This is a genomic window from Micromonospora sp. NPDC047730 (assembly GCF_043204765.1).
Lineage (GTDB): Bacteria > Actinomycetota > Actinomycetes > Mycobacteriales > Micromonosporaceae > Micromonospora.
Genome location: NZ_JBIDCU010000032.1, coordinates 1 through 42163, shown reverse-complemented (window position 1 = coordinate 42163; position 42163 = coordinate 1). Strand labels below are relative to the sequence as shown.

Here is a 42163-nt window from a genome sequence, read left to right as displayed (position 1 = left end):
CCGGGGCATTTCGTTCACATCCCCGCCGCTCTCGCGCCGGGCACTTTTACTACGTTACCCGGCGGTTTCCGCCGTGTCAAACCGCTCTGTCGCGACCCGCACCACTTCAACCCAATTTCCGGGCACCACGAACGAAGCCGGATTTCGCCGGACCGATCATGGATTCAGCAGGCCGGCCGCCACGGTCTCCCGCAAGCTCGCCCGGTGCCCTGCCGGTCGTCAACCATACCCGGTCGGTTTCGCCTCGCCAAATCCGCCTCGCGGCGAATCCGGGGCACCGCCCGGTCCAGGTTCCGATGAGTGCTAACCCATCCGAGCTGGGGGTTGTTCCCGCGCTCCGGCCTCCAGGACTTTCGCCCGTTTCGTCCGTTCCGCGCTGGCAGAGAGAAAACTACGCGTCCCGCGGGAAGATCGTCAAATCGGCGGTCGGCGTCGCGCGTCACATCCGGGACCACAGCCTTCCGACCCGCGATCGAGGCGGTCGGCAGGCCGTACGCCAGTCCAGGCCGGCCATGGGGAGATGCTGTGGGCGGGGGGGGCCGGACTTGATGGTGGTCTGCACCCCGCCGCACACCCGGCTGCCGATCGCTCTGGGCTGCCTCGCCACCGGCGGCCGACCTGCTGCCGGAGCAGCCGCCGGCACTGTCCACCGCCGAACACCGTGAGCTGGCCGCCGCCGGCACTGTCCACCGCCGAACACCGTGAGGCCGCCGCCCCCCCCTGCGGCGACGGGCGGGCGTCCCAGGTCGGCTTCCAGCTCTCGGCTCGGCGGCCTCGCGAGCCGACCGACGGTCGGGGCCGGGCCGCGCGGATGTCGTCACCGGCATCGCGCCGGTCGCGGCCTGGCAGCGCCCCGACGCCTACTACGCCCGGGCACCGTTAGCCGGCCCGCCTGACGCGCGTCCACACCAGACGCGTTGGCGTCACCTGCCTGTACGCCGCGTGGACATCACCCGGAAGTAGTCGACACCTACGAGGGCTCCGCGGCCGGCACGATCCGTCCCGCGGGGCGGCCGGGCGGGGGTCACCCCGTTCCACGGGCCTGTGCGGCGGCGGTAGCGTGGCGCCACATCACGGCCCGTGGCGCGGACTCCCCGCCGGTGTGGCGCTCGCGATCGTACGGAGGAGGGTGCATGTCCCACGGCGAGGAGCCGTTCGCGGCACGCGAGGACGCGACCTCGCGGCCGAGCTTTGACCTCGCACTGCGGGGCTACGACAAACGACAGGTCGACCGGTACGTCGAACAGGTCGACGGCGAGCGGTCGGCGCTGGCCGCCGAGCGGGAGCGGGCCTCGGGCCAGCTGCGGGAGCTGACCGCGGAGCTGCACCGGCTGCACGCGGAAGTCGCCGAGCTGCGCGAGCGGCCGGCGCAGCCGGACCGGGCGTCATTCCGTGACCTGGGGCCGATGGTCGACCAGATCCTGGCCCTGGCGGAGAAGCAGGCCGGGGTGATCACCGACGCCGCCGGTCAGGAGGCTGCCGAGCTGCGGGCCGAAGCGGAGCGGGCGCTCACCGAGGCCCGGGAGCACGCCGCCACGACGCTGCGGGAGCTGGCGGAGGAGGCGGAGGCCCGGCGCGCCCAGGACGAGCAGGAACACGAGGAACGCCGCGCCAACGCCCAGGCCGAGCTGGCCCGGATCCGCGAGGCGGCGGAGCGCCTGCGGGCGGCCGGCGAGGCGGCCCACGACCACGCGCTCCAGGAGGCCAAGCGGATCGACGAGCAGAGCGCCCAGCAGCTCGAACAGTCCCGCGCCGAGGCCGAGGCGTTCCTGACCGCGGCCCGTACCCAGATCCAGCAGGAAGTGCAGGCGGCGCGCGCGAAGACCCAGCAGGAGCTGGGCCAGTGGCAGGCCAGCGTGGAGCGGGAGATCAACGAACGGCGGTCCGCCGCCGAGCAGGAGGTCACCGAGCAGCGCGCGGCGGCGGAGCGGGAGCTGGCCGGCCAGCGCACGGCGGCCGAGCAGGAGATCGCGACGCTGATCGCCGAGGCGCAGCAGTACGCGGCCACGTTCCGCCAGCGCGCCGACGAGCAGGCCGCGGCCCACCAGCAGCAGCTCGCCGCGGCGCAGCAGGGCCTCCGGGACCGGCGGGAGGCGCTGGCCCGGTTGCAGTCCGAGCTGGAGACTGCGCAGCAACAACTCGCCCAGGCACGGCAGGACAGCGCCAGCGCCGAGCGGGAGTTCACCGACCTGCAGCAGCGCCTCGCCGAGACCCGGCAGGAGCTGGCCGACGAGCTGCACCGGCTCGACGAGGTGCGCCGGGCCGCGGATTCCGCCGAGCAGCACGCCAAGGAGGTCCGTGCCCGGGTGAAGCGGGAGGCGAAGCGGGTGGCGGACCTGGCCGCGGCGGCGGTCATGGCGGCGGCCACGGGTGGCGCGGAGACCGCCGAGTACCCGCAGGTCGGCGCCCGCGCCCGCGGTGACCGGCCGGCGGCATCCGCCGTCGAGGCCGTGGGCGGCGGGGCCGGCTACGCGGCGGGCGGCGTCGAGGCCGGGGCGGGCGGGGCCGGCGGCGCGGCGGGAAACCCGGCCGGCGACGCGGGGCGGGCAGCGGCCGGCGAGGAGGGGCGGTCCCCGGGCGGCACCGTGGCGCAGCCGCCGGCGGAGTCGGTGGTCGCCCCGGGCTGACGCGGCACGACGTGCTGGAGCCCCTGGCCGGCGTCGGGCCCGGCGGGCCGGGGACGCTCCGGCACCCGCTGGTCAGGTCGCGGGCGAGCGTGTCCCCGTGGGCGCACAGCGGCTGGGCGGCGCCACCGACCAAGACTCGTTGCCCAGCGAGGTCGCCCCCAACGGTGCCCTACACTCGCTCGCGGCGGGCGGTAGCGCAGAGGTCGTCGCGTCTCCTTGGCAGGGAGGAGGACGCCGGTTCGATTCCGGCCCGTCCGCCGCCCGGGCGTCGTCCCGCCCGATCCGTGCGGGCCGTAGCGCAGCGGTCGTCGCGCCCGGTCTCCAAAACCGGGAGGACGCCGGTTCGAATCCGGCCGGTCCGCACCCCCTACACTCCCCGGCGAGCGGGTCGTAGCGCAGCGGTCGTCGCGCCCGACTGCTACTCGGGAGGACGCCGGTTCGATCCCGGCCGGCCCGCTCCCGACGGGAACGGGGACGCCGACATGGAGCGCCGACGCGAGCGGGAGCGGCAGCTGCGGCTCCTGCGGTACGCCTCGCCGCCGGGCATGGTCGCCGCCGCCACCGCCCGCCGTCGCGCCGGAGACTGGCGGGGCGCGTGCCGGGCGGCGTTGGTCGACGCGCACATCGACCTGCCGGACGTGGCCTCCCGGTACGGCGGCGGCGAGGCCGCCCGGATCGAGGGCGAGCTGCGCGGCCTCGCCCCGGACCTGCTGCGCCGCTTCCTGCCCCGCACCGACTCGCTGGCCCTCCTGCCGCGGGCCGTCGTCGTGCTGACCCGGCTGCCCGGCCCGGTCCCGACGGGCACCGAGCCGTCCGACTCGGGCGTTCCGCTGCTGGTGGCGACGCTGCCGTTCACCGACCGCGCCCCGCAGCGGATCGGGCTGCGGGTCACCGACAGCCGGCGCCTGCCGCCCCGGTGGCACGACCTGCCGGGCTGGTGCTGGGACGCGGCGGCGGTCGGCGCGCGCCGTTGGGCGTACGGCGCCTCGGCCGCCCGGCTCGCCTGGCACTCGCCCGACGGCCACCCGTACCCGTCCGGCGGCACGGGTGGGCCGGCGCTCACCGGCGACCGGGCCGCGGAGGTGGAAGCCCTCGCCGCGCTGCTGTCGGCGGGACGGCCGGTGGCGGCGTACGAGGCGGCCGGGTTCACCGTCGACCCCGACGAGGCCCGGCAGCACGCCGCCTGGTTCGCGGCCCCGCTCGCCGCCCACGCGCCGGCGCTGCCCGTACTCGCCGACGAGGCCCGCCGCCTCGCCCACCGCTACGGGGCGACGACACAGGTCAGCGTGGACCGTCGGCTCGCCGTCGAGGTCGCCGCCGACGGCCGACCGACCGTCCGCAGGGCGAGCTGGCGCGATCCCGCCGTCGGGCCGTGCGCCTTCGGGATGCCGGGGCCGACGGACGTGGCGCTGCTGCGCCGGGGCGACCTGACGCCGGACGAGCTGCACCCGCTGGTGCACGAGGCGTTGTTCCCGGGTCGGACGCAGGCGTGGCGGGCCGCGGCACCGGCGCCACCCACGCCGATCCGGATCCGGTGCGGGCCCGACTGGCACGTCGTCCGCCCCGCCGACGGGCGCCTCGTCACCCCGCACCACAGCGACGAGGAACTGCGCCGGGAGTTCCTGCTCGCCGGGCTGGGCGGCCCGCTCCTGGGCTGTGCTGCGGCGGTGCGGGCCTGGCGTACCGGGGCGAGACCGGTGCCGAAGGAGATCCGCAGGCTCCGGCAGGACGTCTTCGCCCGCGCGTTGCACGGCGACACCGACGGTCTGCTCGCCCTGCTCGCCGACGGCCTCGACCCAGGGCTGCGCGACGGCACGGGCGGCACCCTGCTGCACTGGCTGTCCCACCTGGACCACGCGAGGATGCTGCCGGCGCTCGCCGCCGCCGGTCTCGACGTCGACGAACGCGACCGGGACGGCCGCACCCCGCTGCACGCCGCCGCGGTCGCACTGGACACCGAGGTGATGGCGGCTCTGCTCGCGGCCGGCGCCGACCCGGACGCCGGGGACGCGCAGGGCCGCACCCCCGCCGGGCTGCTCGCCGCCGCGCGGAAGCTGACGCGCCGAAACTGATGCGACGGTAGTCGACGCGCGGAAGCTGACGCGACGGAAGCCGACGCGACGGTAGCCGGCGGTTTGTCGGTGGCCTTCGGTATGCTCCCGCGCGGCGAGGCCGTAGCGCAGAGGTCGACGCGCCTTGACAGCAAGCTGGAGGACGCCGGTTCGAATCCGGCCGGTCTCGCCGCCACCCCTTCGCGAAGGAGCACCGTGTCCGTCGACCGCGCCGAGTTGGCGGCCTGCCTGGCCGTCCTGGCCCGGCTCGACGACGCCGACCTCGACGAGGCGACGCGGCAGGAGTTGGAGCGGGCGGTCACGGCCGCCCATCGGGGGGTGAAGAAGCGCGCCAAGGCCCGCCGGGACGCCGCGACCCGGGCGGCGGACCGGGCGCTGCTGGCCGGCGCCACCCGCTTCCACACCGAGATCCCCGACGTCGCCCCGCCCGTCTCCGACCGGCCCGCCGACCCGGGCCGGGGCGGCGCCGGCCACGACGCGGCAGAACGCGGGTCGTTGCGTCGGGAGCGGCACTGCTATGTGTGCAAGCTGCCCTACCGCCGGGTCGACGTCGACTACCACCAGATGTGCCCGCCGTGCGCGGCGGAGAACCGCGAGCGGCGGCACGCCCGCTGCGACCTGACCGGCCGCACCGCCGTGGTGACCGGCGGCCGGGTGAAGATCGGCTTCCACACCGCGCTCAAGCTGCTCCGCGACGGCGCCGACGTGATCGTGACGACCCGGTTCCCCCGGGACGCCGCCCGCCGTTTCGCCGCCGTGCCGGACGCGGACGACTGGGCCGACCGGCTCTACGTGCACGGGCTGGACCTGCTCGACCTGGCCGGCACGCTCGACTTCGTCACGCTGGTCGGCCGGCGCTTCGCCGGGCTGGACATCCTGGTCAACAACGCGGCGCAGACGCTGTACCGGCCGGAGGCGTACCACCGGGAGGTCCGGGCGGCCGAGTCGACGGCGCTGGAGGGGCCGGCGGCGCGGATCGCGATCGGCGCCGCGCCCGCCGCCACCACGGCGCGGCGGCTGCCCGCCGGGCTGGACGCGTTCTTCCCGGCCGGGCAGGTCGACGAGACGGGCCAGCCGCTCGACCTGCGCGAGGTCAACTCGTGGGTGCTCAGCGACGCCGACGTGAGCCCGCACGAGTGGTTGCAGGTGCACGTGGTCAACGCCTTCGCGCCCTTCCTGCTCACCTCCCGGCTGCGCCCGCTGATGCAGGCGGCCGCCCATCCGCAGCGGCACGTCGTGCAGGTCTCGGCGATGGAGGGCAGCTACAGCCGCTCCGGCAAGACCACCCGGCACCCGCACACCAACATGGCCAAGGCGTCGCTGAACATGCTGGTCCGCACGGTCGCCCCCGACTACCTGACCAGCGGCATCCACATGAACAGTGTGGACACCGGCTGGGTCACCGACGAGCGGCCGCACCCCGGCAAGACCGCCCAGCGTGACCTCGGGTTCCGGCCGCCGCTCGACGTGGTCGACGGCGCCGCCCGGGTCTACGACCCGATCGTCCGGGGCGTCCGCGGCGCGCCGGTGAGCGGCCAGTTCCTCAAGGACTACCGGAGCGTGCCCTGGTGACCGATCCCACGCCGGTGCGGTGCCCGGCCATCGCCGACCCCGACACCGGGCTCGCCGACCCGGCCGACTTCGACCCGCTGCTGGTCCGCCTCTCCGTGCCGGACGCGGTGGTCGCGCCCGAGGAGTTCCCGCGCGGCACGGTGCAGCCCGACGGCCGGCTCGACCTGTGCAAGCAGGGCGTCGGCCCGGCGCAGACCGCCCGGATCGTGGCCGCCGCGGTCGACTCGCCGCTGGTGCGGCACCTGCTGCTGGGCACCAACGGCCTCGGCGCGGAGGGCGCCCGGGCGGTCGCCGAGGCGCTGCGCCCGGGGCACCACCTCGAGACGCTCTACCTGGGCTGCAACCGGATCGACCCGGCCGGGGTCGACGCGCTCGCCGCCCGGCTGGCCGGCGACCACACGGTGCGGGCGCTGTGGCTCAAGCGCAACCCGGTCGGCGACGAGGGCGTCCGGCGGCTCGCCGCCGCGCTCGCGGTGAACTCCACCATCCGCACGCTGGACCTGGTCAACGTCGGGATGAGCGTACGCGGGCTGGCCGCCCTGGCCGAGGCGCTGGCCGACCGGGAGCAGCCGGTGCAGCGGCTCTTCCTCGGCGGCAACGGCTTCGGCCCGGACGCGGTGCCGGTGCTCGGCGCGCTGGTCCACGCCGCCGGGGTCCGGGAGCTCTACCTGGCGGCGAACCACCTCGGGGACGCCGGCGCCGCCGCCCTCGCCGAACTGGCCGACGGGGTGGAGGTGACGCTCGGTCTGGGCGGCAACGGGATCACCCCGGCCGGGGTGACCGCGCTGGCCCGGCACCTGGGCGCCTGGCGGGCGCTGGACCTGGCCCGGCCGCCTTCGGAGCGGGCTCTCGGGGCGCGCGGCAACGTGGTCGGCGACGAGGGTGCGGCGGCGCTCGCCGACGCGCTGCCCGCCGCCCGGCTGCGCCGGCTGGACCTGCGGCGTACGGAGGTCGGGGGGCGGGGCGCGAAGCGGCTCGTCGAGGCCGTCGAGGGCCACCCGACGCTGGAGTACCTGGGCATCAACGGGGGCGTGCCGCGCCGACAGCGTCGCCGGGCCTCGGCCCTGCTCGCCGAGCGGCCGGTCACCGCGCCGCACGAGGACATCCGGGCGATCGCGAGCGTCTACCGGTGAACCCGCCCGTCGTCGACGAGATCCGCACCTGGCAGCGCGTCCGGCGGTACGCCGTGCCGGCCGCGATGGTCGAGGCGTGCGCCGCGGCCCGGGAGGCAGGTGACTGGCGGGCCGCCTGCGCGGCCGGACGCGTGGACGTGGCGTTCGACCTGGCCGAGGTGGCCCGGGAGCACGGCCGGGCCCGTGCCGACCGGATCGAGGCGGACCTCGGCGTGCTCGCCCCGGACCTGCTGCGCTGGCACCTGCCGCGCGTGCTCGGCGGCCGCACCAGCGTCGCCACCCACCAACGGTTCGTGCTGTCCGCCGGGGACGGGCGGTTCGACGACCGCGACGTCGCGCTGACGGTGGACACGCCGAAGACGGTCGACGGGTCGCAGCGGCTGCGGCTGACCGTCCGCCCCACACTGTGCGAGGGCTACCCCCGGCAGGACCTGCCGCCGGTGTACTGGAGCGCCGCGCACGTCGACGGGCTCGCCGGCGCGTACGGCGGCTCGCCGGGCCGGCTGCCCGGCTTGGCGGCCGACGGCACGGTCCGGCCGTTCGGGTCGTACGCGATGGTGGTCGACCCGGGCGCCCCACCGAGCCGGGCCGAGGTCTTCGACCGGCTGGTCGCCGGTGGCGAGCTGGTCGAGGCGTGGGCGGCGGCCGGGGTCGACCTCGACCCGGAGGCCCCGGAGACCTACTACCTCAACCGCGAGGTCGCGAGCGCCGCCCGCGGCTGCCTGGTCCCGCTCGGGCTGGACGCCGAGCTGGCCCGGCTGGAGGACCGCTACGGCGTCGACCGGGTCATGATCTGGTCCGGGGGGCGGCCGGTGGCCGAGGTGCACCGGCGGGGCGACGGCACGCCGGCCGCCGCGTTCGTCGGGTACGAGCGGGAGCACTTCACCCGTCCCCGCTTCGCCGGCGTGGTCCACGAGCGACCCGCCGACCTGGACCTGCTGCGGCACGGCCTGCTCCGCCCCGCCGAGCTGCACCCCCTCGTGCGCCGGGCTCTGTTCCCGTCGGCACCGGCCACGCCGGACGGCGCCTCGTCACCGGGAGACAGCCCACCGGTGCCGGCGGTACTCCTGCGCGCGGCGCGGGGCGGGACGGCACGGCCGGGGACGGCCACCTCGGAGACCGCGCAGGGCGAGACGGCGCACGCCGAACAGCCGGAGACAACGGTGGACCGGCTCGACGCGGGCGTGGACATCACGACGCGGGCCGGAACGGCGCGGCCGGGGGTGGCCGGTCTGCGGGTGGAGGTGCCGGTGCGGTGCGGGGGCGGGTGGCACCTCCTCGTCCACGGCGACGGCCGGCTCGACCCGGTGTCGCACACCGCCGAGGAGGTCGCCGGGGAGGAGCTGCTGCGCGCCCTCGGCGGGCAGTCGGCGGGCTGCTTCGCCGCCGTGCAGGCGTGGCGCGGCGGGACCGGCCGGCTGCCCCGGCCCCTGCGCGAGCTGCGGCGCGACGTGCTGCTGCGGATCCAGCACGGCGGCGCGGCGACGTTGGCCGCGCTGCTGGACGCGGGGCTCGACCCGAGGATGGGCGACGGCCGGGGCGGCACTCTGCTGCACCACCTGCGCGCGGTGGAGGACGTCTCGCTGGTCCGGCGGCTGCTCGACGCCGGCGTGCCGATCGGGGCCGGGGACCGTCGGGGCCGTACGGCGCTGCACGTGGCCGTCGGCGACGGCGGCAGCCCGGAGCTGGTCCGCGCGCTGCTGGCCGCCGGCGCCGACCCGGACGCCCCCGACGAGGACGACTACAGCCCCCGCGACCTGGCGGAGGGGAAGGCGAGCATGTACGACGACGAGGGCGAGGACGTGCAGCCGGTGTTCCGGATCCGGGACGTGCTGGCGGAATGGGTCGACGGATGACGGCGGCCGTGCCGGCGCTGGCCGCCGCCGACGACCTCGTCGCCGCCACCCGCGCGTGGCGGACGGAGCCGGCCGCCGACCCGAAGGTCGAGGCGCTGGCCCTGGCGGTGTCGGCGAACCTGCCGGTGCTGCTGTGGGGCGAGCCGGGCATCGGCAAGTCAGCTACCCTCCAGCAGCTCGCCGACGGGTTGGGCCTGCCGCTGGAGACGGTCATCGCCAGCGTGCACGAGCCGTCGGACTTCGCCGGGTTGCCGATCGTCGGGGACTCCCCGGCCACCGACGGGGTGCCGATGGCTCCGCCGGACTGGGCGGTCCGGCTGGCGCGTACCGGATCGGGCTTGCTCTTCTTCGACGAGCTCTCCTCCGCGCCGCCGGCGGTGCAGGCGGCGCTGTTGCGGGTGGTGCTGGAGCGTCGGGTCGGCAGCCTCGCGCTGCCGGCGTCGGTGCGGATCGTGGCGGCCGCGAACCCGCCGACCAGCGCGGCGGACGGCTGGCACCTCGCCCCGCCGCTGGCGAACCGGTTCGTGCACCTGCACTGGACGCACGACGCGCGCACGGTCGCGCGGGGGCTGGCCGGCACGTGGCCGGCGGTGACCGTGCCGGAGGTCCGGCCCGGGCGCACCGCTACGGCGCTGGCCAGGGCGCGCGGCGCGATCGCGGGTTTCCTCACCGCCCGGCCGGGGCTGACCCACCACCTGCCCGCCGACGCCGAGGCCCGCGGCGGCGCGTGGCCGTCGCCGCGCACCTGGGAGATGGTGCTGCGGCTGCTCACCGTCCATCACGCGGCGGGGACCGGGGCGGAGGCGCTGGCGCTGGCGGTGATCGGCGCCGTGGGCGACGGCGCGGGGTTGGAGTTCGTCACCTACCTGGAGAACCTGGACCTGCCCGACCCGGAGCGGGTGCTCGCCGACCCGGCGGCGTTCCGGCTGCCGGAGCGGGGCGACCGGCAGTTGGCGTTCCTCACCGCTGTGATCTCCGCGGTGCAGGCGAAGGTCGACCGGTCCCGCTGGGAGGCCGGCTGGGTGGTGCTGGGCAAGGCGGTCGAGGCGGGCGTGCCGGACGTCGCGGCGCGCGCCGCGATGGACCTGGCGGCGCTGCGCGACACCTCGTGGCCGGTGCCGCCGGCCATCCACGCCTTCGCGGACGTGCTGCGGTTGTCGGGACGCCTGGCCGGATGAGTGCCGGCGGCGGCCGGCTGGACCGCACGAAGCTGCTCGCCGCCCGGTTCCGGGCGGCGCAGGACCGTCCCTACCTGGCCACCGCGCTCTACAGCGTCACGGTGGTGGAGTCGCCGGACGTGCCGACCATGGGCGTCGACCGGCACTGGCGCTGCTACGTCTCGCCGGGGTTCGTCGACCGGCTGCCCGTGGCCCAGATAGCGGCGGTGTGGATCCACGAGGTGGCCCACCTGCTCCGCGACCACCACGGCCGGGCCGACCGGCTCCCCGTCGGGCAGCGGCGCGACCACCACCGGGTCAACGTCGCGCAGGACTGCGAGATCAACGACGACCTGGTGGCCGACCGGCTGCCGCTGCCGCCGGACCGGATCGAGCCGAAGACCTTCGGGCTGCCGGCGGGCCTGCTGTTCGAGGCGTACCTGCCGCTGCTGCCGCCGCAGGTGTGCGCGGCCGGGCCGCACGACTGCGGATCGGGGGCGCACGGCGTCGACCGGCCGTGGGAGCGCGACGGCGCGGGCGGCGTCAGCACGGTGGAGGCGGGGGCGATCCGCCGGGAGACGGCCCACGCGGTCCGCGCGCACGTCCGCTCCCGGGGCACCGTCCCGGCCGGGTGGGAACGCTGGGCCGCCCAGCTGCTCGAACCCCGGGTGGACTGGCGGCGGGCGCTCACCGGCGCGGTACGCGAGGCGGCCGCCTGGGCCGGCGGCGCGGTCGACTACACCTACCACCGGCCCTCCCGACGTGCCGCGGCGACCCGCGGGGTGGTGCTGCCCAGCCTGCGCCGACCGGTGCCCCGGGTGGCGGTCGTGGTGGACACGTCGGGGTCGATGGGCGAGTCGCAGCTCGCCGCGGCGCTCGCCGAGGTCGCCGGGGTGCTCCGGGCGGTCGGCGTCGGCGGCAACCGGGTCACCGTGCTCTCCTGCGACGCGGCCGTGCACGTCGTACGGCGGGTGCACACCGTCGGCGAGGTGCGGCTGGCCGGGGGCGGCGGCACCGACATGCGGGTCGGGATCGAGGCCGCGCTGCGCGACCGACCGCACATCGTGGTGGTGCTGACCGACGGGTTGACGCCGTGGCCGGCGGCGCCGCTCGAGGCCACCCGGGTCGTCGCGGGGCTGATCGGGGCGGGCGCGCCGCTGCCGCCGTCCTGGATCACCAGCGTCACGATCGACGACTGACCCGGCCCGGTCCCGCGCGCCGGCACGGCCGCAAGCCGAGCTGGTCCAACCAGTTGACGGGTTGATGTGCGCTGCGCCACACTCCTCGGCATGGACTTCGCCCCCGTCCCCCGCTCCTCCGTCTCCGACCACGTCTTCGGCCAGATCCGCGACGCGATCGTCAGCGGCTCCTACCGCCCCGACGACGCCCTGCCCGGGGAGCGGGAGCTGGCCGCCACCTTCGGGGTCAACCGGCACGCCGTCCGCGAGGCGCTGCGCCGGTTGCAGCAGCTCGGGCTGGTCCGGGTCAGCCAGGGCGGCGCGACCCGGGTGCTGGACTGGCGGGTGCACGCCGGGCTCGACCTCGCGCTCTCGCTCACCCGCTTCCACGACACCCTCCCGGTCGACACCCTCGTCCGGGACATGCTGGAGATGCGGGCCTGCGTCGGGGTCGACGCGGCCCGGCTCTGCGCCGAGCGCGGCGACCCGGCGGCCCGGGCCGCGATCCCGCGGGCCGTCGAGGAGTACGCGGGGCTCGCGCCGGACCTGGCCGGGATGGGCGAGGCGACCATCGTGCTCTGGCGGCACATCGTCGCCGGCTCCGGCAACACCGCCTACCTGCTGGCCTTCAACAGCCTGGTGGCCGGCGCGCTCGCCGTCGGCGAGGTGCCACCGGAGCGGCGCGCCGCGGAACTGCTCGACGTCGCAGGCCACCGCCGGCTCGCCGACGCCATCGTCACCGGCCGGGCCTCCGACGCCGCCCGCGAGGCACGCGCCCTGCTCACCGCCCCCCTCACCACCCCCGCCGCACCGTCGAGAAGGGAAGCCCGGGCATGATCCCCGCCGTGCTCTACGCCGTACCGGCGTTCCTGCTCCTCATCGCCGTCGAGGCACTCTCCTACCGCTTCGCGCCCGACGACGACGAGCGCGGGTACGAACTGCGCGACACCGCCACCAGCCTGACCATGGGCGCCGGCAGCCAGGTCATCGGCGTGCCGTGGAAGCTGCTGACGATCGGCCTCTACGCCGCCGCGTACACGGTCGCGCCGATCCAGCTCTCCCCCACCAGCGTCTGGACCTGGGTCCTGCTGTTCTTCGCCGACGACCTGGCCTACTACTGGTTCCACCGGTCCCACCACGAGGTGCGGCTGCTCTGGGCCGGGCACGTGGTGCACCACTCCAGCGTCTTCTTCAACCTCTCGACCGCGCTGCGGCAGAGCTGGACGCCGATAACGTCGATCCCGTTCTGGCTCGGGCTGGCGCTGCTCGGCATCCCGCCGTGGATGATCTTCCTCCAGCAGTCGGTCAGCCTGCTGTACCAGTTCTTCCTGCACACCGAGCGGATCACCGTGCTGCCCCGCCCCGTCGAGTGGGTCTTCAACACGCCGTCGCACCACCGGGTCCACCACGGCGCCAACGCCGAGTACCTGGACCGCAACTACGGCGGCATCCTGATCGTCTGGGACCGGCTGTTCGGCACCTTCGAGCCGGAGCGCGCCGCCGTCCGGTACGGCCTGACGAAGAACATCGGCACGTACAACCCGCTGCGGGTGGCGACCCACGAGTACCGGGCCATCTGGGCAGATGCGCGGGCCGCCTCGTCCTGGCGGCACCGGCTCGGCTACGTGCTCGGCCGGCCCGGCTGGCAGCCCGTCCCGCACACGCAGCCGGTCGCCGTCCGATGAGGCGGCTCTGGCCGTTCGGCGTGGTGGCCGCCGTCGAACTGATCGGCGTCGCGGCCGACGTGACCGCCCTACAGTGGCTGGCCAAGCCCCTGCTCGCGCCGGTGCTGCTGGCGTACCTGCTGCGGGCGCGCCGGCGCGTCGACGGGGTCACCGTCGGGCTGGTCTTCGCCACCGCCGGGGACGTCGCGCTGCTGCTCTCCGGCCGTACCGCGTTCCTCGTCGGCATGGGGTGCTTCCTCGGCGCCCAGGTCGGCTTCCTGACTGCCTTCCTGCGGCACCGGCGGCCGCCCGTCGCGGCGGTCGTCGGCTACCTCGTCTGCTGGGCGGCGGCCAACGTCGCGCTGTGGAACGCCCTCGGCCCGCTGCGGCTGCCGGTCCTCGGCTACAGCCTCGCGCTCAGCCTGATGGCCGCCGCCGCGACCGGCGTCTCCCGTCGGGTGGCCGTGGGCGGGGCGTTGTTCCTCGTCTCCGACCTGCTGATCGGGCTGGACGCCGCGGGCACCACGCTGCCCGGCCACAGCCTGGCCGTGATGACCACCTACATCGCGGCCCTGCTGCTCATCACCGCCGGATGGGCCGAGGCGACCGGCCGCACGCGCGGCGCCGGCGACCGCGCACCGGCGGTCACCGCCCCGGCCGTGCCGCCCTCCCGACGGCCGGTTGTCCGGGGGTGAGCCGCACCCGGCGCAGCAGTTGCGCGTTGACCGCCACCACGACGGTGGAGGCGGACATCAGCACCGCCGCGACGGCCGGGCTGAGCGCGACCCCGGCCCAGGCCAGGACGCCGGCGGCCAGCGGGATCGCCACCACGTTGTAGCCGGCGGCCCAGGCCAGGTTCTGGATCATCTTCCGGTACGACGCGCGGGACAGCCGGAGCACGCCGATGACGCCGCGCGGGTCGGAGGAGGCCAGGATGACCCCCGCGGACTCGATGGCGACGTCGGTGCCGGCGCCGATGGCCAGGCCGACGTCGGCGCGGGCCAGGGCCGGGGCGTCGTTGACCCCGTCGCCGACCATCGCGACGGTCAGCCCGCGGGCCTGCAGGTCGGCGACGGCCCGGTCCTTGTCGGCGGGTAGCACCTCGGCGAAGACCTCGTCGACGCCCGGCCGGAAGCCCAGGTCAGCGGCGACCGCCTCGGCGACCGGCCGGGCGTCGCCGGTGATCATCGCGATCGTCCGTACGCCGTGCTCGCGTAGTTCGGCGATGGCCGCGCGGGCCTCCGGGCGGACCTCGTCCTCCAGGGCGAAGGCGCCCACCGCCTCGGGTCGCCCGTCGGCGGGCAGCCGGACGAGGTGCAGCACCGCCGCACCGCGTGACGACCAGCCCCGGGTCACGGTGGCGAGGTCGTCCGGCACGGCCGCCCCGACCTCGCGCACCAGGGCGGGGCCGCCGACCGCCCAGGTGGTGCCGTCGACGACGGCCCGGACCCCCCGGCCGGGCAGGGACCGGAAGTCCCGGGCGGTCGCCCGCAGCCCCCGGTCCTGCGCGACCTTGACCAGAGCCTTGGCCAGGGGGTGTTCGCTGTCAGCCTCGACCGCGCCGGCGATCCGCAGCACCTCGTCCTCGGTGGTGCCGCTGGCGGCGGCCGTGGCGGTGACGGTGTGGGCGCCCTTGGTCAGGGTGCCGGTCTTGTCGAACAGCACCGCGTCGACGGTGCGCATCCGCTCCAACGCGAGGCGGTCCTTGACCAGGATGCCGGCCTTGGCCGACACCGCGGTGGACAACGCGATCACCAGCGGAATGGCCAGCCCGAGGGCGTGCGGGCAGGCGATCACCAACACCGTCACCGACCGGACCACGGACTGGACCGGGTCGTCCAGCGCCCACCAGGCGGCGAAGGTGACCAACGCGGCGGCGGTCGCGACGTAGAAGAGCATCGCGGCGAACCGGTCAGCCAGGACCTGCGCCCGGCCACTGGACGCCTGAGCCTGGGCGACGAGCCGGCCGATGCCGGCCAGCGCCGTGTCCTCGCCGACCGCGTCGACCCGGACCCGCAACGCGGAGTCGGTGGCCACCGTGCCGGCCACCACCCGGTCCCCCACGCCGCGCGGCACCGGCCGCGACTCCCCCGTGATCATCGACTCGTCCAACTCGGCGGAGCCGTCGACGATCGAGCCGTCGGCCGGCACCCGGCCACCGGAACGGACCAGCACCACGTCACCCACCCGCAGCTCGGCCAGCGGCACGCGGTGCGGGGTGCCGCCGTCGAGCCGTTCGGCGTCGTCGGGCAGCAACGCCGCCAGCGCGGCGAGGGCGCCCTGCGCCTGGCCGATCGCCTTCATCTCCTGCCAGTGCCCCAACAACATGATCGTCACCAGCGCCGCCAGCTCCCACCAGAAGTCCAGGTCGAACGCGCCGAGGCTGGTCGCCAGCGACGCGGCGTACGCGACCGTGATCGCCATCGAGACCAGCAGCATCATCCCCGGGGCGCGGTCGCGGACCTCCCGTACGGCGCCCACCAGGAACGGCCAGCCGCCGTAGAGGAAGACCACCGAGCCGAGGACCGGGCCCACCCAGCTCCTGCCGGGGAAGTCCAGGGCGTAGCCGAACCAGTCCAGCACCATGTGACTGGTCAGCACGATCGGCACGGTGAGGGCGAGGCACAGCCAGAACTTGCGGCGGAACTGCTCCGGGTCGTGACCGGCGTGCTTGTCGTGCCCGCCGTGCCCCGCCTGCTCGCCGGATCCGCCGTGCCGGCCGGGCCCGCCGTGGTCGTCGGGCCCGCCGTGCGCGGCTCGGTCGTGGCCCTGGCCGTGGCCGCCCGGCGAACGGGCCGCGTCACGGTGCGGGCGGAACGCCCGTGCGAACAACCCGAACCCCCGTTCCCGCGGCCACACCGGGCCCGGGCCCACCGGCCGCCGCCACCGCGTTCGGCGCCGGGGCGGGCGGCCCGCGTGCGACCGGACGCACGAACCACTGTAGGAGAACCAGGGTTCACCCGGCCGGGGATCACCGCGATCGGCGGGAGGCCGGGCCGCGCGCCGCCCGGCGGACGGGTTCAGCGCCGGCTCACCGCCACGCGGTCTCCTCCGCCACCTGTACGCGGTCGAGCAGCGGCCGCCACCAGCTCTCGTGCTCCCGGTACCAGGCGATCGTCGCCTTCAGCCCGTCGCCGAACCCGATCCTCGGCTCCCAGGCCAGTTCACGGCGCAGCTTGCCGGAGTCGAGCAGGTAGCGCCGGTCGTGCGAGGGCCGGTCGGGCACCCGTCGCTTCAGCTCCGCGCCGAGACCCAACTCCCCCAGCACGGCGTCGGCGAGCGTCTCGACGTCGACCTCGACGCCGCTGCCCACGTTGTACGTCTCCCCCAGCCGGCCGTGCAGCAGCACCGCCTCGACCGCGCGGCAGTGGTCGGCCACGTGCAGCCACTCCCGGCGGTTGCGGCTGGAGGCGTAGACCGGCAGCGGCATGCCCCGCAACGCGTGCGTGACGAACAGGGGGATCACCTTCTCCGGGAACTGGTACGGGCCGTAGTTGTTGGAGCAGGTGGTGATCGTGAAGGGGATCCCGTAGGTGTGCCCGAAGGCCCGCACGGCGTGGTCGCCCCCGGCCTTCGCCGCGTTGTACGGGGTACGCGGCAGGTAGGGCGAGTCCTCCGTGAAGGCGCCGGGGTCGTCCAGCGCCATGTCCCCGTACACCTCGCAGGTGGAGATCTGGTGGAAGCGGATGCCGTCGCGGCCGATCCGCCGGACGGCCTCCATCAGGGCGACCGGGCCGAGCACGTTCGTCTCGAAGAAGGCCGTCGGGCCCAGCACCGCGCGGGAGTTGTGCGACTCGGCGGCGAAGTTGACCACGACGTCGACCCCGTGCTCGCGCAGCGCCCGCGCCACGGCCGGCTCGTCCCGGATGTCGCCCTGGACGAAGGTGACCGCGTCACCGAGGTCCGCGAGGTTGGCCAGCGTGCCGGAGTACGTCAGCAGGTCGAAGGCGACCACCCGGTCGCGCGGGTGGGCGCGGTGCCAGTGGCGGACGAAGTTGGAGCCGATGAAGCCCGCCGCGCCCGTCACGAGAATCGTGCTCATTGATCTCTCCTACCTTCGCCCGGCGGGCCTCCGAGGTGGCACCGGAGGGTCCGTCGGCGACGTCCGGCCAGTCCATGCGACGCGACCCGCCGTCGGCGGGCCCGCGTGGGTGGTTCACCCGGACGAGTGTGCCCGGCCGCCCGGTGGAACGGACGGCCGGCCGTTGCGCCGTATGCCAGCAGCGTCGCCGCGGAGGGTGGCCGTCGCAGGCGTGCCCGGTGCCCCGAAGCGGCCCGGGCCCGGTGGCGGGCCGCCGGCGCGCAGCGTCAGCGAGGGGCCCTTCCGCTGTCGGAGGCGTGCGGAAGGGCCCCTCGCTGACGTATGGAGGCCGGTGCGGCGGAAAGCCCGACTCAGCAGTCGGCGAGCTGCCCCCGCAGCTTGCCGAGGGCGCGGGCGAGCAGCCGGGAGACGTGCATCTGTGAGACGCCGACCCGGGCGGCGATCTCGCTCTGGGTGAGGTTGCCGTAGAAGCGCAGGGTGAGGATCTTCTGCTCCCGCTCGTCGAGGGTGGCGAGCGCCGGGCCGAGGGCCACCCGCAGCTCCGCCAGCTCGAACTCGCCGTCCTCGGCGCCCAGCGTGTCGGCCAGTTCGGTGGCGCTGTCGCCGTCACCGATGGGGGTGGACAGGGAGACGGCGTTGTAGGCCCGGGCGCCCTCGAGGCCCTCCAGGACCTCTTCCTCGGTGATGTCGAGGTGGGCGGCGATGTCGGCGACCGTCGGGGCCCGGTTGAGCGTCTGCGTGAGGGTGCCGTTGGCCTCGGAGATGCGCAGCCGCAGCTCCTGCAGCCGTCGGGGGACGCGGATGTTCCAGGTGCGGTCGCGGAAGTGGCGCTTGATCTCGCCGAGGATCGTCGGGATGGCGAAGCCGGCGAAGTCGACGCCCCGGGAGGCGTCGAACCGGTCCACCGCCTTGATCAGCCCGAGGGCGGCGGTCTGGGCCAGGTCGCCGGTGGGCTCGCCGCGCCCGCTGTAGCGGTAGGCGAGGTGGTGGGCCAGCGGCAGCCACGCCTCGATCGCCCGCTCCCGCAGCGCCGGCCGGTCGGGGTGCCCCTCGGGCAGGGCGGCGAGGGCGGCGATCAGCTCGCTCGCGCGGGACTCGTCCCCGGCCGCCGTGGTGCTGGCGTCGGTGGTGGTCGTCGGCGCGGTGGTCGTGGTGATCATGTTGGCCTTCCTGTCCCGCACGGCGCGGCGGCACCCGGGGCGTCGACCGCAGTGCAGCCCACCCTAGACCAAAGGCTGTAGCCACATCAACCGAACGGCTGATGCATGAAAGCCTCAATAGGGAGAAAAGGGAGGTAGGCGTCTCGCCGCCGTCGTCCGCCCCCGCCACCGTGGCGCACCGCCGGCGGCGGCGGCGGACCGCGCGCGCCTGCCACCGGCCGCCGCTGATCATCTTGTCGGGCACACCTGTTACGGTCTCGCCGCCGCTGCACCAGTCGACCGGAGGTAGGCGTGATCAGTTCGCACGTGTCGTCGTTCGCCGGGTTGCCGGTGCTGCCGTTCACACCGGGAATGCCCCTCCCCGACGACCCGTCGGCGGTCGCCTGGCGGCTGGAGGTCGAGGACTTCGACGCGGAGCCCGAGGAGTTCGCCGGCCTCGTGCAGGCGCTGCGCGAGCAGGTGCCGGCCGACGCGGTGCGCGCCCTGGTGATCGGCGAGTGGGGCGAGGCGTACGAGCGGCCGCTGCCGGTGGAGGCGTTGGTGGCGGCGGCCGGCGAGTGGACCGCGCTGCGGGCGGTCTTCCTCGCCGACCTGACCTACGAGCAGTGCGAGATCTCCTGGCTCAGGCACGGCGACATCACCCCGCTGCTCGCGGCGTACCCGTCGCTGGAGGTGCTGTGGGTGCGCGGCGCGCAGGACCTGCGGCTGGAGCCGGTCCGGCACGACGCGCTGCGCGAACTGCGGTTCGAGTCCGGCGGGCTGCCGGCCGGGGTGGTGCGGGCCGTCGGCGCCTGCGAGCTGCCGGCCCTGCACCGGTTGGACCTGTGGCTCGGCCGGTCCGACTACGGCGGCGACGCGACCGTCGACGACCTGGCCGGCGTGCTGGCCGGCGCCGGCCTGCCCGCGCTGCGGCACCTGGCACCGTGCAACGCCGAGATCGCCGACGTGGTGGCGGCGGCCGTCGCCGCGGCGCCGGTCGTCCCGCGGCTGGAGGTCCTCGACCTGTCGATGGGCACGCTCACCGACAAGGGCGCGAAGGCGCTGCTGGCCGGCCAGCCGCTGACCCACCTGACGCGGCTCGACCTGCACCACCACTACCTCTCCGAGGAGATGGCCGCGGCGGTGGTCGCCGCGCTGCCGGGCGTGCGCGTCGACGTGTCGGACCCGCAGACCGCCGACGAGTACGACGGCACCCGCTACCGCTACACCGCCGTCGGGGAGTGACCGGCCGTGGCCTTCGGTTCCCACGCGCGGACCTTCGCCGGTCGACCGGTCGTCGACGTCCCGGTCGACGGGCCGCTGCCCACGGTGGACGGTCCGGTCTCGTGGCGGTTCTCCCTGTGGCACTTCGACGAGACCGCCGACTACAAGCTCTCGGACGAGTTCCGGGTGGCGTTCGACCGGTTCGTCGCGCAGGCCGGGCCGTCCGTGGAGTCCCTGGTCGTCGGCGCGTGGGGGTACGCGGCGTTCAACCCCGCCCCGATCGCGCAGCTCTGCGCGGCGGCGCCCCGGCTGCCCGCCCTGCGGGCCCTCTTCCTCGGTGACATGACCAGCGAGGAGTGCGAGGTCTCCTGGATGAGGGTGGGCGACGTCAGCCCGCTGCTCACGGCGTACCCGGAGCTGGAGGTGCTGCGCGTCCGCGGCGGCGAGGACCTCGCGTTCTCGCCCGCGCGGCACGCGCGGCTGCGGGAGCTGGCGGTGGAGACCGGCGGGCTGTCGCGGGCGTTCGTCGGCGCGGTGCTCGACTCCGACCTGCCCGCCCTGACCGACCTGGAGCTGTGGCTCGGCACCTCCGACTACGGCGGCGACGCACAGGTGTCCGACCTGGCCCCGCTGCTGGCCGGGGAGCGGTTCGGCGCGCTGCGCCGGCTCGGGCTGCGCAACGCGGAGATCGCCGACGACCTCGCCGAGGCCCTGGCGAGGGCGGCGGTGGTGCCGCGCCTGGAACGGCTGGACCTGTCGCTAGGCACGCTCGGCGACCGGGGCGCGGCGGGGCTGTTGGCCGGGCAGCCGCTGAGCCACCTGGCGGAGCTGGACCTGCACCACCACTACCTCTCGGAGGAGATGGCCGCCTCGGTGGTCGCCGCGCTGCCGGGTGTCCGGGTCGACGTGTCCGACCCGCAGGAGGCCGACGAGTACGACGGCGAGAGCTACCGCTACACGGCGGTGTCGGAGTGACATGCGCCTGACCGTCGTCGGCAACCCCGACAACCGTCGGGTCGGCCTGTTCACCCGGGCGGTCCTCGATGCCGGCCTGCCCCGGCCCGCGGTGCTGCCCTGGGCCGACGTGCTGACCGGGGCGGCCCCGCCGGCGCCGGGCGCGCTGGTGCGGGTCGACTCGCCCGGGGAGGACCCGGAGGTGGACCGGCTGCTGCGCCGGTCCGCCGTCCCGGCCCGGCACGGCGAGTTGGTCGGCCTGGCCGACACGTACGCCGGGCTGCTCAGGGGCCTGGGCCGGGTCGCCGCCGGCGGCGCGGAGCTGCTCAACGACCCGACGGACGTCGCCGTCATGTGCGACAAGCGGCGCTGCCACGCGCGGCTGTCCGCCGCCGGGGTGCCGGTGCCCGCCGCGCTGCCCCCGGTGCACGGCTGGGCGCAGCTGCGGGCGGCGATGGCGGCGACCGGCTGGGGCCGGGTGTTCGTCAAGCCCGCGCACGGCTCGTCCGCCGCCGGGGTGCTCGCGCTGGCGGTCGCCGGGCGCCGGGTACAGGCGGTCACCACGGTCGAGGCGGCCCCCGACGGGCTGTTCAACTCGCTGCGGCCCCGCCGCTACACCGACGAGGCGCAGGTCGCCGCGATCGTCGACCGGATCGCGCCCGAGGGCCTGCACGTGGAGCGGTGGCTGCCCAAGGCGGGGCTCGGCGACCGGGTGGTCGACCTGCGGGTGGTGGTGGTCGCCGGGCGACCCACCCACGCCGTGGTGCGGGCCGCCCGGGGTCCGCTGACCAACCTGCACCTGGGCAACGCCCGCGGCGACCTCGCCGCGCTGCGGGCGGCCGCCGGGCCGGCGGCGTGGGCGGCGGCGATGGAGACCTGCGAGCGGGTCGCCGGGTGTTTTCCCCGCACGCTCCAGGTGGGGATCGACCTGATGTTCCTCGTCGGCTGGCGGCGGCACGCGGTGGCGGAGGTCAACGCGTTCGGCGACCTGCTGCCGGGGGTGCTGGCCGACGGCCGGGACACCTACGCCGAGCAGGTGCACGCCCTGACCGACGGCCGGTGGCAGCGCTGGCGGTCGGCGGCGGCCGGTCGCGCCCCCGCCGGGGCGGAGGTGCTGCCGTGCGGAGTCTGATCGGCAGCCACGACCTGCTCCTGCTCACCCTCGACACGCTCCGCTACGACGTCGCCGCCGACCTGGCGGAGCGGGGGCGGACGCCGCACCTCGCCCGGGCGCTGCCCGGCGGCCGGTGGGAGCGCCGGCACTCCCCCGCCAGCTTCACCTACGCCGCGCACCACGCGTTCTTCGCCGGTTTCCTGCCGACCCCGGTCGCCCCCGGCCGGCACGAGCGGCTGTACGCGGCGGCCTTCCCCGGCAGCGAGACCGCGGGCAGCGACACGTGGGTGTTCGACGCGCCGGACCTGCCGACCGCACTGGCCGGCGTCGGCTACCACACGCTCTGTCTGGGCGGGGTCGGGTTCTTCAACCGGCGCAGCCCGCTCGGCGCGGTGCTGCCCGGCCTGTTCGCCGAGGCGCACTGGGAGCCGGAGTTCGGGGTCACCTCCCCCGCCTGCCTGGACGCCCAGCTCGACCGGCTGACCGAGGTGCTGCCGCGGGTGCCGGCGGGGCAGCCGCTGTTCACGTTCCTCAACGTCGCGGCGCTGCACCAGCCCAACCGGCATTACCTGCCCGGCGCGCGGGCCGACGACCTCGCCAGCCACGCCGCCGCCCTGGAGTACGTCGACGGCCGGATCGACCGGCTGTTCGCCCTGCTCACCGGCCGGAGCCGGCCGGTGTTCGCGATCGTCTGCGCCGACCACGGCACCGCGTACGGGGAGGACGGCCACACCGGCCACCGGATCGGCCACGACGTGGTGTGGACCGTCCCGTACGCCCACTTCACCCTGCACCCGGGAGAATGGTGACCAGCACCGACACGGGCCTCGACGGCTCGCCGTACCAGCAGTACCTGTACGCGTACCCGCACAAGACCTCGTACCGGCCGTTGCGGCCCCGGCCGTTGCTGGCGGACGTGTGGCGGGCCGAGGCGCGCGACGCGCTCTTCCTCTACGTGCACGTGCCGTTCTGCGAGATGCGCTGCGGGTTCTGCAACCTGTTCACCCGCGCCAACGCCCCCGCCGAGCAGGTGACCGGCTACCTTCGGCAGCTGCGCCGGCAAGCCGAACGGGTCGCCGACGCGCTCGGCGCCGACGCCGGATACGCCCGCGCGGCGTTCGGCGGCGGCACCCCCACCTACCTGAGCGCCGACGAGCTGGCCGAGCTGTTCGACATCGCCACCACCACGATAGGGGCGCGGCTGCCCGGCGTACCGCTGTCGGTGGAGACCTCGCCGGCCACCGCGACGCCGGACCGGCTCGCGGTGCTCGCCGCGCACGGCACCACCCGGGTGAGCATCGGCGTGCAGAGCTTCCTCGACGCCGAGGCCCGCGCCGCCGGCCGGCCGCAGCGCCGCACCGAGGTGGAGGCGGCCCTGGCCGCGATCCGCGACGCCCGGATCCCGGTGCTCAACATCGACCTGATCTACGGCATCGACGGACAGACCGCTGACACCTGGCGGGAAAGCCTCGACGCGGCGCTGGCGTGGCGCCCCGAGGAGCTCTACCTCTACCCGCTGTACGTGCGGCCGCTGACCGGGCTCGGGCGGCGGGCGCACGACCGGGCGGACTGGGACGCCCAGCGGCTCGCCCTCTACGAGCAGGCGGTGGCGACGCTGGGCGCGGCCGGGTACCGCCAGGAGTCGATGCGGCAGTTCCGCCGCACCGACGTGCCGGCGCCGGACGGGCCGGACTACTGCTGCCAGGACGACGGCATGGTCGGGCTGGGCTGCGGCGCCCGCTCCTACACCACGAGCCTGCACTACTCGTTCGACTACGCGGTCGGCGTGTCGCAGGTGCGGGCGGTGCTCGACGACTACGTGACCCGCCCGGCCGACGACTTCCGGCACGCCGAGTTCGGGTTCACCCTCGACGGCGCCGAGCAGCGCCGCCGGTGGCTGCTCAAGTCGTTGCTGCGCGTCGACGGCGTCGACCCGGCCGCCTACCGGGCCCGGTTCGGCCGCCCGCCCGGCGACGACTTCCCGGAGCTGGGCCGCCTGGTCGACCGGGGCTGGGCCACCCACGGCGGGCTGCGGCTGACCCCGGCCGGGCTGGCCCGCTCCGACGCCGTCGGCCCGTGGCTGACCTCGGCCCGGGTCCGCGACGCGATGACCGGGTACGTGCCGAGGTGAACCTGGCGATCCTCTACCGGGGCCCGCTGGCGAGCTGCAACTACGACTGCCCGTACTGCCCCTTCGCCAAGCGGCACGACCCGCCGGAGCTGCTGCGCGCCGACCGGGCCGCCCTGGACCGCTTCGCCGGCTGGGTCGCGGCCACCACCGACGTGCGGCTGTCCGTGCTGTTCACCCCGTGGGGCGAGGGGCTGACCCGCAGCTGGTACCGGGACGCGATGGTGTCGCTGTCGCACCTGCCGCACGTCGACCGGGTCGTCATCCAGACCAACCTCGCCGCCCGGGTGGACTGGCTGGCCGACGCCGACCCCCGCGCCGCCGCCCTGTGGACCACCTACCACCCCGGCCAGGTCGACCGGGACCGCTTCCTGCGCCGCTGCCTGCGGCTGTCCGAGCTGGGCATCCGGTACTCGGTCGGCGTGGTCGGCCTGCCGGAGCACCTCGGCGAGGCACGGGCGCTGCGGGCCGCCCTGCCCGCCGAGGTCTACCTGTGGGTGAACGCCGCCGAGGGCCGGCGCTACGACGCCGCCGAGGAGGCGGTCTGGACGGAGCTGGATCCGCTCTTCGGCTTCAGCGTCCGCCCGCACGTGTCGCTCGACCGGCCCTGCCACGCGGGCGAGACCGCCGTCTCCGTGCTCGGGGACGGCACGGTGCGCCGGTGTCACTTCATCGCCGAACCGATCGGCAACCTGTACGACGGCTCGTGGCGGCCGGCCCTGCGGCCCCGCCCGTGCGCGAACGCGACCTGCGACTGCCACATCGGGTACGTGCACCTCAAGCCGCTCGGCCTGCGGGACGTCTTCGCCGGTGGGCTGCTGGAACGCATCCCGGCGGCCTGGCCGTCGGCGCGCCCGCCGGTGCCGGTCGCCCCGCCCCGGCTCCGCCCGTCCTGAGCGACGCGCCGGCCCGGGCGGGCGGGCCCTTGCCACCCGGCGAGGGGGCGACCGGCGCGGGCCGGGCCGCCCCCTCCGTCGATCGGGCGAACCTCAGTGCGCGCCGGGCATGGCGGCCGCCGCCTCCTCTTGGGCGCGCCGCTCCTCACCGCTGAGGGTGTGCAGCGGCTTCTCCCGGATGAACAGCACGACCACCACGGCGAGCAGCGCGAACGGGGCGCCGATCAGGAACAGCTCGGCGGTGGCGGTCCCGTACACGTCCTGGACGATCCGCAGCACCGGCGGCGGCAGGGTGGAGAGGTCGGGCACCTCGGCGGAGCCCTCCCCCGCGGCGCCGCCGGCCAGCGGGCCGAGCTTCTCGGCGGTCAGCGAGGCGACCCGGTTGGCCATGACCGCGCCGAGCGCGCTTACCCCGATCGCGCCGCCCATGCTGCGGAAGAAGGTCAGCACGGAGGTGGCGGCGCCCAGTTCCTGCGCGGGCACGTCGTTCTGCGCGGCGAGCACCAGGTTCTGCATCAGCATGCCGACCCCGACGCCGAGTACCGCCATGTAGACGCCGAGCAGCAGCCCGCTGGTGTGCGCGTCGATGGTGGCCAGCAGCAGCATGCCGACCGACATCACCACCGCGCCGGCGACCAGGTAGCGCTTCCACCGGCCGGTCTTGGTGATCAGTTGGCCGGCGATCGTCGACGAGACCAGCAGGCCGAAGATCATCGGCAGGCTCATCAGCCCCGCCACCGTCGGCGACTTGCCCAGCGAGATCTGGAAGTACTGGGACAGGAACACCGTGCCGCCGAACATCGCCACGCCGACCAGCACGCTGGCGATGGTGGTCAACGAGACCGTCCGGTTACGGAAGATGCCCAGCGGCACGATCGGCTCCTCCGCGCGGGCCTCCACCGCGACGGCCAGCGCCAGCAGGGCGATCCCGCCGCCGACCATCAGGGCGGTCCAGCCGGACGCCCAGGCGAAGGAGTTTCCGGCCAGGGACGACCAGATCAGCAGGGTGGAGACCCCGGAGGTGATGAGCAGCGCCCCGAGCCAGTCGATCCGCACCCTGCGGCGGGTCACCGGCAGGTGCAGGGTGCGCTGGAGCAGGAAGATCGAGAGCAGGGTGAACGGCACCCCGATCAGGAAGCACCACCGCCAGCCGAGCCAGGAGGTGTCGACCAGCACGCCGCCGATGAGCGGGCCGGCGATGGTGCCGACGCCGAACACGGCGCCGAAGATGCCGGCGTAGCGACCCAGTTCGCGGGGCGGGATCATCGCCGCCATCACGATGGTGGCCAGGGCGGTCATGCCACCCGCGCCGACCCCCTGCACGATGCGGCTGATCAGCAGCACCTCGACGTTCGGCGTCAGCCCGGCGATCAGCGAGCCGACCACGAAGAGGCCGAGGGAGAGCTGGATGAGCAGCTTCTTGCTGTAGAGGTCCGCCATCTTGCCCCACAGCGGCACGGTCGCCGTCATGGCCAGCAGCTCGGTGGTGACGATCCACGTGTAGACGGTCTGGGAGCCGTCCAGGTCGGCGATGATGCGCGGCAGCGCGTTCGCCACGACCGTGGAGGCGAGGATCGACACGAACATGCCGACCATCAGGCCGGAGAGTGCCTGGAGCACCTCTCGGCGGGACATGCGGCCGGCGCTGACCTTGGGGGTCTCGGCGGGCACGGTGGCGGTCATTGACGCTTCCTCACGGGTGCGGGTTCACGGGCCGTCCGGGGACCGTTCCCCGGAAGGGGGCTTGCAGGGTCAGGAGGGGTCCGGCTGCGGCAGGCCCGCGGCGAGCGCGGCGAACGCCTCGTCGACGAGGTCGGCCAGGTCCGGTCCGTCGGGGTGTGCGGCCCACCGGGTCATCGCGGTACGCACCGCCGCGCCGGCCACGGCGGTGACGAGTGCCGGGTAGCCGTGGTCGGGGTCGACTCCGACCCGCGCCGCGACGACCTCGGCGATGGCCCGCTCGGTCTCGACGTTGCCGGCGACCAGACGGGGCAGCAACGCCGGGTTGCGCGTCACCACCTCCATCCGCAGGCACCACAGCTCGCGCTCGGTGCGCACCTCGTCGACCACGTCGGCGAGCGCGGCCCGCAGCGCGGCCAGCACCGGCACCTCCGGCGGCACGGCCGCCAGGCGCGCGACCAGCCGCGCCGCGTCGCCCGCGTGGTCGCCGACCAGCGCGTCGTCCTTGCAGGCGAAGTAGTTGAAGAAGGTGCGCGGGGAGACGCCGGCCGCCTCGCTGATCTCCTCCACCGTCACCTGGGCCAGGCCGCGCTCGGCCACCAGGCGGAGCGCCGCCTCGGTCAGCGCGGCCCGGGTCCGGCGCTTCCTGCGGTCGCGCCGGCCGGGGCCGGGTTCGGTCTCGGCGGTGTGCACGCGGGAACGCTACAAGCGATCTTGCACTTTGTGCAAGAAATTATCCCCGACGTGACGCGGACCATTGGCCGACCGGCGGGTCACCAGTCGCAGTCGGGCCCGCGGGGCATCGGGCAACCTGCGAGAACACCGACCGGCGGCCGGTCGCCCAAAATCCAGTCATGACTGTCACTGAGCAAGGAGCCGCCGCCGTCGCCCCCCGGGCGACACCGGCCGGGCGGGGACGGATCGTGCTGGGCGCCACGGCCGCCGGCGTGCTGCTGTCGGTGCTGTGGTCCTACGAATTCGTCGACCACGTCATCGGCGACTCGGTGGCCAACGCGATGCTCGGCCGCGACGCCAAGGCGACCGCGATCGGGGGCACCCTGGCCGGTCTCGTCTTCGCCTTCGTCTCCGGTCTGGCCGGCACGTTCACCGCCTGCAACATCGCCATGGCGGCGTCCATCGGCCCGATGAGCCAGGCCGGTGCGGGCGGGGCGACGAGGGCCGGGCTGCGCAGCCTGGTACGGCCGGTGGGCTGGCTCACGGCCGGCATGGTCGCCGTCGCCGCGGTCTACGGCTTCGTCGGCGTACTGGTCGGCGACGGTCTGCCGCAGCTCTCCACGGCCACGGTCGGCGGTCTCCCGGTACGCCTGGTCCAGTCCATGGTCGTGTTCGGGCTGATCGGGCTGGCCTTCGTCTACCTGGGCCTGGCCGCGCTCGGGGTGCTGCGGGACCCGTTCGCGCACCGGCCGGCGGCCCGGGTCGTGGTGCTCGGCGCCCTCGTCGGCGGTTTCCTGATCGGCCGGCCGTACCCCCTGTTCAACAAGCTCTTCCACTGGGCCGTCGATTCCGGCAACCCGCTCTACGGCGCCGGCGCGTTCGTCCTGCAGTCCATTGGCAACGTGGCCGTCGTGACGGCGCTGTTCGCCCTGATCGTGGTGCTCACCCGTGGCCGCTTCGTGAGCTGGCTGGCGGCGAGCCCGTCCCGGACCGCCGCGCTGACCGGCGGGATGCTGATCGCGCTGGGCGTGTTCATGGTCGTCTACTGGGACGTCCGGCTACCGGCGATGTTCGACTACGGATGGTTCCCGACCATGCCGTACAACAGCAGGTGAGCGATGCCGGGCGGGCCGGCCGGCGCCGGACCCGCGGCGGCGGCCGGTCGCCGCGACCACGCCGCCCGCGCAACGGTGCCGCCGGCCACGGCCGGCGGCACCGCCGTCGGTGTCCCCGCGCCGGCCCGGCGCCGACCCGGGCCGGCCGCCGGCGCGCCGCACCCGGCCGCCGGCACGCCGCCCGGGTGTGGCGGGTGACGCCCGGCCGGCGCGGCGCCGCGCTACCCGCGCGGCACGTAGGCCGGCAGCGCTCCGCCGGCCAGCGCCTGCGCCACGGTCTGGGCGGCGGCGTCGCGGGGCGACAGCCGACGCGGCCCCTCCGGCCAGGCGATCCCGAGCTCCGCGTCGAGGGGGTTGACGGTGCGTTCGGCCGCCGGGTCGTACGGCGACGAGCAGAGGTAGACGACGGTGGCCGGCTCGGTCAGCGCGCAGAACGCGTGACCGAGCCCGGCGTCGAGGTGGACGGCGCGGCGGTCGACGTCGTCCAGGCGCACCCCCTCCCACCGGCCGAAGGTCGGCGAGCCCACCCGCAGGTCCACCACGACGTCGAGCACCGCCCCGGAGACGCAGGTGATGTACTTGTCCTGGCCGGGTGGCACGTCCACCAGGTGGATGCCTCGGATCACCCCCCGTGCCGAGACGGAGACGTTGGACTGCGCCACCCTGAACGGTCGTCCGACCGCCTCCGCGAAGCGGCCCGCCTGGTACCACTCCAGGAACAGGCCCCGGTCGTCGTGGTGCTGCTCCGGGGTGACCAGCCACGAACCCTCGATCGTCAACGCCCGGATGTCCACCACTGTCCTCCTCACCCGTCGCGGAACTCGCGGGCCGGTCACGGCCAGCCACCGAGCGGCGAGTCGGAAACCCGACTCGGCGTCCACCGGCCACGCCGGGACACCATCGATGCATTGTGGACGACGGGGCCGCGGGCGCGGGCGTGGCGATGACGCACCGGAGGCGGCGATGAGCGCGCCGACGCCACGACTGCTCGTGACCGGCGCGGGCGGGTTGCTGGGCCTCGAGTTGGGCGAGGTCCTCGCCGGCGGCCGGCACACCACCCTCGACCGGGCCATGCTCGACATCACCGACGCCGCCGCGGTCCGGCACGCGGTGCCCGGCCACGACGTCGTCGTCAACGCCGCCGCCTGGACCGACGTCGACGGGGCCGAGTCGGACGAGGCCGGCGCGACCGCGGTGAACGGCGCCGGCCCGGCCAACCTGGCCCGGGCGTGTGCGCGCAGCGGGGCGCTCCTGATCCACCTGTCCAGCGACTACGTCTTCTCCGGCGAGACCACCGTGCCGTGGCCGGAGGACGCTCCGCCGGCCCCGCTGAACGCGTACGGCCGCAGCAAGCTCGCCGGCGAGCGGGCCGTGCGCGGCCTGCTGCCCGGCGCGGGCTACGTGGTCCGCACCGGCTGGCTGTACGGCCGCCACGGCCCCAACTTCGTCCGCGCGGTGCTGCGGCGGGCCGCCGAGACGGAGTTCGTGGACGTCGTGGACGACCAGCACGGCCAGCCCACCTGGGCGCGCGCGCTCGCCGGCCGGCTGGTCACGCTGGCCGGGCTGGCGGCCGCCGGGCGGGCGCCGGCCGGGATCTACCACGGCACGGCGGCCGGCCGGACCACCTGGTACGGCTTCGCCCGGACGGTCTTCGCGCTGCACGGGCTCGACCCGGACCGCGTGCGCCCGACGGGCAGCGGGAGGCTCGCCGCCCGGCCCGCCCGGCGGCCACGGATCTCCGTCCTCGGGCACGACGGGTGGGCGCGGGCCGGCCTCGGCCCGCTGCCGCCATGGCGACGGATGATCGAGGCGGCCGTGGCCGAGGAGCGGAGCCGGGCCGAGCCGGCCGGCGGAGACCGCACGCGACGGAGGTCGGCATGAACGCGACGAGGATCCTCGTCACCGGCGGCGCCGGCTTCATCGGGTCGCACTACGTCCGCACCCTGCTGCGGCCGGCGGGACCGCGCGGCGTCCGGATCACGGTGCTGGACAAGTTGACGTACGCGGGCAACCTCGCCAACCTGCGCCCCGTCGCCGGCCACCCGGCCTACCGTTTCGTCCGCGGCGACATCTGCGACAGCCACCTGGTGGACCGGCTGGTGGCGGAGCACGACCAGGTCGTCCACTTCGCTGCCGAGTCCCACGTGGACCGGTCCATCGCCGACGGCGGTGACTTCGTCCGCACCAACACGCTCGGCACCTACACGCTGCTGGAGGCGGTCCGGCGGCGGCACGGCGACCGCGCGGTCTTCGTGCACGTCTCCACCGACGAGGTGTACGGGTCGATCGAGCACGGCACGTGGCCGGAGACGGACCCGGTCCTGCCGAGTTCGCCGTACGCCGCCGCGAAGGCCGCCAGCGACCTGCTCGCCCTGGCCTTCGTCCGGACGCACGGGCTCGACGTGCGGGTGACGCGCTGCGCCAACAACTACGGCCCGCACCAGCACCCGGAGAAGCTGGTGCCGCTGGCGATCACGAACCTGCTCGACGGCGGGGACGTCCCGCTCTACGGCGACGGGCTGCACGTGCGCGACTGGCTGCACGTCGACGACCACGTCCGGGCGCTGGAGCTGGTGCGGACGCGGGGCCGGGCCGGGGAGGTCTACAACGTCGGCGGAGGCACCCAGTTGACCAATCGGGAGATGGCCGATCGCCTGCTGGCGGCCTGCGGCGCCGGCCCCGACCGGATCCGCTACGTCGAGGACCGCAAGGGGCACGACCGGCGCTACGCGGTCGACTGGAGCAAGATCAGATGCGAGCTCGGGTACGCGCCGCGCAAGGACCTCGACGGCGGGCTCGGCGAGACGGTCGCCTGGTACCGCGCGAACCGCGCCTGGTGGGAGCCGCTCCGGCGCCGCCCGGTGTTGCGCAAGCTGGGAGACCGCCCGGGACGGACGGCGGGTTAGCCTGACTGTCCTCGATCGACACCGGACGGGAGGTCCGCGATGGTGTCCGTCGCCTGTCACGGTGGAGCCCCGCCGGAGGGTCCCCGGGTCGCCGGAGCCGACGGGAGCGCCGAGGTGCCCGAGGTCGACCCGCGGCATCTGTCCTGGTGGACCGCAGCCGATCCGGACGCGCGGACGGGCCCGCGGCGTCGCGCACCCGCCGGACGGGCGCCGGCCACCGGCGCGGACTTCTGGCGGTGGTGGGGCGACCCCCACGGTGCCGACGCGGACGCCGACCCGGCGGCGACCGACGTCGGACCGGGTGGGCCCGGGCTCATGCCGTAGCCGTGCGGGATCGCGCCGGGTACGAGCACGGTGGTCGGCCACGACCACGGGCGAAACTCACTCACCGTCGTCACGGGCTCGCCCGTACGCGCCGGATGTGATACTTTTCGCCGAACTGAGAGGAGCCGTCCCCTGCGGCCCGTCAGTACGACTCTGGGATAGCACGCAGCTGCGACGAACGCGATGTCCACATGCGCCCATCGAGGAGACACCGTGCCGGTGCCCTGTCGGGACCGTGCTCTGCCTGGTTCCCCGTTGCCGACCGGCACCACCGCGCGCGTTCGTACGACCGCCGCGCCGATCTGATCCCCCTCGTTGAGATGACCTTCGGCGAGCTGGATGCGCTGCCCCTCACCGCCCTGGTGACACGGCCCGTCACGGAGCAGTTCCCCGACCTGCGGCCGGGCGCCGCACGGTTCGACGCTCCCGCCGGCACCCTGGTGCACCACGCGGTCCGCGACGTGATGACCCGGTATCCCGCGCGGGCCGGCGCGGACGTCGCGCACCCGCGGTCCCGCACGGTGCTCGACTGGGCGGCCGGCCGGTTCCGTACGCTGATCGGGGCACCGGGCGGCATCGTGTCGTTCGGCGCCGACATGACGAGCCTGACCGAGAAGTTCGTCCGGTCCGTGGCACCCGCACTCCGCCCCGGCGACGAGGTGATGTGCACGGCTCTCGACCACGCGGCCAACGTGGACCCGTGGCGCGAGTCCGCCCGGCGGCAGGGTGCCGTCGTCCGGGTGGCGGACCTGTCGCCGAGCGGCGAGCTGACCGTCGACGCGGTCACCGAGCAGCTCAGCCCGCGTACCCGGTGGGTCGCGGTCACCGCCGGCTCCAACGTCCTCGGCAGCGCGCCGGACATCCCGGCGATCTGTGCGGCCGCGCGGTCCACCGGCGCGCGGATCTTCGTGGACGGGGTGCAGGCGCCGGCGCACCGGTTCGTGGACGTCGCCGCGTGGGGCTGCGACGCCTTCGTCACCTCCGCCGACAAGTGGTACGGCCCCCGGTGCGGGGTGCTGTGGAACCGCGACGGGCGGCCCCGGTCGGTGGTCGCCCGGACCACCGACCGGCCGGGGGTGGCGCGCGGGCCGGGCATCGAGGCGGTCCTCGCCGCGGGAGTGGCGGCCGAGGTGCTGCTCCGCTGGGACCGCTCGGCCGTGTTCCGGCACGGCGAACGCCTCGCCAACCTGCTGGCCCGCGGCCTGCGGATGATCGACGGGGTGCGCGTCCTCGGCCGTCCGGACGGCAGGTCCCCGATACCGATCGTGTCCTTCCAGGTCGTCGGCCGGTCCGCGGCCGAGGTGGCGGCGGTCCTCGCCGCCGAGGGGATCACCGTGGGGCACGGCACCTTCGGCGCGGAGCCGGCGCTGCGGGCCGTGTCGCCCGACGCGCCCGAGTCCCTGCGCGCGGGGGTGGCGCGCTACACGACGCGGGACGACGTGCGGGCGCTGCTCGGGGGCGTCGCGGCGATCGCCTCCCCCCGGGCCTGACCCCGCCGGCCGGGTACGGCACCGGCGTGGCCGGCGGAGCCCGGCCGCGCCTGTCTCACAGCTTGCGGAGTTCCCCTCCGGCGGCGCGCGGACGTCGTGCCGGCCGGGCCGACCGTGCCACGATCGGGCAGCCGGCCACGGCGAGCGGGGCCGGCGGGGGCGGGGAGGTGCCGGTGGACGTACCGGGGGCGTCGACGTCCGGGCCGCTGGTCCTCGACGGCGGGCTGGGCACCGAGTTGCAACGGCACGGCCGGTCCGTGTCCGCCCCGTGGTGGACGGCGCGCTGCCTGCTGGACGCCGAGGGCCGGCGCCTCGTCTCCCGCATCCACGGCGCGTACGTGGCGGCGGGAGCGGACGTGCTCACCGCGGACACGTTCCGCACCACCCTGCGGACGGCGTACCGGGCCGGGACGGACGAGGCCACGGCCGCCGGTCTGGTCCGTACCGCCGTGGCGCTGGCCCGCCGGGCGGCCGACCCGGCGGTGGCCGGCCGGCGGGTGCTCGTCGCCGCCTCCGTCGCTCCGGTCGAGGACTGCTACCGGCCGGACCTGGTGCCCGGCGCCGCGGTGCTGCGACGGGAGCACGGCTGGCTGGCCGACCGACTCGCCCGCGCCGGCGTCGACCTGGCGCTGGTCGAGACCATGAACACCGTCCGGGAGGCGGTCGCCGCCACCCGGGCGGTACGCGAGCACGGCCTGCCGGCCTGGGTGAGTTTCGTCTGCACCGGCGACGCCCGCCTGCTGTCCGGTGAGGACGTCGCCGCGGCGGCCGACGCGGTACGGGCGGCCGGCGCGGCGGCGGTCCTGGTCAACTGCACCGACCCGGCGGGCACCGACCGGGCGTTGCGACGGCTCCGCGCCGCGGGGCCGGGCCTGCTCGGCGCGTACCCGAACGTGGAGGACCGCAGCGGGGTGCCGCCGGCCACCCCGGTGGACCGCTATCTCCCGCCCCGCCTGACGCCCGACGCCTTCGCCGACCTCTGGACGGCCTGGCGCCCGGTCGGGCTGGGCGTCGTCGGCGGTTGCTGCGGCACCACCCCGGCGCACATCGCCGCGCTGCGGTCCCGCCTGGCGCCGCGCCCGGGCTGACCGTGCGGGCTCAGGCGGGCAGGCCGGCGGCGGTCACGCCCAGCTCCGCCAGCTCGGTCGTCACCCGCTCGCGCAGCGCCGCGCGCTCCGCCGCGGGCAGCAGCGCGGCGTCGACCCCGATCAGCGTCATGGCGGCGAGTTCGGCCACGGTGAAACCGTGCCACTCGACGGCGAGCCGGTGCTCGGCGAGCAGGTCGGTGTGGAACATGCTGGGATCGTCGGTGTTGAGGGTGAGCCGCACCCCGGCGTCCCACAACCGGCGCAGCGGGTGCGCCCCCGGCTCGGAGACCACACCCGTACGCAGGTTGCTGGTGGGGCAGACCTCGAGGACCACGCCCCGGTCCCGCAGCGCCGCCACCAGCCGCAGGTCCTCGACCGCCCGGATGCCGTGCCCGATGCGCGGCGGGCGGAACGGCAGGCAGTCCCAGACGCCCTCGGGCCCCACCGCCTCGCCCGCGTGCGGCACGAACGGCATCCCCCGCGCCGCCGCCCACCGGACGGCCTCCCCGAACAGCGACGCCGGGCGCCGCGGCTCGAAACCGCCGAGGCCGAGCGCCACCACCCCCCGGCCGGCGCCGGCCACCGCCCACTCGGCGACCTGCTGGCACTCCTCCGGCGGCCCGCCCCGGACGTGGTCGACGACGAAGCGCATCGTGACGCCGGTGCGGCGGCGGGCCTGTTCGGCGCCCCGGGCCACGGCGTCGAGCTGCTCGTCGAACGGGATGCCCGCCCCCCGCCGGTGCGTGCCGGGGCTGAACGTCACCTCCAGGTGGCGGACGTTCTGCCGGTGCGCCTCGTCGGCGAGCTCCTCGGTGATCAGCTCGAGGTCGGCCGGGTCGCGCAGCGCCGCGCAGCACTGTTCGTACAGATCTGTGAAGTGGCGGAAGTCGCGGAAGCGGAAGAGTTCCACCACCGCCGCCTCGTCGAGCCGACCGAGGTCGAGGCCGTGCCGGCGGGCGATCCGGAGCAGGGTGCGGGGCCGCACCGACCCTTCGAGGTGCACGTGCAACTCGACCTTGGGCAGGCGGGCAAGGACGTCGGTGAGGTCCTGCCCGGCCGGTACGGCGGTCGTCACCGGGCCGATTCTAGGCAGGTCGCGGATGGACAAAATGGGGCGTACCGGCGTCGCGGGAATTTCCGCAGACAGGAGGGCAATCTGGAAGAGGCAGTCATGTACTATGTCTAAGTAAAGAAGCGCGGCCGAGTCCGCGCTGCGGCATCAAGGAGCGCCGTGAAAGAGCAACGGGACCGTCGGACGTACGGCCAGCAATGCGGGCTGGCCTTCGCACTGGATGTGGTGGGTGAACGCTGGACGCTGCTCATCATCCGCGAGCTGCTGGTCCGGCCTCGCCGCTACCGCGACCTGCTGGACGCCCTGCCGGGCATCGGCACCAACCTGCTCGCCGACCGGCTGGCCTTCCTGACCGAGGCCGGCATCATCGAGCCGCTGGACGCCGAACGGCGCACCGCGGGCTACGCGCTCACCGAGCTGGGCGAGAAGCTGCGGGAGCCGGTCCTGGTGCTGGCCCGGTTCGGGCTGACGCTGCTCGCCGAGCAGCCCGTCCGCACGGGCGCCTCGGTCACCCGGGCCTCCTGGGCCGTGTTGGCCATCGAGTCCATGGTCGACCCGGCCCGGGCCCTCGCCGACGAGGTCTACGAGTTCGACATCGAGGGCGAGGTGTTCCACGTCCGCGTCGCCGACGGCGAGGCCCGCACGGTGCAGGGGACGGCCGGCGCGGACGCCACGCTGCGGGTCGCCACCGACGCCCGGACCTTCTTCGATCTCGGCAGCGGCGCGATCGAGCCGGTCGAGGCCGTGGTCAGCGGGGCGGTCTCCGTCACCGGCCCGCCGGCGGCACTCCCCCGCTGCCTCTACCTGCTCGGCCTCGGCGGCCGGCCGGCCGGCGAGCGGGCGCTCTCCGCGGCGGGCGCCGGCCGGCGCTGACGCTCGCCACCGGCGGCCGGCGCGCGGCGGCTCAGCTCGACGTGCGCGGGCCCGGACAGCCCGCCGTCCACCGCGGCCGGCGGCTCCGCGAGGGCGACCTGGAAACCGAGCCGGCCCCGGAGGGCGTGCCGGCTGCTGATCGCCATCAACAGGTCGGCCAGGGACTCCAGCGCCGGCGCCCGGTCGATGCCGCCGACGTCCACCGGGGCGAACCCGAGCCGGCGCAGCAACGCGCTCACCTGCGCCTTGGCCGGCGCGTGGTCGCCGGCCAGGGGCACGGTGACCGGGCGTCCGTCGAGGACGGGCTCGTCGAGCATGCCGGCCGGCACGGTGTTGAGCGCCTTGACGACGCGCCACTGCGGTAACAGTTCCGCTAGCAACCGTCCCCCGGATCCGGCCGGAGCGGGCGGGGCGACACCAGCCTGCGGCGGGTTCGTCGCATCGATGACCGTACGCCCTCGTCCGTCGTCGAGCCGGCCGGCCAGGGCCAGCTCCACGGCGGCGGCGAACGGCAGCATCAGGACGACCAGGTCAGCCCCGGCGACGACGGCGCCCGTCGGGACGGACCGGATTCCGGGGTACGGGGCGAAGGGGCCGGGCGGCCGTACCGGGTCGCCGCGACCGGCGATCAGCACCGGCCCCCCGTGCGCCGCAAGCGCCCTGGCCAGGGCCGATCCCATCCGACCGCGCCCGATGATGCCGACGATCATGGGCGGGGCCGCGTCGCGAGGTGGGGGTACGAACCGTGGGGTGCGATCGTCCGCATCTCTCCGCTCCGGGTCGTGGTCGAGAGCTGTCCGGCCTGGGCCGGACACGATTCGATCGGGTGCCGCCGGCTGCCGCAGCCAAGTTTCCGGCACCGTTCTTGACGGCCACTTGACGCCGGGATGACGCCGGCCCGGCTACCCAGTGCGACAGCTCCGCCTCTTTAAGTATGGAAGTTCTTCACTTAAAGTGGAGGAGCACTGAGCACAGCGCCACGACAGCTGGGGGACGTGTGAACCGGACCGAGATCGGACTCCGAATTCAGATCCTCGGTCCCGTCCGAGCGACGATTCGCGGCAGGGAGGTCGACCTCGGTCCCCCGAAGCAGCGGGCAGTCCTCGCCCTGCTGGCCCTGCGGGCCGGACGACATGTGCCGCTGGACGACCTGATCGCCGCACTCTGGGCGGGACAGCCACCGACGAGGGCCGCCAACCTGGTCCACACCTACGTCGCGCGGTTGCGCCACGCGGTCGAGCCCGACACGCCTCGACGACAGCGGACCAACGCCATCGTGTCGGTGCCCGGCGGGTACCGGCTGACCGTCGCCGACGACCAGCTCGACCTGCAGGTGTTCCGCGCCGGCGTCCGGCGGGCGTCGGCGCTGCGGGACAGCGGCGAGCTGGAGAGCGCGTTCGCCCGGTACGGCGAGAGCGTCGACCAGTGGCAGGATCCCCAGATCGGCGACCTGTCCGTGCTGCTGGCCGAGCAGGACGACATCGGCCCGCTGCGGCAGGAGTTCCTGGCCGCCGCGCTCGACTACGTCGCGCTCGGCCTCGAGCTGCGGCGGCCGGATGCGGTCCTGCCGCTGGCCGAGCGGCTGGCCCAGGCGGAGCCGCTCAACGAGCGGGTGCAGGCCCGGGTGCTCCAGGCGCTCACCCACATCGGCCAGCGCGCGTGGGCCATCGAGCGGTACGCCGACGTGCGCACGAGACTCAAGCTCGACCTGGGCGTGGACCCGGGCCCCGAGCTCACGGCGGCGTACCGGGAGGTGCTGGACGCCCGGCCCGGCGTCCACCAACCACCGTGGCGGGGGCCGGCACCGGTGGTGGACGAGCTGATCGGGCGGGCGGCGGACCTCTCGGCGGTCTGCGACCTGCTGCGCGAGTACCGCCTGGTGAGCCTGACCGGGGCGGCCGGCGTCGGCAAGACGGCGCTCGGCCTGGCGGCGGCGGAGGAGCTGCGCGAGCGGTTCGCCGACGGCGTGGCGGTGGCCGACCTGGCGAACGTCCGCACCGGCCCGGACCTGACCCGGGCGGTCGAGGTCGCCGTCGACGAGCCACCGACCCGGGGCGCCGGCCGCTGCGACCCGCTGGTGCACCGGCTGCACGACCGGAAGCTGCTGCTCGTGCTCGACAACGCCGAGCTGGTCACCGACGAGGCCGCCGACCTGGCGGACGACGTGCTGCGGAACTGCCCGCAGATCACCATCCTGCTGACCTCGCGGGAGCTGCTCGGGCTGCCCTACGAGGCGGTGTACCCGGTGCGGCCGCTGGGCGTGGACGCGGAGCCGGGCCATCTGGCCGCGCAGCCCGCCCTGCAGTTGTTCGCCCGGCGGGCGGCGCAGGTGCGGCCGGGCTTCCGGCTCACCGAGTCCAACATCGAGGCGGTGGCGTCGGTCTGCCGGGCCCTCGACGGGCTGCCGCTGGCCATCGAGCTCGCCGCGGCCTGCCTGCGGACGCAGCGCCTGGAGACGCTGGTCGACGGGCTCGACGACCCGCTGCGCCGGATCCAGCCACCCCGCCGCGGTGTGCCCAGTCACCACCGCTCGCTGCACGCCGCGGTGCACCGCAGCATCGAGCTGCTGGATCCGGCCGAGCAACGCTGCTTCACCGCGCTCGGCGCGATGCCGGCCGCGTTCTGCCTGGAGGCGGCGGCCGTCGCCGACAAGGCGATCGCCGGCGAGCCGCGTACGGTGCAGATGCTACTGGAGCGGCTGGTGGACAAGTCGGTCCTGGAGGTCCGGCACAGCTCGTCGGGCCGGCGTTACCGGATGCTGGGCACGGTGCACGCCCTGGCCCGGCAGCTCCTGCACGAGCACGGCGTGGACGGTGAACCCCCCGCCGTCGGCTGCACCTGCGGCTGCCACACGGGTCGCTGAGGCAGGGGACAAGCGTCAATTTCTACTATATGATTCTCCAGTAGATCAGCCGGTCGACGGGGCGGGAGATCGCACATGGACCAGCGCCACCTGCTCATGCACCAGGCGATGCTCGGTGACCGACGCCGCGTCGAGGCGTACGACCGGGCGCTGGCCGCGGCGGTCGACGAGGACACGGTGGTGGCCGATGTCGGCGCCGGCACCCTGGCGCTCACCGCGCTGGCCCTGCGGCACGGCGCCGCCCACGTCTACGCCGTCGAGGCCGATCCCCAGGTCGCCGCCGTCGCCGACCGGATCATCAAGGCCAACGACTGGGACGACCGGGTGACCCTGGTCGTCGGGGACGCGCGCCTCGCCCGGCTGCCGCGCCAGGTCGACGTGACCGTCTGCGAGCTGATGGGCAACCTCGGGCCCGAGGAGGACATGGCCCGCATCCTGCGCACGTTCAACCGCCGCAACCTGCGGCCCGGCGGGGTCGTCGTGCCCGAGCGGGTGGTCACCCGGCTCGCCGCCGTGCAGTTCGACGACGAGGGCTGGGGCATCTGGAGCGACGACTTCCTCGGCATGCGGCTGGACGTGGTCCAGGAGCTGGTCGAGCCGTCGGCGCACCTGCACTTCCTCAGCCGCGAGCCGGTCCTGCTGGGCGAGCCGGCCGTCCTCGTGGACACCGGCCGCGGCGACACCGGCCTGCGCGCCGCCCGGCCGCTGGCCCTGCCGCTGGAGCGCGACGGCACGCTGCACGCGGTGCTCGGGTACTTCACCGCCACGCTGGCTCCGGGCATCGAACTGTCCAACATGCCCTCCTACCTCGGCTGCAACTGGGCGGTCTTCGTCTGGCCGCTGCGGCACACGCGGGTCGCCGCGGGCGACACCGTGCACGTGCGCCCCCGACGTCCGGAGGGTCCCGCCGCTCGGGACGTGACCCGATGGCGCCTCGACTGTCACCTCGACCGGGCGGACAAGCGATGATCATCTACACCGCGGCGTCGGTGCACGACCTCTCCATCGACGTCGACCAGCTCGCCGGCCTCACCTGGTCCGGCCACGCCCTCTGGTACGCCGACCAGGGCCGCGGGCAGGCCACCTGCCTCGACCCACGCACTGGCGCCCCCGGGCACACGCTGTCCTGCCCGGGCCTGGTGGCCGGGCTCACCTCGCTCGGCGGGGCCCTGCTCTACGCCACCGACGGGGCGCTGCGGCTCTGCGACACGCAGACCGGCGACATCCTGCGGGACGTGCCGAGCCCACGGCCGGGCGTGCCGATCTGCGGGATGGAGGCGGGCAAGGACGGCATCTGGCTGGGCTGGTCCGACGCGCTGGAGCTCCGGCACTCCTCGGACCTGCGGCTCCTGGCCACCGTGCCCGCCCCGCTCGGCGTCACCGGGGTGACGGTGACGGACCGGTACGTCGCCCACACCGACCGGCTCGGCGAGGCGATCACCGTCTTCGACCTGCGCGCCGGGCGGAACGTGCTGCAGATCCACGTCGACGGCCGGCCCACCAGCCTGACCTGGGACGGCCTGCGCCTGTGGTACGGCGACGCCGCCAACCTGCGCCTGCGGGCGCTGGACGTGCCGGGGCTGTCCGCGACGACCGCCTGACCCGGCCTGCTGACCCCTCGGCAGAAAGGCGCACGATGGTTCCGTCCAAGTTCATCTTCGGCCTCTCCCCCCTCGGTTCGGCGGCCCTGCGCGCCGCCCCACCCTCCGGATCGCGCCGTCCACCGCTCGCACCCGGTGGGGCGGGGTTGGGCGCACGCGCGGTCGTCATCGGTTCGGTGGCGACCGCGTCGCTCGCGGCGGGGCTCGCCGCAGCCGCCGGCACGGCGCTCCGGCACGGTCGGCCGGCCGGTCGCCGCCGCTTCGCCCGGGAGGTCGCGCGGACGGTCGCCCGGCTGGGCCCGACGTTCATCAAGGCGGCGCAGGTGCTGGGCACCCGCCGTGACGTCGTGCCGGCGCTGCTCTGCGACGAGCTGTCCATGTTGCAGGACGACGTGCCGCCGATGGACGCCGCGCAGAGCCGGGCCGCGCTGCGCGAGGTGTACGGGGACCGGCTGGACACCGTCTTCGCCTCGGTCGAGGAGACGCCGGTGGCCAGCGGCAGCATCGCCTGTGTCTACCGGGCCACGCTGCCCGACGGGGCCACCGTCGCGGTGAAGCTGCGCCGCCCCGGGATCGGTCCCCGGATGGCCGCCGACCTCGGCCTGCTGCGCCGGGGCGCCTCGGTGGTCGCCCGGCTGCCGATGTTCCGCGGTGTGCCGGTCCGCGAGGTGGTGGACAGCCTCTGCGCGTCGGTGCTGGGACAGCTCGACCTCGGCCGCGAGGGACGCGACCTCGACCGGCTGCGGGAGGACCTGGGCGGGGTCCCGCGGGTACGCGTGCCCCGGGTGCACGCCGCGGCGAGCCGGCCGGCGGCCATCGTGATGGACTTCATCCCCGACCTGGCCGTCGACACCGGCGCCCGGTGCCCCCGCGCGATGCGCCGGACGTTCGCGGCGTCGACGCTGACCGTGGTCTACCAGATGCTGTTCATCAACGGCTTCGTCCACTGCGACCTGCATCCCGGCAACCTCTACTTCACCCGCAGCGGGCAGGTGGTGGTGCTGGACGCGGGCTTCAGCGTCCAACTGTCGGACAAGATGCGCGGGCTCTTCGCGGACTTCTTCCTCAACATGTCGATCGGGCGTGGCGACCGCTGCGCCGCGATCGTGCTGGAGAGCGCGATCGGCGTCGCCGACGACGCGGACGTGCCGGCCTTCACCGAGGGCGTGAAGGACCTCGTGGCCCGCAGCTACCGCCTGTCGGCCAAGGAGTTCAGCCTGATCGCCTTCGCCGGCGAGCTGTTCGACCTGCAACGCCGGTACGGGGTGGCCGCGTCGCCCGAGCTGGTCTTCCCGCTGCTGTCGCTGCTCGTCGTGGAGGGCACGGTGCGGTCGCTCGACCCCGACATCGACTTCCAGGAGACCGCGAAGCCGGTGCTCAACCGGGCGCTGTTCGGCATCCGCTGACGACAGGCGGTCCCACAGGCGGGGCAGCTCGACAGGGCCACATCACCCGACCGCCCACCCGTCGAAGCAGCCTCGGCCCGGTCCGGCCACCCCGCCGTCGTCGGACCGGGCCGAGGGCTCGCCCGCCTTACCGGTGCCGGACGTGCCGCGGGGGGGGGGGGGGGGCCCAGCCCACCCCCCCCGCCGCCCCGCCGTCGGCCCCCCCCCACCCCCCCCCCCACCCCCCCCCCCCCCCCCCCCCCCCCCCCCCCCCCCCCCCCACCCCCCCCCCCACCCCCCCCCCCCCCCCCCCCCCCCCGCCGCGCCCAAACCCC

34 protein-coding genes and 4 tRNA genes are annotated in these 42163 nt (G+C 75.4%); 30 read left to right on the top strand and 8 right to left on the bottom strand.

From position 1 onward, the window contains the following. Positions 1-1133: 1133 nt before the first annotated feature. The 14 genes from ACGF5G_RS34460 (at position 1134) to ACGF5G_RS34395 (ending at position 13954) form a co-directional block, all read left to right on the top strand. Complete coding sequence (locus tag ACGF5G_RS34460; protein ID WP_393270904.1) at positions 1134-2627, top strand: hypothetical protein; 1494 nt, start codon at positions 1134-1136, stop codon at positions 2625-2627. 185 nt (positions 2628-2812) lie between these two features. Beyond that, positions 2813-2885: transfer RNA gene (locus ACGF5G_RS34455), tRNA-Ala, on the top strand. A 28-nt stretch (positions 2886-2913) separates the two neighbouring features. Further along, positions 2914-2990, top strand: a tRNA-Trp gene (locus ACGF5G_RS34450). A gap of 20 nt (positions 2991-3010) precedes the next feature. Further along, positions 3011-3085 (top strand) — tRNA-Ser (locus ACGF5G_RS34445). Between the two features lie 24 nt (positions 3086-3109). Further along, positions 3110-4699, top strand: coding sequence for an ankyrin repeat domain-containing protein (locus ACGF5G_RS34440; RefSeq protein WP_393270902.1), 1590 nt, complete (start codon positions 3110-3112; stop codon positions 4697-4699). Between the two features lie 96 nt (positions 4700-4795). Beyond that, positions 4796-4868 (top strand) — tRNA-OTHER (locus ACGF5G_RS34435). Positions 4869-4894: 26 nt separating this feature from the next. Then, on the top strand, positions 4895-6271 hold the full coding sequence (locus ACGF5G_RS34430; protein WP_393270899.1) for an SDR family NAD(P)-dependent oxidoreductase: 1377 nt from the start codon (positions 4895-4897) through the stop codon (positions 6269-6271). Then, positions 6268-7404, top strand: coding sequence for a gala protein (locus ACGF5G_RS34425; protein WP_393270897.1), 1137 nt, complete (start codon positions 6268-6270; stop codon positions 7402-7404). The genes ACGF5G_RS34430 and ACGF5G_RS34425 overlap by 4 nt, the downstream gene beginning before the upstream one ends. Next, on the top strand, positions 7401-9260 hold the full coding sequence (locus ACGF5G_RS34420) for an ankyrin repeat domain-containing protein (RefSeq protein ID WP_393270894.1): 1860 nt from the start codon (positions 7401-7403) through the stop codon (positions 9258-9260). The genes ACGF5G_RS34425 and ACGF5G_RS34420 overlap by 4 nt, the downstream gene beginning before the upstream one ends. Beyond that, positions 9257-10438: an AAA family ATPase gene (locus ACGF5G_RS34415; RefSeq protein WP_393270891.1), complete on the top strand. Its 1182-nt coding sequence runs from the start codon at positions 9257-9259 to the stop codon at positions 10436-10438. Before ACGF5G_RS34420 ends, ACGF5G_RS34415 begins: the two co-directional genes overlap by 4 nt. Further along, positions 10435-11616 carry a VWA-like domain-containing protein gene (locus tag ACGF5G_RS34410; RefSeq protein ID WP_393270890.1) on the top strand — a complete coding sequence of 394 codons (1182 nt, stop codon included), beginning with the start codon at positions 10435-10437 and terminating at the stop codon, positions 11614-11616. Before ACGF5G_RS34415 ends, ACGF5G_RS34410 begins: the two co-directional genes overlap by 4 nt. A gap of 90 nt (positions 11617-11706) precedes the next feature. Continuing rightward, positions 11707-12432, top strand: a complete 726-nt coding sequence (locus ACGF5G_RS34405) for a FadR/GntR family transcriptional regulator (protein WP_393270888.1) — start codon at positions 11707-11709, stop codon at positions 12430-12432. Further along, positions 12429-13280: a sterol desaturase family protein gene (locus ACGF5G_RS34400; protein WP_393270886.1), complete on the top strand. Its 852-nt coding sequence runs from the start codon at positions 12429-12431 to the stop codon at positions 13278-13280. The genes ACGF5G_RS34405 and ACGF5G_RS34400 overlap by 4 nt, the downstream gene beginning before the upstream one ends. Then, entirely contained in the window at positions 13277-13954 is a 678-nt protein-coding gene (locus ACGF5G_RS34395; RefSeq protein ID WP_393270883.1) for a lysoplasmalogenase, read from the top strand. The genes ACGF5G_RS34400 and ACGF5G_RS34395 overlap by 4 nt, the downstream gene beginning before the upstream one ends. Here ACGF5G_RS34395 and ACGF5G_RS34390 read toward each other — a convergent pair. From ACGF5G_RS34390 to ACGF5G_RS34380, 3 genes are all read right to left on the bottom strand, one after another. Beyond that, the gene (locus tag ACGF5G_RS34390) at positions 13905-16091 is read right to left on the bottom strand and encodes a heavy metal translocating P-type ATPase (protein ID WP_393270881.1); all 2187 of its coding nucleotides are present in this window, start codon (positions 16089-16091) and stop codon (positions 13905-13907) included. The genes ACGF5G_RS34395 and ACGF5G_RS34390 overlap by 50 nt on opposite strands. A 199-nt stretch (positions 16092-16290) precedes the next feature. Further along, entirely contained in the window at positions 16291-17301 is a 1011-nt protein-coding gene (gene rfbB, locus ACGF5G_RS34385) for a dTDP-glucose 4,6-dehydratase (protein WP_393270879.1), read from the bottom strand. Between the two features lie 350 nt (positions 17302-17651). Next, positions 17652-18461 (bottom strand): SigB/SigF/SigG family RNA polymerase sigma factor, encoded by an 810-nt coding sequence (locus ACGF5G_RS34380; protein ID WP_393270876.1) that lies wholly within the window; start codon positions 18459-18461, stop codon positions 17652-17654. Positions 18462-18752: 291 nt separating this feature from the next. Between ACGF5G_RS34380 and ACGF5G_RS34375 the strand changes: the two genes are divergently transcribed. The 6 genes from ACGF5G_RS34375 to ACGF5G_RS34350 are packed head-to-tail and all read left to right on the top strand — an operon-like array spanning position 18753 to position 24756. After that, positions 18753-19685 carry an STM4015 family protein gene (locus tag ACGF5G_RS34375; RefSeq protein ID WP_393270873.1) on the top strand — a complete coding sequence of 311 codons (933 nt, stop codon included), beginning with the start codon at positions 18753-18755 and terminating at the stop codon, positions 19683-19685. Positions 19686-19691: 6 nt separating this feature from the next. Beyond that, complete coding sequence (locus tag ACGF5G_RS34370; RefSeq protein WP_393270870.1) at positions 19692-20639, top strand: STM4015 family protein; 948 nt, start codon at positions 19692-19694, stop codon at positions 20637-20639. Between the two features lies 1 nt (position 20640). Then, positions 20641-21750, top strand: coding sequence for an STM4014 family protein (locus ACGF5G_RS34365; protein ID WP_393270868.1), 1110 nt, complete (start codon positions 20641-20643; stop codon positions 21748-21750). After that, positions 21738-22541, top strand: a complete 804-nt coding sequence (locus tag ACGF5G_RS34360) for an STM4013/SEN3800 family hydrolase (RefSeq protein WP_393270866.1) — start codon at positions 21738-21740, stop codon at positions 22539-22541. The genes ACGF5G_RS34365 and ACGF5G_RS34360 overlap by 13 nt, the downstream gene beginning before the upstream one ends. Continuing rightward, positions 22538-23863 carry an STM4012 family radical SAM protein gene (locus tag ACGF5G_RS34355; protein WP_393270864.1) on the top strand — a complete coding sequence of 442 codons (1326 nt, stop codon included), beginning with the start codon at positions 22538-22540 and terminating at the stop codon, positions 23861-23863. Before ACGF5G_RS34360 ends, ACGF5G_RS34355 begins: the two co-directional genes overlap by 4 nt. Further along, positions 23860-24756: an STM4011 family radical SAM protein gene (locus ACGF5G_RS34350; protein WP_393270861.1), complete on the top strand. Its 897-nt coding sequence runs from the start codon at positions 23860-23862 to the stop codon at positions 24754-24756. The genes ACGF5G_RS34355 and ACGF5G_RS34350 overlap by 4 nt, the downstream gene beginning before the upstream one ends. A gap of 93 nt (positions 24757-24849) precedes the next feature. On the opposite strand, the gene ACGF5G_RS34345 is transcribed toward ACGF5G_RS34350, so the two are convergent. Beyond that, the gene (locus ACGF5G_RS34345) at positions 24850-26439 is read right to left on the bottom strand and encodes an MDR family MFS transporter (protein WP_393270859.1); all 1590 of its coding nucleotides are present in this window, start codon (positions 26437-26439) and stop codon (positions 24850-24852) included. 69 nt (positions 26440-26508) lie between these two features. Further along, positions 26509-27129 carry a TetR family transcriptional regulator gene (locus ACGF5G_RS34340; RefSeq protein WP_393270857.1) on the bottom strand — a complete coding sequence of 207 codons (621 nt, stop codon included), beginning with the start codon at positions 27127-27129 and terminating at the stop codon, positions 26509-26511. Between the two features lie 161 nt (positions 27130-27290). On the opposite strand from ACGF5G_RS34340, the gene ACGF5G_RS34335 reads away from it, so the two are divergent. Continuing rightward, positions 27291-28226 (top strand): hypothetical protein, encoded by a 936-nt coding sequence (locus ACGF5G_RS34335; RefSeq protein ID WP_393270855.1) that lies wholly within the window; start codon positions 27291-27293, stop codon positions 28224-28226. A gap of 221 nt (positions 28227-28447) precedes the next feature. Here the strand turns inward: ACGF5G_RS34335 and ACGF5G_RS34330 are convergent, their stop codons facing one another. Beyond that, complete coding sequence (locus ACGF5G_RS34330) at positions 28448-29020, bottom strand: dTDP-4-dehydrorhamnose 3,5-epimerase family protein (protein ID WP_393270908.1); 573 nt, start codon at positions 29018-29020, stop codon at positions 28448-28450. A 169-nt stretch (positions 29021-29189) separates the two neighbouring features. Between ACGF5G_RS34330 and rfbD the strand changes: the two genes are divergently transcribed. From rfbD to ACGF5G_RS34310, 4 genes are all read left to right on the top strand, one after another. After that, positions 29190-30107, top strand: coding sequence for a dTDP-4-dehydrorhamnose reductase (gene rfbD / locus ACGF5G_RS34325; protein ID WP_393270852.1), 918 nt, complete (start codon positions 29190-29192; stop codon positions 30105-30107). Then, positions 30104-31132 carry a dTDP-glucose 4,6-dehydratase gene (gene rfbB, locus ACGF5G_RS34320; protein WP_393270849.1) on the top strand — a complete coding sequence of 343 codons (1029 nt, stop codon included), beginning with the start codon at positions 30104-30106 and terminating at the stop codon, positions 31130-31132. The genes rfbD and rfbB (ACGF5G_RS34320) overlap by 4 nt, the downstream gene beginning before the upstream one ends. A gap of 644 nt (positions 31133-31776) precedes the next feature. Then, complete coding sequence (locus ACGF5G_RS34315) at positions 31777-32946, top strand: aminotransferase class V-fold PLP-dependent enzyme (protein ID WP_393270846.1); 1170 nt, start codon at positions 31777-31779, stop codon at positions 32944-32946. Positions 32947-33119: 173 nt separating this feature from the next. Then, complete coding sequence (locus tag ACGF5G_RS34310) at positions 33120-34034, top strand: homocysteine S-methyltransferase family protein (RefSeq protein ID WP_393270843.1); 915 nt, start codon at positions 33120-33122, stop codon at positions 34032-34034. A gap of 10 nt (positions 34035-34044) precedes the next feature. Here the strand turns inward: ACGF5G_RS34310 and add are convergent, their stop codons facing one another. Then, on the bottom strand, positions 34045-35109 hold the full coding sequence (add, locus tag ACGF5G_RS34305; RefSeq protein WP_393270841.1) for an adenosine deaminase: 1065 nt from the start codon (positions 35107-35109) through the stop codon (positions 34045-34047). A 156-nt stretch (positions 35110-35265) separates the two neighbouring features. On the opposite strand from add, the gene ACGF5G_RS34300 reads away from it, so the two are divergent. Next, on the top strand, positions 35266-35979 hold the full coding sequence (locus ACGF5G_RS34300; RefSeq protein ID WP_393270838.1) for a winged helix-turn-helix transcriptional regulator: 714 nt from the start codon (positions 35266-35268) through the stop codon (positions 35977-35979). On the opposite strand, the gene ACGF5G_RS34295 is transcribed toward ACGF5G_RS34300, so the two are convergent. Continuing rightward, positions 35907-36689 (bottom strand): NADPH-dependent F420 reductase, encoded by a 783-nt coding sequence (locus ACGF5G_RS34295; RefSeq protein WP_393270835.1) that lies wholly within the window; start codon positions 36687-36689, stop codon positions 35907-35909. The two genes, ACGF5G_RS34300 and ACGF5G_RS34295, sit on opposite strands and share 73 nt — an antisense overlap. 287 nt (positions 36690-36976) lie before the next feature. Between ACGF5G_RS34295 and ACGF5G_RS34290 the strand changes: the two genes are divergently transcribed. The 4 genes from ACGF5G_RS34290 to ACGF5G_RS34275 all read left to right on the top strand — a co-directional run bounded on the left by ACGF5G_RS34290 (position 36977) and on the right by ACGF5G_RS34275 (position 41849). Then, positions 36977-38842 (top strand): BTAD domain-containing putative transcriptional regulator, encoded by a 1866-nt coding sequence (locus ACGF5G_RS34290; protein ID WP_393270832.1) that lies wholly within the window; start codon positions 36977-36979, stop codon positions 38840-38842. A gap of 75 nt (positions 38843-38917) precedes the next feature. Next, complete coding sequence (locus tag ACGF5G_RS34285) at positions 38918-39811, top strand: methyltransferase domain-containing protein (protein ID WP_357464251.1); 894 nt, start codon at positions 38918-38920, stop codon at positions 39809-39811. Further along, positions 39808-40443, top strand: a complete 636-nt coding sequence (locus ACGF5G_RS34280; RefSeq protein ID WP_393270829.1) for a hypothetical protein — start codon at positions 39808-39810, stop codon at positions 40441-40443. Before ACGF5G_RS34285 ends, ACGF5G_RS34280 begins: the two co-directional genes overlap by 4 nt. Before the next feature lie 146 nt (positions 40444-40589). After that, positions 40590-41849: an ABC1 kinase family protein gene (locus ACGF5G_RS34275; RefSeq protein ID WP_393270906.1), complete on the top strand. Its 1260-nt coding sequence runs from the start codon at positions 40590-40592 to the stop codon at positions 41847-41849. Positions 41850-42163 lie beyond the last annotated feature (314 nt).

What these genes read in the sequence shown, in the direction of transcription:
- ACGF5G_RS34460 (WP_393270904.1), top strand. Translation starts at nt 1,134, where the DNA reads ATGTCCCACGGCGAGGAGCCGTTCGCGGCACGCGAGGACGCGACCTCG.
- ACGF5G_RS34440 (WP_393270902.1), top strand. Translation starts at nt 3,110, where the DNA reads ATGGAGCGCCGACGCGAGCGGGAGCGGCAGCTGCGGCTCCTGCGGTAC.
- ACGF5G_RS34415 (WP_393270891.1), top strand. Translation starts at nt 9,257, where the DNA reads ATGACGGCGGCCGTGCCGGCGCTGGCCGCCGCCGACGACCTCGTCGCC.
- ACGF5G_RS34410 (WP_393270890.1), top strand. Translation starts at nt 10,435, where the DNA reads ATGAGTGCCGGCGGCGGCCGGCTGGACCGCACGAAGCTGCTCGCCGCC.
- ACGF5G_RS34405 (WP_393270888.1), top strand. Translation starts at nt 11,707, where the DNA reads ATGGACTTCGCCCCCGTCCCCCGCTCCTCCGTCTCCGACCACGTCTTC.
- ACGF5G_RS34400 (WP_393270886.1), top strand. Translation starts at nt 12,429, where the DNA reads ATGATCCCCGCCGTGCTCTACGCCGTACCGGCGTTCCTGCTCCTCATC.
- ACGF5G_RS34395 (WP_393270883.1), top strand. Translation starts at nt 13,277, where the DNA reads ATGAGGCGGCTCTGGCCGTTCGGCGTGGTGGCCGCCGTCGAACTGATC.
- rfbB (WP_393270879.1), bottom strand. Translation starts at nt 17,301, where the DNA reads ATGAGCACGATTCTCGTGACGGGCGCGGCGGGCTTCATCGGCTCCAAC.
- ACGF5G_RS34380 (WP_393270876.1), bottom strand. Translation starts at nt 18,461, where the DNA reads ATGATCACCACGACCACCGCGCCGACGACCACCACCGACGCCAGCACC.
- ACGF5G_RS34365 (WP_393270868.1), top strand. Translation starts at nt 20,641, where the DNA reads ATGCGCCTGACCGTCGTCGGCAACCCCGACAACCGTCGGGTCGGCCTG.
- ACGF5G_RS34345 (WP_393270859.1), bottom strand. Translation starts at nt 26,439, where the DNA reads ATGACCGCCACCGTGCCCGCCGAGACCCCCAAGGTCAGCGCCGGCCGC.
- ACGF5G_RS34335 (WP_393270855.1), top strand. Translation starts at nt 27,291, where the DNA reads ATGACTGTCACTGAGCAAGGAGCCGCCGCCGTCGCCCCCCGGGCGACA.
- rfbD (WP_393270852.1), top strand. Translation starts at nt 29,190, where the DNA reads ATGAGCGCGCCGACGCCACGACTGCTCGTGACCGGCGCGGGCGGGTTG.
- rfbB (WP_393270849.1), top strand. Translation starts at nt 30,104, where the DNA reads ATGAACGCGACGAGGATCCTCGTCACCGGCGGCGCCGGCTTCATCGGG.
- ACGF5G_RS34315 (WP_393270846.1), top strand. Translation starts at nt 31,777, where the DNA reads ATGACCTTCGGCGAGCTGGATGCGCTGCCCCTCACCGCCCTGGTGACA.
- ACGF5G_RS34295 (WP_393270835.1), bottom strand. Translation starts at nt 36,689, where the DNA reads ATGATCGTCGGCATCATCGGGCGCGGTCGGATGGGATCGGCCCTGGCC.
- ACGF5G_RS34285 (WP_357464251.1), top strand. Translation starts at nt 38,918, where the DNA reads ATGGACCAGCGCCACCTGCTCATGCACCAGGCGATGCTCGGTGACCGA.
- ACGF5G_RS34280 (WP_393270829.1), top strand. Translation starts at nt 39,808, where the DNA reads ATGATCATCTACACCGCGGCGTCGGTGCACGACCTCTCCATCGACGTC.